The sequence below is a fragment of the Streptomyces sp. NPDC102258 genome (assembly GCF_055584685.1).
In genome coordinates this window covers 108,232-163,112 of sequence record NZ_JBVJLO010000014.1, presented here as the reverse complement: position 1 = coordinate 163,112, position 54,881 = coordinate 108,232, and the positions used below count along the sequence as shown (strand labels likewise).

Sequence of the window (54,881 nt, the reverse complement as noted above, 5' to 3'; positions counted from 1 at the left end):
GCGGCTCCGAGAACGTGCACGCGCTGCTGCTGCTCATGGCGATCCTGCTCGCGCTCGTCGCCGCCTGGCAGCTGTACAAGAAGAAGTACGTCCCCGGCCTCGTCTCGGCGCTCTGCGCCGCCGGTCTGCTGGTCTGGTACCTGGTGACCGACTCGGTGCCGAGCCAGTTCGTCGACGCAGCCCCGTACCTGACCACGCTGCTCGTGCTCGCCCTGTCGGCGCAGCGCCTGCGCATGCCCAAGGCGGACGGCCTGCCGTACCGCAAGGGCCAGGGCAAGTGACCGCGGAGCGGACGGTGGACTGGGAGGTCCTGCGGACGGCCGCCCGGGACGTGATGACCCGGGCGTACGCCCCGTACTCGGGCTTCCCGGTCGGGGTGGCCGCCCTGGTCGACGACGGCCGGGTCGTGACGGGCTGCAACGTGGAGAACGCCAGTTACGGGCTCGCCCTGTGCGCCGAGTGCGGTCTGGTCTCCGCCCTCCAGGCCACCGGCGGCGGCCGGCTCACCCACTTCACGTGTGTGGACGGCAAGGGCGAGATCCTCGTCCCGTGCGGCCGCTGCCGCCAGCTGCTCTACGAGTTCGGCGGCCCGGACCTGCTGGTGGAGACCCCCGACGGGGTCCTCCCGCTGAGTGCGATGCTGCCCCAGGCCTTCGGGCCCGACCACCTGAGATAGCCGTGCCGACGGCCCTTCGCCCCCGCCGGGCGGAGGGCCGTCGCGCTTGCCTCCCCCTGAACTTTCTCCCCTCATCTCTATGCGCGTAGAAGGAAGTCACCTCATGGACGTCATCTCCGTCATCCGGACCAAGCGGGACCGCGGTGAGCTGAGCCCCGAGCAGATCGACTGGGTCATCGACGCCTACACCCGCGGCGTCGTCGCCGACGAGCAGATGTCGGCGCTGGCCATGGCGATCCTGCTCAACGGCATGAACCGGGCCGAGATCGCCCGCTGGACCGCCGCGATGATCGCCTCCGGCGAGCGGATGAACTTCGACTCCCTGTCCCGCCCGACCGCCGACAAGCACTCCACCGGCGGCGTCGGCGACAAGATCACCCTCCCGCTGGCCCCGCTCGTCGCCGCCTGCGGCGCGGCCGTGCCGCAGCTGTCCGGCCGCGGCCTCGGCCACACCGGCGGCACCCTGGACAAGCTGGAGTCCATCCCCGGCTGGCGCGCCCTGCTCTCCAACGAGGAGATGCTGCACGTCCTCGACACCACCGGCGCCGTCATCTGCGCGGCGGGCGACGGCCTGGCCCCGGCCGACAAGAAGCTGTACGCGCTGCGCGACGTCACCGGCACCGTCGAGGCCATCCCGCTGATCGCCTCCTCGATCATGTCCAAGAAGATCGCCGAGGGTACGGGCTCACTCGTGCTGGACGTCAAGGTCGGCTCCGGCGCCTTCATGAAGAACATCGAGGACGCCCGCGAGCTGGCCTCCACCATGGTGGCCCTCGGCACCGACAGCGGCGTCAAGACGATCGCCCTGCTCACCGACATGTCCACCCCGCTCGGCCTCACCGCCGGCAACGCCCTGGAGATCCGCGAGTCCGTCGAGGTCCTCGCCGGCGGCGGCCCCTCCGACGTGGTCGAGCTGACCCTGGCCCTGGCCCGGGAGATGCTGGACGCGGCCGGCATCAAGGACGCCGACCCGGCCAAGGCGCTGGCCGACGGCTCCGCCATGGACGTGTGGCGCCGGATGATCTCCGCCCAGGGCGGCGACCCGGACGCCGCCCTGCCCGTCGCGCGGGAGCGGCACGTGGTCACCGCTCCCGAGTCCGGCGTGCTGACCCGGCTGGACGCGTACGGCGTGGGCGTCGGCGCCTGGCGCCTGGGCGCCGGCCGCGCCCGCAAGGAGGACCCGGTGCAGGCCGGCGCCGGCATCGAGCTGCACGCCAAGCCGGGCGACACCGTCGTGGCGGGCCAGCCGCTGATGACCCTGCACACGGACACCCCGGAGAAGTTCGAGTACGCCCTCGCCTCCCTGGACGGCGTCTTCGACATCGCCCCGGCGGGCACGGCCTTCGCCGCCACCCCGATCGTCCTGGACCGCATCGCCTGATCCGCGTCCCCCCCGCGCGCACGGGACCGGCGGAGCCCCGCCGGTCCCGTGCGCGTACCGGGGCCCCGACCCCGCGCCGATGAGTTCCTGGCGGCGGGGGAGTCACCCCCTCGTGAAGATCACCCGGATCGCCCTGCCCGGCCCCGCCCCCACCGGCCGCGACGCGCCACGGCTGTGCGCGCGGCTGGCCCTGCTCTACGAGCGCGGGGCCACCGCGGTGGTCTGCGACGCCGCGGCCGTCACCGAACCCGGCCTCGGCGCCGTGGAGGTCCTGGCCCGGCTCCGGCTGACCGCGCGGGGCCGGGGCGCCTTCACCGTGACCGGCGCCGGCCCCGCGCTACGCGCCCTGCTGGGCCTCGTGGGACTCCTCGATCTGCTCGGGGAGCCCGAAGAGGGGGAACCACCGGGCGGTGTCCAGGAAGGCGTTGAGCCCGACGATCTTCCCGCCTGAGATCTCCAGCACCTGGAGCGCCCACGGCGTCCAGCCCGGCCGCCCGTCCACGCGCCGCCGGTACTGCGCGAAGGCCGGCAGCCCGTTCGCCGTGGTCGCCACGAGCCGGGAGTCCTTGCAGCCGATGCCCTGGTTCAGGTGCCAGGCCGCGATCTCGGCGGGCCCCTGGAGCCACAGGTCGTACGGGGGCATCGACAGCACCGCGTCCTCGTGCAGCAGGGCGGTGAGCCGGGTGATGTCGTAGGCCTCGAAGGCGGACAGGTACCGCTCCAGCAGCTTCGCCTGTTCCGCGTCGAGCGGGTCCGCCGCGTCGCTCTCGCGCAGCCCCGCACCGGCGAGGGTGGCCCGCGCCCGCTGGAGGGCGCTGTTCACGGAGGCCACCGTGGTCTCCAGCAGCGCCGCCACCTCGTCCGCCTTCCAGGCCAGCACCTCCCGCAGGATCAGCACCGCCCGCTGCTTGGGCGGCAGGTGCTGGAGCGCCGCCACGAAGGCCAGCCGTACGGACTCCCTGGCCAGGGCCGCCTCCGCCGGGTCCGCGGTCCGCGGCAGCACCCGCGCGTCGGGCACCGGCTCCAGCCAGGTCACCTCCGGCCGCTCGTTCAGCACGGCGGAGGCCTGGTGCTGCGGGGCGGTCAGGTCCATCGGGCGGGCCCGCTTCTTCGCCGAGTTCAGCAGGTCCAGGCAGACGTTGGTGGCGATCCGGTACAGCCAGGAGCGCAGCGAGGAGCGGCCCTCGAACTTCTCGTACGACCGCCAGGCACGGACGTACGTGTCCTGCACCGCGTCCTCGGCGTCGAAGGCCGAGCCGAGCATCCGGTAGCAGTAGCCGGTCAGCTCCACGCGGTGGAGCTCCATCGCGGAGTCCAGGTCCGGTGATGTCGTCGCCAGGTCGCTCATGGTGGTGTCGCCCCCAGGTAGTTCCGTCTCCTTCGGAAACTACCCGAGGGGTCCGACAACGGCAGCCGCAGGCGCGCGACGCCTCAGGTGCCGGGCTTGCGCCCGTACACGAAGACGTCCTCGCCGTTGCCCAGCATGTTCCAGTACGCCTTCGCGTCGGCCGTCGTCATGTTGACGCAGCCGCCCGAACCCGGCGGGTTCCACATGCTCTTGGTGACCGAGTGGAAGGCGATGCCGCCGTCGAAGAACTGCGCGTACGGCATCGCGACGTCGTAGAGCGTCGACCAGTGGTCGATGCTGCGGTAGTAGATCTTCTTCAGGCCCGTCCGGGTCGGTGTCGCGGCCTTGCCGGTGCGCACCGGCACCGGCCCGTACTTCAGGCTCGCGCCGTCCTGGATCCAGCTGAGCTGGCGGGTCAGGTCGACGCAGGCGATCCGGCCCAGGTTCGTGGGGCAGGTGCCGGCCGCGTTCGGGTTCTTGCCCGCCGCCCGCTGCGCGAGCATCGTGTTCATGGTCTGCCAGGTCAGCGGGCCCGCGTACCCGGCGGTGGGGGTGATGCCGTGGGTGGCCTGGAAGGTGCGTATCGCCTCGCAGTCGGCGGCCGACTGCACCCCGTCCACGGGCCGCCCGAGGAACTGCTCGGCCTCCCGCTGGTACGGCCCCGTCGTCACGTTGCACGCCGCCGCTGTCGCGGCCTGCGCCGGTCCGCCCCCCGCCACCAGCGTCCCCGCCGCCAGGGCCAGCGCCCCGCCGATCACCGTCGCGCCGCGCCGCAGCGCGCGCACGCGTATCGCCGCCATCCGGTCCTCCCCCGCGCTCGCCCGGGCGTCCGGGGCCCCGTGCCCCGCGTACGCGACGAGTCGCTACGCGGAGCGTAGGGGCGGCGGGCCGGATCCGGCAGGGGGTACGGCGGGGGCGGTGGAGGCGAGAGGGCCGCGTACGGGGTGACGGGCGCCGGTCAGCGGGCCGTCGCGGCCCGGTGCGGGAGCTGCCGGGCGCGTTCCACCCGGGCCGCGTGGGAGCCGTAGAGGGTGATCGAGGCGACGCCCACCACCGCCAGCAGCGCGATGCCGACCGTGGCCGCCCACCCCGAGGCGTGGTACGCCAGCGCGCCCAGGGTGCCGCCCGCGCTGGAGCCGAGGTAGTACGCGGACTGGTACAGCGCGGAGGCCTGCGCCCGGCCCGACGTCGCCGTCCGGCTCACCGCCGCCGACGCCACCGCGTGCCCGGCGAAGAAGCCCGCCGTGATCAGCACCAGGCCCGCCAGGATCGCCGTCAAGGAGTCCGAGAGCGACAACAGCAGGCCCAGCGCGGTCGTGGTCACCGCCAGGTACAGCGCCCCGCGCCGTCCCGTACGGGCCACCAGCCGGCCGGCGGCCGCGGAGGAGACCGTACCCACCAGGTAGACCAGGAAGACCGATCCGACGACGCCCTGGCCCAGCGAGAACGGCTCGTCCACCAGCCGGTAGCCGATCACCGTGTACACGGCCCCGAAGACGGTCATGAACAGGGCGCCGATCCCGTACAGCCGCAGCAGCAGCGGATCGCGCAGGTGCCCGGCGACCGTACGTCCCACCGCGCGCGGGTTCAGCGACGCCGGCCGGAAGAACCGCGCCCGGGGCAGCAGCACCAGGAAGGCCACCGCGCAGGCCAGGGCCATCAGCCCGACCGTCAGCAGCCCGGCCCGCCAGCCCCACAGCTGCGCGGCCCAGCCGGTCACGATGCGCCCGCTCATGCCGCCGATGGAGTTGCCCGCCACGAACAGGCCGATCGCCCCGACCAGGGCCTTGGGCCTGACCTCCTCCGCCAGGTACGCCATCGCGGAGGCGGGGATGCCGGCGATCGCCGCGCCCTGCACCGCACGCAGCACCACCAGCCACTCCAGGCTCGGCGCGAACGGCACCAGCAGCCCGAGGCCGACGGCGGTCACCATCGACCAGGTCATCATCCGGGTCCGGCCGAACCGCTCCGACAGCGCGCTCAGCGGGAGCACGCACAGCGCGAGGGCGCCGGTGGCCGCGGACACCGTCCAGCTGGCCTGACCCGCCGTCACGCCGAAACCGGCGGAGACCGCGGGCAGCAGGGCCTGGGTGGAGTAGAGGAGGGCGAAGGTCGCCAGTCCGGCGGCGAAGAGCGCGAGGCTCATCCGGCGGTAGCCGGGGCGGCCGGGGGAGTGGGCTTCGGGCTGCGGGAACGACGCGGTGGAGGCGCCCGGGGTGACGGGCGCCCCGGTATGAGCGGGAGGCATACGTCGAAGGTAGGCCGCTGTTTTTCATGCGTCCAATGCACGAAATCGCGATAATCGATCCACTCGCGCATCACCACAGCTCAGGGGCGTGCATGTCAACGAACCGTTACGAAGAAGACATGGCCGTGACACGGCTGCTGGCCCCGCGCCTCGCCTGGTTCGCCGCCGTCGCCCGGCACGAGCACGTCACCCGCGCCGCCCACGAGCTGGGCGTGCCGCAGTCCACGCTGTCGCGGGCGATGGTCCGCCTCGAAGAGGACCTGGGCGTCACGCTGTTCGCCCGCAAGGGCCGCACCGTCGCCCTCACCACGGCCGGCCGCACCTTCCTGGCCTCCGCCGAACAGGCCCTGGACGGCATCGCCCGCGCCGCCGGATCCGTCCAGCAGGACGCCGACGCCTCCTTCGGCAAGGTGGCGTTCGGCTTCCTGCACACCCTGGGGCCCGAGACCGTACCCGGGCTGATCCGCGCGTTCCGGGCCGACCATCCGCGCGTACGGTTCTCCCTCGTCCAGAACTACGGCGAGGCCATGCTGGAGAAGCTGCGGGCCGGCGAGCTCGACCTGTGCCTGACCTCGCCGCTGCCCGACGCCCCCGACCTGGTGACCCGCCGCCTCGACGAACAGCGGCTGCGGCTGGTCGTCCCGGACGACCACCGGCTCGCCGTACGCAAGCGGATCCGGCTGGCGGAGGCCGCCGAGGAAACCTTCGTCACCCTGGAGGCGGGCTACGGGCTGCGGCGCATCACCGACGACCTGTGCGCGGAGGCGGGTTTCACGCCGAAGGTCGCCTTCGAGGGCGAGGAGGCCGAGACCCTGCGCGGCCTGGTCGCGGCGGGCCTCGGCGTGGCCCTCCTCCCGCCGCCCGCGGTGCCCCGGCCGGGGGTGGTGGAGCTGACGGTGACGGCCCCGCGCGCCGTCCGCCAGATCGGCGTGGCCTGGCTCGACGGCCACCCCGACACCCCACCGGTCGCCGAGTTCAAACGCTTCCTCCTCTCCCGCAGGGGCCGCCTGATGCCGAACCTGGAAACGGAACCCGGCCCGGGAAGCTCCGGCCCCGCCGGGGTGTGAGAAGCCTCGCGGGGACGCCCAGGGCAGTGCCGCGGCAGGCGACCGGGCTGCTCAGCCAAAATCCAGCCCCGCCGGCGTTTGAGGCGCGGGGTCTGGGGCGGAGCCCCAGGTCCGGGCGACAGCCCGGCTACGCCTCCAGCCGGGGCTGCGGCTCCCGCTCCCGCTGCGGCTCCCGCTCCGGCGGCGGCGCGGCCGACCCGGCGGCGGTCGCCAGCAAGTACCCCGCCTGGAAGCGGGACTTGGCCCCCACCGCCCGCATCACCTCCGCGATGTGCCGCTGACACGTCCGCTCCGACATCCCCAGCCTCCGCGCGATCACCTTGTCCTCCAGCCCCTCCGCCAGCAACCGCACGATCGTCTGCCGCAGCTCCTCCGAGATCGACCGCGCCGCCTCCGGACCCACCGTCGTCGGGAACGGCTCCGCCCCCACCCACGACCGCTCGAACGCCGCCGTCATGAAGTGCACGACGCTCGGCTCCCGCACCACCAGCGCCGCCCCGGTCCGGTCCGGCACCGCCATCAGCCCCGTCCGCTGATCGAAGATCAGCATCCGCATCAGCCCGTCGCCCAGCGTCCGCACCTGCGCCCCCAGCGCCGTCACCCGTTCCACGTAGGCCGCCGTGGGCCGTGAGTAGCGCGCCGTGTGCTGGTAGATCGTCCGCATCCGGACCCCGCGCGCCAGCAGCGACTCGTCCCGGCCGACCGCCTCCTCCAGCGCCTCCTGCGGCCGGCCGCCGCCCGGCTGCGAGGTCAGCAACTCCCGCTCGCACCCCGCCACCAGCTCCGCGATCAGCCCGCGCACCGCCCCGAGGTCCGTGACCAGCTCCAGCCGGCCGGCCCCGCTCAGGTCCCGGTGCGCGGCCCCGGCCTCGTACGCGGGCACCAGCGCCTCCAGCCGTCCGCGCAGCCGGTCCATCTCGTCGTGGGTCTCCCGTACGAGCAGGGCGAGCGGGGCCAGCGCCCGGGCCGCCGCCGCGCGGGGCGCCACCGCGCTCCACCGCTCCGGGCCGGGGCCGGGGGCGCGCTGGAGCAGGTGGGCGGCGGCCAGCTCGGTGATCGCGGCCCCCGCGCGGGCGCCCAGCGCGGTGGTGGCCTCGGCGGCGGTGAAGGCCTGCCGCTCGACCGCGTACGCGTACAGCCGGCGCGCGGCGGGGCTCAGCTCGCCGTCGGCTCCCTCTGCTGGCATATGCCTATTGGTCCCTGTCTGTACCCATTCCTAAACCCCTCGTGTTCCCGCAAGGCGACAACTCGACGCCTGAACGGGGGCTTCCGGCATATGCCGAACCGGCACAGTGGACGCACGGCGTGACGGGGGGAGCGAGCGCGGTATGCCGGACGGGACGACGACCAGCCCCGGCCCCAGCCCTTGGCGGCGGCCGGTGGCGGTCCTGCTCAGCCCGCGCCCCGCCGAGGTCGCCGCCGCCCGCCGGGCGGGCGCGCGCGCCGTGGTGGTCGCGCCGGGTCCATCGGTGCCATCCGACCGTGAGGGGGCGGAGCGGCGGGTACGGACGGACTGGCGCGACCACCGCCGTCTGGTCGGGGCCCTCGGCCGGCTGGCGGAGGTCCGCTGCGGGCGGGCCCGCGTCTTCGGGTTCGGCCCCGCCGCGGCCCTCGCGGCGGCCCGCGCCAACGAGGCCCTGGGCCTGCCCGGCACCCCGGCCGACGCCGTGAGCGCCCTCATGGACAAGGCCGCGCTGCGGGCCCGCTCGAACACCCTGCACGCCGCCCGGCCGGTCTCCTTCGTCCGCTGCGGCCGGTCCGCCCTGCTCCCCTTCCTGGCGGCCCTGATCGGCTACCCCTGCGTCGTGAAGCCCCGCGCGGGCGCCGACGGCGAGGGCGTCCGCCTGCTCCGCGACGCGGCCGAAGCGGAGGCCGCCGTCCCCGCGTACCCCGAGGTCACCGACCTCCTGGTGGAGGAGTACCTGGAGGGCCCCACCCTCACGGTCACCACCCTCACCACCCAAGGCCGCCACCGCACCCTGGGCTGGACCACCCCCCTCCCACCCCCCACCGCCCCACGCCCCGCCACTCCCCTCACCGCCACGCCTCCCCGCACGCCCCCGCCCCGGCCGGCCGCCCCGCCCGCACCGGCCGGCCGGCGGGGCACGGATGCTCCGCAGACCGCCGACGGCCCGACGGGCGTCGCCGGGTGGCGACGAGCCGCTGCTCCGGAGGACTGCGACGCCGCGCCGACGTCGGGCGGGCGTCGGCGGGCCGGGGCCTCGGAAGGGCCTGGTATCTCACCGCCGAGCGACCAGCACCCGGGCCCCGCCGGGTCCTCCTTGGCCGCCGGTCCGCCGTGCGTCGCCGGTGCGCAACGGGCGGGTGACCCACCCACCGGGTGGTGGCGAGCCGGTGCTGCGCGGGGCTCCGACGCCCCGCCGCCGGGAGACCAGCACCCGGGCTCCGCCGGGCCCTCGCGGGCCGACGGGCCATCGCCCACCGCCGGTGCGCGGCGGGCGGGCGATCCGCCGGGCACCGCCGGGGCAGGGCCGGCCGACGCCCCGACAGCCGCCGTCGGCCCGCGCCCGGCCGGTGGCCCGCAACCAACCACCGCCCCGCCCGGGTTCCGGGTGCCCGTGCTGTTGGACCCCGGGACCGCCGAGGCCGTGCGGGGGCTGGTGCGGGGGGTGTTGGAGCTGGTCGGGTATCGGGACGGGGTGGCGTGTACCGAGGTGGTGCTCACCCCGTACGGTCCCCGCCTGGTCGCGGCGCACGCCCGGCCCGGGCCCGAGGAGTGCGTCGAGTTGCTCCGGCTCGCCCACGGCGTCGACGTGCTCGGCATGACGTTCGCCGCCGCCCTCGGGCTGCCCGAGCCCGTCCGCAGACCGCCCGTAGCCCCCCACGCGGGCGTGCGCTACGTCGACTTCCCGCCCGGCCGCCGCCTCGACACCCTCACCGGCGCCCTCGACGCCGCCCGCGCCCTCCCCGGCGTGGTCCGCGTCCGGCTGACCGTCCCGCCGGACGCCACCGTCCGTCACGCCCCCTCCGGCTCCCGCCACCACGCGTACGTGCTGGCCACCGGCCCCACCCGGCACGCCCTCACCCGCAGCCTCGACCGGGCGGCCGCCCTGCTCCGGGCTCCCGCGACACCCCTCACACCGAGTCCACGTGCGATTCACCTCCCCCGCCCACGCTTAGGTCATGGCCATGACCAGACGTGATCTGCTCGCCACCACGACCGCCACCGCCGCCGGGGCCGCCACCCCCCACGCCGCCCCCCAGGCACCCCCCGCCGGAGCCACCCTCCACGGCCGCATCCCGCCCGGCGCCCCCGACTTCGTCGAGGTTCCCCTCGACATCCCGCCGGGCCTGCGCGAGTTACGCGTCTCCTACAGCTACGACAAGCCCCCCGTGCCCCCCGGCACCCCCGGCAACGCCCTCGACATCGGCATCTTCGACCCCCGCGGCACCGCCCTCGGCGGCCGCGGCTTCCGCGGCTGGTCCGGCGGCGCCCGCGCCGAGTTCTTCCTCCGTACCGACGAGGCCACCCCCGGCTACCTCCCCGGCCCCCTCATCCCCGGCCGCTGGCACCTGCTGCTCGGCCCCTACACCATCGCCCCGCAGGGACTCGCGTACGAGATCACCGCCGCCTTCGCCTACGGCCCGCCCGCCCCCGAGGCCCCCCGCCGCTACCCGCCCCAGCGCGCCCGAAGCCGCGGCCGCGCCTGGTACCGGGGTGACTGCCACATCCACTCCGTGCACTCCGACGGCCGCCGCACCCCGGCCGAGATAGCCGCCCTCGCCCGCGCCGCCGGGCTGGACTTCCTCAACTCCTCCGAGCACAACACCCACTCCGCGCACACCGCCTGGGCCGACGTCGTCCCCCCGGAGCTCCTCGTCCTCACCGGCGAGGAGATCACCACCCGCACCGGCCACGTCCTCGCCGTCGGCACCGACCCCGGCACCTTCGTCGACTGGCGCTACCGCGCCCGCGACGACCGCTTCGGCCGCTTCGCCCGCGCCATCCGCGGCGCCGGCGGCCTCGTCGTCCCCGCCCACCCGCACGCCACCTGCGTCGGCTGCGCCTGGAAGTTCGGCTTCGGCGAGGCCGACGCGGTCGAGGTCTGGAACGGCCCCTGGACCCCGGACGACGAAGTCGCCCTCGCCTCCTGGGACGCCACCCTGCGCGGCGCCTCCGCCGACCGCTGGCTCCCGGCCGTGGCGAACAGCGACTACCACCGCGACCCCGACCGCGTCGGCTCCCCGCACACCGTCGTGCACGCCGAGGACCTGACCCGCGAGGCGATCCTGGCCGGCCTGCGCGCCGGCCGGTGCTACGCCGCCGAGTCCGACCGGATCACCGTCACCTTCGACGCGGTGACCGCCCGCGGCGCCCACGCCGGCATCGGCGAACGCCTGAGCACCACCGGCCCCGACGCGGACGTCCTCGTACGCCTGACCGCGACCGGCCCCGCCGCCGAGGGCCGCGAGCTGCGCCTGATCACCGACCAGGGCGTGGCCCTCACCGCCCCGGCCGGCCCCGCCCCGCTGGAGTGGCACACCACCCCGGCGCGCTCCGCCTACGTCCGCGCCGAGGTCCGCCACCCGGCGACGGCCCCGCCCCTGCCGGGCGCCCCGGCGGCCCTGACCAACCCGGTCTTCCTCGGCGCCCCCTGACCGAACCCGGGCGCCCCACCGGCCCCACCGGCCTCACCCCCGCAGGGACCGCCCGAACCCCGACGCCAGCGGCATCCGCAGCCCCAGCGGCGGCGGCGCCGCCAGCGCGTCGGTGACGGGCCGCGAGTACCGGCCGGACAGCATCGAGCCGAGGATGAAGTCCACCCCGAGCGCGACCACTTCGGCCTGGTGCTCGCGCAGCCCGTGGCCGTCGGAGTGCACCTCGAACCGGCAGGTGGAACGGTTCGCCTTCTTGGCCCGCGCCGCCAGCAGGAACGAGGTCTCCGGGTCGCTGCGCGCGTCGTTCGTACCGTGCACGATCAGCACGCGCCGGCCCGCGAGCTGTTTCACCGGTTCCGGGGAGGCGTCGCCCTCGCCCTCCGGTAAGCAGGGCGCCAGCGCCACCACCGAGTTGACGGCTTCGTGTCCCGCCGCCCGCAGCGCCGCCCCGCCCCCGGAGCCGTGCCCGGCCAGGCACACCGGCACGTCCCCGTAGCGCCGCACCACCTCGTCCGCCGCCCACCGCGCGGCCTCCTCCGGGGAGCCGGCGCCGTACGCCACACCGTGCGCCACCAGCCCGTCCGCCCCGCCCGCCCGGGCCAGCGCCCGCGCGAGCGGACGTACCGGACCGGGGGAGAATCTGGACGCCCCGGGAAGCAGGAGCACCACACCACTGACCGTCGAGACCGAGCCGTTCGCGCCGGCCGCCCGCCCCAGGCGGGCCCCGCGCGCCGGCGGCGCATGCTGTGCCATGGCGGAACATTCTCAGACCGGAACGTGTACGCCACCCCTCCGTACGGTCTCTGTTACATATCGACCCCGGCCGCCGCCCCGCGCTCTACGCGCGTAGGAGCTAGAGTGCGCAGATGACGAGCGAGACCCCCAACCTGCCCACCCCGGATCAGATCCGCCGCTCCCCGAAGGTGCTCCTGCACGACCACCTCGACGGTGGCCTGCGCCCCGGGACCATCATCGAGCTGGCGCGCGAGGCCGGCTACGAGAACCTCCCCGAGACCGACGCCGACAAGCTCGGCATCTGGTTCCGGGAAGCCGCCGACTCCGGCTCCCTCCCGCGCTACCTGGAGACCTTCGCGCACACCTGCGCGGTCATGCAGACGAAGGAGGCCCTCTTCCGGGTCGCCGCCGAGTGCGCCGAGGACCTGGCCGAGGACGGCGTCGTGTACGCCGAGATCCGCTACGCCCCCGAGCAGCACCTGGAAGCCGGTCTCACCCTCGAAGAGGTCGTCGAGGCCGTGAACGACGGCTTCCGCGAGGGCGAGCGCCGCGCCAAGGCCAACGGCCACCGCATCCGCGTCGGCGCGCTGCTGACCGCCATGCGCCACGCGGCCCGCGCGCTGGAGATCGCCGAGCTGGCGAACCGCTACCGCGACAACGGTGTGGTCGGCTTCGACATCGCCGGCGCCGAGGCCGGGTTCCCCCCCACCCGCCACCTCGACGCCTTCGAGTACCTCAAGCGCGAGAACAACCACTTCACGATCCACGCGGGCGAGGCCTTCGGCCTGCCGTCGATCTGGCAGGCCCTCCAGTGGTGCGGCGCCGACCGGCTCGGTCACGGCGTGAAGATCATCGACGACATCGAGGTCGCCGCCGACGGCTCGGTGAAGCTGGGCCGGCTGGCCTCGTACGTCCGGGACAAGCGCATCCCCCTGGAGATGTGCCCGACCTCGAACCTGCAGACCGCCGCGGCCGCCTCGTACGCCGAGCACCCCATCGGCCTGCTGCGCAAGCTGCACTTCCGGCTCACGGTCAACACCGACAACCGGCTGATGAGCGGCACCAGCATGAGCCGCGAGTTCGAGCACCTGGTCGACACCTTCGGCTACACGCTCGACGACATGCAGTGGTTCACCGTCAATGCGATGAAGTCCGCGTTCATTCCTTTCGATGAACGACTGGCGATGATCAATGAGGTGATCAAGCCGGGTTACGCGGAGCTGAAGTCCGAGTGGCTGTTCCAGCAGACCGCTTCGACCAGCGGTTCTGTCTCCGCCTGAGAATTGGAACACCGCACGGAAAGCGCCCGGGAGTCGAACTCCCGGGCGCTTTCTCATATTGGCGGATGTTTGCGGCCGGGGGTTTGAAGTGACTAGGTTGCGGAGCCGCCCAATTCCTCTTCGCAAGGAAAATCCTTCATGAAGCTGTCAGCTGCCAAGTCCCTCGGTCTCGCCGTCGTCGGAGCCGCCCTCGCCGCGGGCGCGGCCGGCACCGCCTCCGCCGCCGGTCTCCCGGCCGCCAACCTGACGGATGCCCTCACCACCGTCACGGGGGCCACCAGCTCGCTCACGAACCAGACCGAGCAGGGTCACGACGGTCAGCAGTCCTCCGACCCGACCGCCCCGGTCACCGGCCTGCTCGGTGGACTGGCCCCGGCCACCGGCGCCCTGAACGGCCTGGGCGGCTGACACACGCCTCGTAAGTCGCACGTCGTAAGTCGCACGTCCGCGCACGTGGCGCACACCTTTTCGAGTGGTGTGCGCCACGTCGCGCGGTGTGCCACGATCACCCCCAACTGCCAGCCGACGCACGGGGTATGAGGTTCGGTCATGCGCAACAAGGCACGGTTCACGGCTCCCGCGACGACGCTCGCACTGCTTCCCGCCCTGCTCTTCGGGGCCGTCGGATGCGGCGGTGGACCGAGCGGTTCCGAGAGCGCCCCGGCGGCCGCGAAGCCCCCGGACCCCAAGGGGTCCGCCGCCGCCCCCGCCCCGGGCGCCCCCGCCACCCCGGCCGGCTCTGCCGCGCCCAAGGCCAAGGACCCCACCCTGGAGGCGGCCGCCCTCGCGCCCGGCGACCTGCCCGGCTACCAGGTCTCCGCCCAGGGCAAGAACCCGAACGCCCCCGACGGCCAGCCGCAGGCCGACAAGAAGGCCTGCCAGCCGCTCGCCGACATCATGGGCGACAAGCCCGACCCGGCGGCGCACGAGACCGTCAACCGCGGCATCGGCTCCCAGAAGCAGGTCGGCCTCGCCGTCTCCGCCTCCGTCAGCTCCTACGCCGAGAGCGACGCCAAGCGGGTCCTGTCCCGGCTGCGCGAGGCGGTGGCCGCCTGCGGGGCCGGGTTCACCGCCACCATCCAGAAGCAGACCGGCGGCTACCGGGACGTGAAGGCGGTCCCGTACAGGACCACGGGCGACGAGAGCGTCAGCTGGACCACGACCGCTGCCGCGTCGGGCGTCTCGGCGCAGGTCCACCTGGTCGTCGTCCGCCAGGGGGACCGGGTGGTGCGGCTGATGGCCCTCGACGTGACCGCCGCCGACAAGAAGGCGCTGGTTCCGCAGGAAGTGGCGGACAAGCAGCTGGAGAAGGTCAAGAAGGCGGGCTGAGCCGGCTGTCCGGTCCGCCGCCCGATCCTCCGGCTTTCTGAGGAATCTCCCGACCGGGCGCGGATCACCAGGCCGCCGGCGCGCCGCCCGTCGCCTTCTCGTTGGGCAGCAGCAGCCACAGCGCCAGATAGACGAGGAATTGCGGGCCGGGCAGCAGGCACGACAGCACGAAGATGACGCGCATCGTCCTGGCCTTCATTCCGAACCGGCGTGCGAGCCCGGCGCAGACGCCGCCGATCATCCGTCCGTCACGGGGTCGGGTCAGCGCGCTCATGGTGTTCTCCTTCGGAGGCGGATCGCGCCCGGTGCGTTCCGTTCCGCGCGATGCCTCAATATTCGCGCGGGACCGCCGAAAGGACCTCGGTCCAGGGGCCGAGTCCGACCCTGGTAATTCTCGGGGTGGACCCCTGACCCGGCCGGTTCCCCGGAGCCCCCGGCGCCTGAGCCCGCGGATCCCGTGCGCGCCGCACCCGGGCCCGCAGCGCCGGCACGACGGCGAGGTGGACGAGGACCACCCCGAGGGTGTTCAGCAGCAGCGAGTCCACGTCCACGACCTGGCCCGGCACCGCCGTCTGGAGCATCTCGATGCAGAGGGAGATCAGCACGGCCGCAGCCGCCGTACGCGCCAGCGAGACCCAGGCGGACAGCGGCGAGGGCGCGAGCCGTCCCCCGGCCAGCGGCAGCAGCGCCCCCAACGGGGCCAGCAGCGCCACCCCGTCGCCGATGCGGCGGGCGGCCTCCAGCGGCCCGTACGAGAGGTCCGCGCGGATCCCCGCCAGCAGGTCCAGGTTCGCGGCCGCCGCCCACGGGACGTCCAGCGGGCGCAGGGTGAGCCATCCGACGAGGACCAGATGCGCGGCCAGCAGGGCCCCGCTCAGGAGGCGGAGCCGGAGCGGGAGCTGTGTGGCGGTGGCGGCGCTGCCGCTGCCCTCATGACGGTGCACACCCGCGAGGACGCGCCCCCCGGCGGCGCCGGTTCCGCTCCGCCCGTCCGAGTGACCCACGTCGCTGATCGCCGGGCGCGGGTCAGCCCGTGGCGAGCAGGACGGCCAGGCCGATGGCGCCCAGGGCGGCGGGCACGATGATCTCGTAGGCCCACCGCACGGAGACCTCGCCCTGCGCGCCGGGCCGCGCGGCCCCGCGCTCGGCCAGCTCCCGCAGCTCGTCCACGGCCCGGTCGGCGGCGGCCCGCTGCGGCTCGGCGGTGTCCGTGGCGGCCGCCGTCAGACCCTTGCCGCTCAGCGCGTCACGGCGGCTGAGCCTGCGGCCCGCCTTCTTCCGCTCGCGCAGCGACACCGGCACCGACCAGAGCTGGTACGTCGACCCCTGCGCCAGCACCTCCGCCGAGTACCCGGCGCGTACCGCGTCCACGGCGGCCCAGGGCAGCGTGATCACCCGGAACGGGTTGCGCACCCGCATCCGGTCGTCGTTGGCGAAGACGGCGGGCCGCAGGGTGAAGGCGACGGTCAGCGGCACCGCGCACAGCGCGATGGCCAGTGCGACCCAGCGGGCCCCGCCCGCTCCCCGTACGACGGCGTCCCCGCACAGCCACCCGATCAGGGCGAGCAGCAGCACCCCGGTGACGACGGCCATGGGGGAGCGGTAGACGCGGTCGGCGTAGACCGGCTCGTGCGGGGAGGGCGTAGTCATGCCGCCGATTGTGCCGTACGCCTCCCGCGGGCTCCCGCGCGCGGGCGGCGCCGTCGCACCGATGACGGATGTCACGCTCTGGTGTGCACGAGGGGGGTGACAGGTCGCTACGCGCGTAGATATGCTCATCTGGTGACCATGCCCACCACCCTCACCGCATTCGCTGACGTGACGACGTCCGACAGCGCGCTGCGCCGCTTCCTGCACGGGCTGCCCGGCGTAGACGCAGTCGGCCTGGAGGCCCGCGCGGCCTCCCTCGGCACCCGCTCGATCAAGACGACGGCCAAGGCGTTCGCCATCGACCTGGCCATCTCGATGATCGACCTGACCACGCTTGAGGGTGCGGACACCCCGGGCAAGGTCCGGGCCCTCTCCGCCAAGGCCGTCCACCCCGACCCGACCGACCGCGGCACCCCCACGACCGCCGCCGTCTGCGTCTATCCAGACATGGTGGCCACCGCCAAGGCCGCGCTGAACGGAGCCGACGTCAAGGTCGCCTCCGTCGCCACCGCCTTCCCGGCGGGCCGCGCCGCCCTGCCCGTCAAGCTCGCGGACACCCGTGACGCCGTCGCCGCCGGCGCCGACGAGATCGACATGGTCATCGACCGTGGCGCCTTCCTCGCCGGCCGCTACCTGGAGACGTACGAGCTGATCAAGGCCGTCAAGGAGGCCTGCGTACGCCCCGACGGGAGCGCCGCCCGGCTCAAGGTGATCTTCGAGACCGGCGAGCTGTCGACGTACGACAACATCCGCCGCGCCTCCTGGATCGGCATGCTCGCGGGCGCCGACTTCATCAAGACCTCCACGGGCAAGGTCGGCGTCAACGCCACCCCCGCGAACACCCTGCTGATGCTCGAAGCCGTCCGCGACTTCAAGGAGCAGACTGGTATCCAGATCGGCGTGAAGCCGGCCGGCGGCATCCGCACCACCAAGGACGCGCTCAAGTTCCTGGTCCTGGTCAACGAGACCGTGGGCGAGGACTGGCTGACCAACCACTGGTTCCGGTTCGGCGCGTCCAGCCTGCTGAACGACCTGCTCATGCAGCGCCAGAAGCTGAGCACCGGCCGCTACTCCGGTCCCGACTACGTGACGGTGGACTGAGACCCTCATGAACAAGCCTTCCCTCTTCGCGTACGCACCGGCCCCCGAGTCCCGCTCGGTCGTCGACATCGCCCCCTCCTACGGACTCTTCATCGACGGCGAGTTCACCGACGCCGCCGACGGCAAGGTCTTCAAGACCGTCTCGCCGTCGACCGAGGAAGTCCTCTCCGAGGTCGCCCAGGCCGGCGCCGCCGATGTCGACCGCGCCGTCAGGGCCGCCCGCAAGGCCTTCGAGAAGTGGTCCGCGCTGCCCGGCTCCGAGCGCGCCAAGTACCTCTTCCGCATCGCCCGGATCATCCAGGAGCGCAGCCGCGAGCTGGCCGTCCTGGAGACCCTGGACAACGGCAAGCCGATCAGGGAGACCCGCGACGCGGACCTCCCGCTGGTCGCCGCGCACTTCTTCTACTACGCGGGCTGGGCCGACAAGCTCGACCACGCCGGATACGGCGCGAACCCGCGCCCCCTCGGCGTGGCCGGCCAGGTCATCCCGTGGAACTTCCCGCTGCTGATGCTGGCGTGGAAGATCGCCCCGGCGCTCGCCACCGGCAACACGGTCGTCCTGAAGCCCGCCGAGACCACGCCCCTGTCGGCGCTGTTCTTCGCGGACATCTGCCGCCAGGCGGGCCTGCCCAAGGGCGTCGTCAACATCCTCACGGGTTACGGCGACGCGGGCGCGGCCCTCGTCGAGCACCCCGACGTCAACAAGGTCGCCTTCACCGGCTCCACGGCCGTGGGCAAGAAGATCGCCCGCCACGTCGCCGGCACCGACAAGAAGGTCACCCTGGAGCTGGGCGGCAAGGGCGCCAACATCGTCTTCGACGACGCCCCCATCGACCAGGCCGTCGAGGGCATCGTCACCGGCATCTTCTTCAACCAGGGCCAGGTCTGCTGCGCGGGCTCGCGCCTGCTGGTCCAGGAGTCGATCCACGACGAGCTGCTGCACTCCCTCAAGCGCCGCCTCTCCACGCTGCGCCTGGGCGACCCGCTCGACAAGAACACCGACATCGGCGCGATCAACTCCGCCGAACAGCTCGCCCGGATCACCGCGCTCGCGGAGACCGGCGAGGCCGAGGGCGCCGAGCGCTGGTCCCCGGCGTGCGAGCTGCCGTCCGCCGGCTACTGGTTCGCCCCGACGCTCTTCACGAACGTCACCCAGGCGCACACCGTCGCCCGCGACGAGATCTTCGGCCCGGTGCTGTCCGTCCTGACCTTCCGCACGCCCGACGAGGCCGTGGCGAAGGCCAACAACAGCCAGTACGGCCTGTCCGCCGGCATCTGGACGGAGAAGGGCTCGCGCATCCTCGCGGTCGCGAACAAGCTCCGCGCGGGTGTGGTGTGGGCCAACACGTTCAACAAGTTCGACCCGACGTCGCCCTTCGGCGGTTACAAGGAGTCGGGCTTCGGCCGCGAGGGCGGCCGCCACGGCCTGGAGGGCTACCTCGATGTCTGAGTCGTCGTCGGCGCGTCTGAGCGTCTTCAAGACCTACAAGCTGTACGTCGGGGGCAAGTTCCCCCGTTCCGAGAGCGGCCGGGTGTACGAGGTGACCGACTCCAAGGGCAACTGGCTGGCCAACGCCCCGCTGTCCTCCCGCAAGGACGCCCGTGACGCGGTCGTCGCCGCCCGCAAGGCCTTCGGCGGCTGGTCGGGGGCGACCGCGTACAACCGGGGCCAGATCCTCTACCGCGTCGCCGAGATGCTGGAGGGCCGGCGCGAGCAGTTCGTCCGCGAGGTCGGCGAGGCCGAGGGCCTGTCCAAGTCGAAGGCCGCCGCCGTCGTCGACGCGGCGATCGACCGCTGGGTCTGGTACGCGGGCTGGACCGACAAGATCGGCCAGATCGTGGGCGGGGCCAACCCGGTCGCGGGCCCGTACTTCAACCTCTCCACCCCGGAGCCGACCGGCGTCGTCACCGTCGTCGCCCCGCAGGACTCCTCGTTCCTGGGCCTGGTCTCGGTGATCGCCCCCGTCATCGCGACCGGCAACACCGTCGTCGTGATCGCCAGCGAGAAGTCCCCGCTTCCCGCGCTCTCCCTGGGCGAGGTGCTGGCCACCTCCGACCTGCCGGGCGGCGTCGTCAACATCCTCTCCGGCAAGGCCGCCGAGATGGGCCCGCACCTGGCGTCCCACCAGGACGTCAACGCGATCGATCTGGCCGGCGCGGACGCGTCCCTGGCCAAGGAGCTGGAGATCGCGGCGGCCGACAACCTCAAGCGCGTCCTGCGTCCACAGCCTGTGGACGACTGGAGCGCCGACCCGGGCACCCACCGCATGACCGCCTTCCTGGAAACCAAGACGGTCTGGCACCCGACGGGTTCGCTGGGCGCGGGCGGCTCCTCGTACTAGCCCCGCCGCGGGCGCCCTCCTCGGGAGAGCCCGCACGAGAACCGGCCCCGGCAGCGTCCCCCGCGCTGTCGGGGCCTTCCCGTATCCGTTTCCGTAGCCGTTCCCGCGTCTTTCGGGGCGCGGTTACTTGGGGAGTACGGGCCCCAGCAGCGAGGAGACGGCCGCGCCGGGCAGCTCGCCCACCGAGGGCCCCCGGGTCAGCGTCCCGGTGACCATCCCCGTACCGACGGAGGGGAAGTCCGCGACCTTGGTCGCCACCCCGTTGTCGAGGGGATCCACGCCGGTGTGGGCCAGGGGGTTGACCTTGAGGTTCGCGATCGGGTCGACCACCCCCGACACGGCCGCCGGGACGTCGAGCTCACCGGCCTGCGCCCCGCCGGCCGCCACGGCCAGGGCCGCACCGGCCATCGAGAGGGTCAGGCCGGCGGCGCGGAGCCGCTTCGCGGAGGGGTGGGGGGCTGCGTGACGTGCCATGGGTTCCCGCCTGTGGTCGTAGTCGCGTGCGCACACAGGGTAGTCGAGACGGCTTCCCGGATTCCAGTTCCGGCCGGCCCGGCCGCGCGGCCGGCCGCCCGCCCGGGCCGGGCCCGCCCGCCGGGCCGGTGTGAGCGTCGTCGCAGGAGCCGCCGGCGGTGTGCCCATACCGCCCGTCATGCGCCACACTGGTGACCCGTGAGCTGTTCATCTCCCCTTCCCACGCGCGTCGTCCTGCTGACCGGTCCCTCGGGCTCCGGCAAGTCCCGGCTCGCGGCCCGCTCGGGCCTGCCCGTGCTGCGCCTGGACGACTTCTACAAGGAGGCGACGGACCCCACGCTCCCGCTCGTGGAGGGCAGCTCCGACATCGACTGGGACTCCCCGCTGTCCTGGGACGCGGACACCGCCGTCGCGGCCATCGCCGAACTCTGCGCGACCGGCCGCACCGAGGTCCCCGAGTACTCCCTCGCCACCTCCTCGCGGACCGGCACCGAGACCCTCGACATCGCGCGGACCCCGCTGTTCATAGCGGAGGGGATCTTCGCCGCCGACATCGTCGCCCGGTGCCAGGAACTGGGGCTGCTCGCCGACGCGATCTGCCTGCGCGGCCGGCCCTCGACCACCTTCCGCCGCCGCCTCGCCCGTGACCTGCGCGAGGGCCGCAAGTCCCTGCCGTTCCTGCTGCGCAGGGGATGGCGCCTGATGCGGGCCGAACGCGGCATCGTCGCCCGTCACATCGCCCTCGGCGCGCACGCCTGCGGCCGCGACGAGGCCCTCGGCCGGCTGGCCGCCGCCGCGGCCGGCCGCCACCGCACGGCGACGGCCCCGGCCTGAGCGTTCCGCCCGGCCGGCCCGACGGGCGCGCGCCCGGGCATGTGGACACGTAAAAAAGGCGGGATCACGCGGACCCCCGGCCGCTTGATCCCGCCTTTTTCCCCCGCGGTCCCCGTCCCACCCCCGTAGGACGGCCCCCTGGACCCATGGTCGTGTTACGCGACGAGCTCCCCGAAGGACTCCGCCTCGTCGCGCCCGAAGCTCAGCACCTCGTCGTCCCGCAGCCGGCGCAGCGAGCGCCAGATGCTCGACTTCACGGTGCCGACGCTGATCCCGAGGATCTCCGCGATCTCCGGGTCCGTACGGCCCTCGTAGTAGCGCAGCACCAGCATCGTGCGCTGCGGCTCCGGGATCCGGGCCAGCGCCTGCCACAGCACCGCCCGCAGCTCCGTACCGCGCATCGAGTCCGTGTCCGCGGCCGTTTCCGGCAGTTCCTCGGTCGGGTACTCGTTCAGCTTGCGCCGGCGCCAGGCGCTGATGTGCAGGTTGGTCATCGTCCGCCGCAGGTAGCCGCCGACGGCCGCCTTGTCGCTGATCCGGTCCCAGGCGCGGTACGTGGAGAACAGCGCGCTCTGCAGCAGGTCCTCCGCCTCGTGGCGGTCACCGGTGAGGTGGAAGGCCGTCGCGTACAGCGCCGCCCGCCGCTCCTGGACGTACGCCGTGAACTCCGCCTCCGAGGTGGAGGAAACGGTCGGCGCGGTCGTCCGCGTCGCGGGAACCGTCTGGTACTGGTTCGCGTCAATGGCTGTGACGTGTGCCGGCCGCGGACGGGCGACCGTGACGTTACGGACACCCGCCCGGCGGTTCACATCGTGCAGCCGCGTGACGACCGCGCTGGTCGTGGTGCTGTGCAGCGTGTTCATCTCGCGCCCCCCGTCGTGGAGTCTGCTTCGGTCCGTGCTTGATGACAGAAGCCTGCCCGTCCGACATAACCGGGCTGTCCTGCGACTGTCACAGGCCTGTCACAGCCACCCGCGCGTGCGTCCACCGCGCCGGACGGTCGAAGTCCCGACGGCCGATGGGACAGAATGAGCGCGTGCCTTTCCTGTTGCTGATCGAGGACGACGACGCCATCCGCACGGCCCTCGAACTTTCCCTGTCACGCCAGGGCCACCGTGTGGCCACCGCGGCGACGGGCGAGGACGGCCTGAAACTGCTGCGCGAGCAGCGGCCGGACCTGATCGTGCTGGACGTGATGCTGCCCGGGATCGACGGCTTCGAGGTGTGCCGGCGGATCCGGCGCACCGACCAGCTGCCGATCATCCTGCTCACCGCCCGCAGTGACGACATCGATGTCGTCGTGGGCCTGGAGTCGGGCGCCGACGACTACGTGGTCAAGCCCGTCCAGGGCCGGGTGCTCGACGCCCGGATCCGGGCCGTGCTGCGCCGTGGCGAGCGGGAGGCCAGCGACTCCGCCGTGTTCGGGTCCCTCGTCATCGACCGCGCCGCCATGACCGTGACGAAGAACGGCGAGGACCTCCAGCTCACCCCGACCGAGCTGCGGCTGCTCCTGGAGCTCAGCCGCCGGCCCGGTCAGGCGCTGTCGCGCCAGCAGTTGCTGCGCCTGGTGTGGGAGCACGACTACCTCGGTGACTCGCGGCTCGTCGACGCCTGCGTGCAGCGGCTGCGCGCGAAGGTCGAGGAGGTGCCGTCCTCGCCGACGCTGATCCGTACCGTCCGCGGCGTCGGCTACCGGCTGGACTCCCCGCAGTGATCAGAGCCCTGTTCGCGGGCCGGCGCTGGACCAGCCTGCGGCTGCGGCTGCTGGTGGTGTTCGCGCTGGTCGCGCTGACGGCCGCGGTCTCCGCTTCCGGGATCGCGTACTGGCTCAACCGGGAGGCGGTGCTCACCCGTACCCAGGACGCGGCCCTCGGCGACTTCCGCCAGGAGATGCAGAACCGGGCGGCGGCGCTGCCCGCCGACCCGACGGCCGAGGAGCTGCAGCGCACCGCCGAGCTGATGGCGGGCAGCAGCCCCGGGTACAGCGTGCTGCTGGTGCACGAACGCAAGGACGGCCGCAAGGCGTTCGGCGCGGCGGGGGCGGACTCCTTCGGGCTGGACGACGTACCGGCCTCGCTCCAGCACGCGGTGAACGACCGGCAGAAGACGACGGCCGCGAACGACGCCGAGTACCACATGTACTGGCAGCGGACGAAGCCGAACGGCAACCCGTACCTGGTCGGCGGCACCCGCATCGTGGGCGGCGGGCCGACCGGCTACATGTACAAGTCGCTGGCCACCGAACGGGACGACCTCAACGCCCTGGGCTGGTCGCTGACCATCGCGACGGGCCTGGCGCTGCTCGGCTCGGCGCTGCTCGCGCAGGCGGCGGCGCGGACCGTGCTCAAGCCCGTACAGCGGCTCGGGGACGCGGCGCGGCGGCTCGGCGAGGGGGAGCTGGACCACCGGCTGGAGGTGTCGGGCACCGATGAACTCGCGGACCTGGCGCACACCTTCAACATGACGGCGGAGGCGCTGGAGAAGAAGGTCGCCGACATGAGCGCGCGCGAGGAGGCGAGCCGGCGGTTCGTGGCGGACATGTCGCACGAACTGCGCACGCCGCTGACGGCGCTGACGGCGGTGGCCGAGGTGCTGGAGGAGGAGGTCGACGACCTCGATCCGATGATCGCACCGGCGGTCGGGCTCGTCGTGAGCGAGACGCGGCGGCTGAACGACCTGGTGGAGAACCTGATGGAGGTCACCCGCTTCGACGCGGGGACGGCGCGGCTGGTGCTGGACGACGTGAACGTCGCCGACCAGGTCACGGCGTGCATCGACGCCCGGGCCTGGCTCGACGCCGTCGAACTCGACGCCGGGCGCGGGATCGTGGCGCGGCTCGACCCGAGGCGGCTCGACGTGATCCTGGCCAACCTGATCGGCAACGCGCTCAAGCACGGCGGCTCGCCGGTGCGGGTGTCGGTGGCCGTGGAGGGGGAACAGCTGGTGATCGCGGTCAGGGACAACGGGCCCGGGATTCCCGAGGAGGTGCTGCCGCACGTCTTCGACCGGTTCTACAAGGCGAGCGCGTCGCGGCCGAAGTCGGACGGCAGCGGGCTGGGGCTGTCCATCGCCATGGAGAACGCGCACATCCACGGCGGTGACATCACGGCCGCGAACGGGCCGGACGGCGGGGCCGTGTTCACGCTGCGCCTGCCGATGGACGTGGGGAAGGTGAGCGCGGGTGACGGGGACGCGTAGGGGGACGGTCGTGGCGGTGGCCGTGCTGGCCGCATGGGGCCTGTCCGGGTGCGGGATCCGGGCCACCACCGTGCCGGTGGACGTGGGGGCGGCGCCCTCGCGGGTGTCCTGCGACACGCCGGCGCAGGCGCCCGGGGAGAGCGGCGCACAGGGCTTCCGGGCCCCCGTGGAACTGGTGTGCGGATCGCAGCTGGTCGGGGTGGACCGGGTGGTGCCGGTGCCGGAGAAGCGGGCCGGACGCGATCCCGTGGTGCTGGTGGCGCAGGCGCTGCTGGAGACGCTGGAGAAGGCCCCCTCGGGGGCGGAACGCGACGCCGGCTTCACGACCGGGGTCCCGGACGGGCTGTCGGTCGGCCCCACCCGGCCGGGCGACCCGGCGGGCACGGTACGGCTCAGCCGCAAGCCGGAGGACCTGCCGCCGGTGGCGCTGGCACAGGTGGTGTGCACCCTGGCGGCGAGCGACACCGTCTCGGCGGGCCCGGGCCCGGTGGTCCTCGGCGGCCCGGACGCGGACCCGCCCCGCGCCTGGGAATGCACGGACGCGGTCCGCTCCCGCCCGGAGTCGGTCCCCACCCTGGGCGAACTGGTCCGCCCGTCGGCCTCCCCGCCCGCTTCGCCGTCGAGGGGCTGAGGGCCGGGGCCCGGCACGGCGTCTGCGGCGGTGACACGGCTCCCTGGAACGCCGACGGCCCCCTGAACCGGAGTTCGGGGGGCCGTCGGTGCGTGGGCTAGAGGCCCATCGCCGCTGCGAGGTCCTTTTTGATCGCTTCCAGGGTTTCCCGGGCGCGGGTGCGGGACGGGGTGAGGGACGGGGCGTCCGGGACCGGGACCACTACCTCCAGGTAGCACTTGAGCTTGGGCTCGGTGCCGGAGGGGCGGACGATGACGCGGGCCTTGTGGTCGCCGTCCAGGTGGTAGCGCAGGCCGTCCGTGGGGGGCAGGGTCTCCGTGCCCCGGGACAGGTCCTCCGCCGAGACGACGCGCAGGCCCGCCAGCGAGGCCGGGGGCTCGGCGCGGAGCCGGGACATCGCCGAGGTGATCAGCGAGAGGTCCGAGACGCGGACCGAGAGCTGGTCGGTGGCGTGCAGGCCGTGGGCCATCGCCAGGTCGTCCAGGAGGTCGGTCAGGGTGCGGCCCTGCTCCTTGAGCTCCGAGGCCAGCTCGGCGACCAGGAGGGCGGCCGTGACGCCGTCCTTGTCGCGGACGCCCTCGGGGTCCACGCAGTAGCCGAGGGCCTCCTCGTAGCCGTAGCGCAGGCCCTCGACCCGGGAGATCCACTTGAAGCCGGTCAGGGTCTCCTCGTACGGCAGGCCCGCGGCCTCGGCGATCCGGCCCAGGAGCGAGGAGGAGACGATGGACTCCGCGAAGGTGCCCCGGGCGCCCTTGTGGACCAGGTGGGCGGCCAGGAGCGCGCCGACCTCGTCGCCGCGGAGCATCCGCCAGCCGCCGTCGTCCGGGACGGCCACCGCGCAGCGGTCGGCGTCCGGGTCGTTGGCGATGACGATGTCCGGGCCCACCTCGGCGGCCTTCGCGAAGGACAGGTCCATCGCGCCCGGCTCCTCCGGGTTAGGGAAGGCGACCGTCGGGAAGGCCGGGTCCGGTTCCGCCTGCTCGGCGACCAGGACGGGGGCCGGGAAGCCGTGGCGGGCGAAGGCGGCCATCACGACGTCCTTGCCGACGCCGTGCATGGCCGTGTAGACGGTCCGCACGCCCCGGGGGGACCCGGGGGTCAGGACGGCGTCCGTACGGGCCAGGTAGGCCTCCAGGACCTCGTCGCCGAGGTCCTCCCAGCCGGACTCCGGGCGCGGGACGGCGGAGAGCGAGGGGACGGCGTCGATCCGCGCCGCGATCTCGGCGTCCGCCGGGGAGACGATCTGCGAGCCGTCGCCGAGGTAGACCTTGTAGCCGTTGTCCCGGGGCGGGTTGTGGCTCGCGGTCACCTCGACGCCGGCGACGGCCCCCAGGTGCCTTATGGCGAACGCGAGGACGGGCGTCGGCAGGGGCCGGGGGAGTACGGCCGCGCGCAGACCGGCGCCGGTCATCACGGCGGCGGTGTCGCGGGCGAAGTCCGCCGACTTGTAGCGCGCGTCGTAGCCGACGACGACCAGGCCGCCGTCGTGGCCCTGGGCCTTCAGGTAGGCCGCCAGGCCCGCCGCGGCCCGGATGACCACGGCGCGGTTCATCCGCATCGGGCCCGCGCCGAGCTCGCCGCGCAGTCCGGCGGTGCCGAACTGGAGCGTGCCGGAGAAACGGTCCGCGAGTTCCGCCGTGTCGCCCGCCTCGACGAGGCGGCGGAGCTCGGCCGCCGTCTCCGGGTCGGGGTCCTCGGCCAGCCAGGCCTGCGCCCGGGTGATCAGGTCGTCCTGTTCCTGCACTGCTTCCGCCTTACCTCTCGTACGTCGATCAGATGCGGGCGAGTACCTGCGTCAGCAGCGTGCCCATCCGGGAGGCCGAGTCACGGCCGGCCTGGAGCACCTCTTCGTGGTTCAGCGGCTCGCCGGACAGGCCCGCCGCCAGGTTGGTGACCAGGGAGATGCCCAGCACCTCGGCGCCGGCCTCACGGGCGGCGATGGCCTCCAGCACGGTGGACATGCCGACCAGGTCGGCGCCCATGACGCGGATCATGTTGATCTCGGCCGGGGTCTCGTAGTGGGGGCCGGGGAACTGGACGTAGACGCCCTCTTCGAGGGTCTCGTCGATCTCCTTGCACATCGCGCGCAGGCGGGGCGAGTAGAGGTCGGTGAGGTCCACGAAGTTCGCGCCGACGATCGGCGAGGTCGCCGTCAGGTTGAGGTGGTCGCTGATCAGGACCGGCTGGCCGGGCTTCATGCCCTCGCGCAGACCACCGCAGCCGTTGGTCAGCACGACGGTCTTGCAGCCGGCGGCGACGGCGGTGCGGACACCGTGGGCGACGGCGGCGACGCCGCGGCCCTCGTAGTAGTGGGTCCGGCCGAGGAAGAGCAGCGCGCGCTTCTCGCCGATCTTGTACGAGCGGATCTTGCCGCCGTGGCCCTCGACGGCCGGGGGCGGGAAGCCGGGCAGGTCGGTGACCGGGAACTCGGCCTCGGGCGCGCCCAGCGCCTCGGCGGCGGGAGCCCAGCCGGAGCCCATGACGAGGGCGACATCGTGGGAATCGACGCCGGTCAGCTCGCGCAGGCGGGTGGCGGCGGCGTCGGCGGCGGCGAAGGGGTCGGTAACAGATGCGTTCACGCGGACGAGCGTAACCGCTCTCGGCCTACGCGCGTAGATGGCGCAGCTCACGGTGTTCGGATCGTTGCCTTGTCGTTTTCACCGAATCGTCCCCGGCCGCTCGCGGCCGGGCGAAGATCAAGTGGAGATCAGGCGGGGATGGGGCGGGGATCCGGCCGCGATCAGCACGGGCGCTTGCGGAGTTCCATCACGTAGTCGTGCGGAGCCCCGGCCGATTCCGCGGCGTCGGCGATCTCGCCGAGGTACCGCGCCGAGGGCAGGCCGCCCTCGTACCCGTTCAGGACGTACACCCACGCGGCCTCCTCGCCGTCCAGGGTGTGGACCCGGATCCGCATGCGCCGGTAGATGTCCAGCCCGACGCCCTCCCAGCGGTCCATGGAGTCCTCGTCCAGCGGAGCGATGTCGTAGAGGGCGACGAAGACCTGGTGGCGGGGGGCTTCGACGACCGTGGCGAGGGCGCCCTCCCAGCCCATCTGCTCGCCGCCGAAGGTCAGCCGCCAGTCGTTGATCCAGCCCGTGCCGCGCAGCGGCGAATGCGGAGCGCGGCGCGTCATCAGCCGCGGGTCGAGGTTGCCGGCGTACGCGGCGTAGAGCGACATGAGGTCGAGGGTACGGGAGGGGCGCCCCGGACCGCGTGCCCGGATGGCCCACCCGTGCGGGACCGGGGGAGAAGCACCTTGAGGAGTGCGGGACAATGGAGGACGGAATGCATCCCCCGGGGAGACCCCCCGGAACACCGGCCGGGGCGGCAGCCGGCCGGGTAGACGTGAGGCGGACTTTTCGTGACCCGGATCGTGATCATCGGCGGCGGACCCGGCGGGTATGAGGCGGCCCTGGTGGGGGCCCAGCTCGGCGCGGAGGTGACCGTCGTCGACTGCGACGGTCTGGGCGGGGCGTCGGTGCTCACCGACTGCGTGCCCTCGAAGACCCTCATCGCGACCGCCGAGGTCATGACGACCTTCGACTCGTCGTACGAGGAACTGGGGATCGTCGTCGCGGACGACACCCCGCACATCGAGCAGGCCGCGCGCGTCGTCGGCGTGGACCTCGGCAAGGTGAACCGGCGCGTCAAGCGCCTCGCGCTCGCCCAGTCCCACGACATCACGGCCTCCGTGACCCGGGCCGGCGCCCGCGTCCTGCGCGGCCGCGGCAAGCTCGGCGGCCCGCAGGGCATCGACGGCACCCGGGACGTCATCGTCACGGCCGCCGACGGCACCGAGACCATCCTGACCGCCGACGCGGTGCTCATCGCGACCGGCGGCCACCCCCGGGAGATCCCGGACGCGATGCCCGACGGCGAGCGGATCCTGAACTGGACCCAGGTCTACGACCTGGAGGAGCTCCCCGAGGAACTGATCGTGGTCGGCTCCGGTGTCACCGGCGCCGAGTTCGCCGGCGCGTACCAGGCCCTCGGCTCCCGGGTGACGCTGGTCTCCTCGCGCGACCGCGTGCTGCCGGGCGAGGACCCCGACGCGGCGGCGGTCCTGGAGGACGTCTTCCGCCGCCGCGGCATGAACGTCGTCGGCCGTTCGCGCGCCGAGTCCGTCAAGCGGGTGGGCGACCGGGTCGAGGTCACCCTCTCCGACGGGCGCGTCATCACCGGCAGCCACTGCCTGATGGCCGTCGGCGCCATCCCGAACACCCGGGACATGAACCTGGAGGAGTCCGGGGTCCGGCTCAAGGACTCCGGCCACATCTGGACCGACAAGGTCTCCCGCACCACCTCTCCGGGCGTGTACGCGGCCGGTGACGTCACGGGCGTCTTCGCGCTCGCCTCCGTGGCCGCCATGCAGGGCCGCATCGCGATGTACCACTTCCTCGGCGACGCGGTGACCCCGCTCAACCTGAAGACGGTCTCCTCGAACGTCTTCACCGACCCGGAGATCGCCACCGTCGGCTACACCCAGGCCGACGTGGACGCCGGCAAGATCGACGCCCGCGTGGTCAAGCTGCCGCTGCTGCGCAACCCGCGCGCGAAGATGCAGGGCATCCGGGACGGTTTCGTGAAGCTCTTCTGCCGTCCGGGCACCGGCATCGTGGTCGGCGGCGTGGTCGTCGCGCCGCGCGCCAGTGAGCTGATCCACCCGATCTCGATCGCCGTCGACAACAACCTGACGGTCGAGCAGATCGCAAAAGCGTTCACCGTGTACCCCTCCCTGTCCGGTTCGATCGCCGAAGTCGCCCGCCAGCTGCACACCCGCAAGGCGGCCGAAGAGGTGTAGGGGCGGCCAACCGCCCCTTCCCGTACGCGGGTTGGGGCGGAGGATGGCCCGAGGTGCGGGTGCGTCGCGGCAATTCGCCCGGCGGCCGCACCGCGTATACCACTGGTCGGCCCGCAGTATGGACAACTTCGGTATTCCGGCGCAAAGAGCTGAAAGCAGACGGTCGCTGGGGTTACTGTCAGTTTCGTGTTCGCTGCAGAACGTCGCCAATTGATCCTCGAAATGGTGCGCGCCAACGGAGCCGTTTCGCTCCGTGAGCTCGCCCGCGTCGTCCAGACCTCCGAAGTGACCGTACGGCGGGACGTGCGGGCACTGGAGGCAGAAGGACTCCTCGACCGCCGGCACGGCGGTGCGGTCTTGCCGGGCGGTTTCACGCGGGAGTCCGGCTTTCCGCAAAAGTCCCACCTCGCGACGGCGGAGAAGACCGCCATCGCCGATGTCGCGGCCGGCCTCGTCGAAGAGGGCGAGGCCGTGGTCGTCGGCGCGGGGACCACCACCCAGGAGCTGGCGCGCCGGCTCGCCCGGGTGCCCGGCCTCACCGTCGTCACCAACTCGCTGCTCGTCGCCCAGGCCCTGGCGCACGCCAACCGGGTGGAGGTGGTGATGACCGGCGGCACCCTGCGCGGGTCCAACTACGCCCTCGTGGGCAGCGGCGCCGAGCAGTCCCTCCAGGGGCTGCGGGTCTCGCGGGCCTTCCTGTCCGGGAGCGGGCTGACCGCCGAGCGCGGACTGTCCACCTCCAACATGCTCTCCGCGAGCGTGGACCGGGCGCTGGTGCAGGCCGCGGCCGAGGTGGTGGTGCTCGCCGACCACACGAAGCTCGGCACCGACACCATGTTCCAGACCGTGCCGACGGACGTCATGACGCGGCTGGTGACGGACGAGCCGCCGCCGCACGACGACCGGGCCGCCACGGAGCTCCAGGCGCTGGCCGACCAGGGGGTGCAGATCACCGTGGCGGGCGCCGCGGTGGCCTCCGGCGGGGGCCACGGCGGCGGCGCCGGCGGGGACGGCATGCAGGGCCGCAGGCCCCGTCGCGAGTCCCCGCTGCCGGTCCAGCGGCGCGGCGGCCCCACCGCCCAGCTGCGCAGCGCGCCCGCCTCGATGCTGGAGCAGCAGGCCGGGGAACGGGCCCGCGTCGCCGACATGCGGCGCCGCTGACCCCGGATCCGCGTACGGACGGTGTCCGCCGGGCGGCTCCCGCCAGGGTGGCCCGCCGGACACCACCCGAACGCGGGTCCGGACGACGACGAGGCCCCGCCCGGGGAACCGGGCGGGGCCTCGTCACACGTCACAGCGGGAGTCCGGGAGGTCAGTCCTTGATCTCGCAGATGGTGGCGCCGGAGGTGAGGGAGGCGCCGACGTCGGCGCTCAGGCCCACGATGGTGCCCGAGCGGTGTGCGTTCAGGGGCTGCTCCATCTTCATGGCCTCCAGGACCACGATCAGGTCGCCCTCGTTGACCTGCTGGCCCTCCTCGACCGCGACCTTCACGATCGTGCCCTGCATGGGCGAGGCCAGCGTGTCACCCGAGGCCGCCGGACCCGACTTCTTCGCCGCCCGCCGCTTGGGCTTGGCGCCGCCCGCGGCCGCCGTACGGGCCAGGGTCATGCCCAGCGAGGACGGCAGGGAGACCTCCAGGCGCTTGCCGCCGACCTCGACCACGACGGTCTCCCGGCCCGGCTCGTCCTCGGCCTCCTCGGCCGCCGGCGCGGTGAACGCGGGGATCTCGTTGACGAACTCCGTCTCGATCCACCGCGTGTAGACCGTGAACGGGCTCCCGTCGGCGGGGGCGAACGCGGGGTCGGTGACGACGGCGCGGTGGAAGGGGATGGCGGTGGCCATGCCCTCGACCTCGAACTCCGCCAGGGCGCGCGCGGCACGCTGGAGGGCCTGCTCGCGGGTGGCGCCGGTGACGATCAGCTTGGCCAGCAGCGAGTCCCAGGCCGGCCCGATCACCGAGCCGGATTCCACGCCGGTGTCCAGGCGCACGCCCGGGCCGGTGGGCGGGGCGAACTTCGTGACGGTGCCGGGGGCGGGCAGGAAGCCGCGGCCCGGGTCCTCGCCGTTGATGCGGAACTCGATGGAGTGGCCGCGCAGGACGGGGTCGCCGTAGCCCAGTTCCTCGCCGTCGGCGATGCGGAACATCTCCCGTACCAGGTCGATGCCGGAGACCTCTTCGGTGACCGGGTGCTCGACCTGGAGGCGGGTGTTGACCTCCAGGAAGGAGATCAGGCCGTCGGCGGAGACCAGGAACTCCACCGTGCCCGCGCCGACGTAGCCGGCCTCCTTCAGGATGGCCTTGGAGGCCGCGTACAGCTCCTCGTTCTGGGCCTGCGTCAGGAACGGCGCCGGGGCCTCCTCGACGAGCTTCTGGTGGCGGCGCTGGAGGGAGCAGTCGCGGGTGGAGACGACCACGACGTTGCCGTGGGTGTCGGCCAGGCACTGCGTCTCGACGTGACGCGGCTTGTCGAGGTAACGCTCGACGAAGCACTCGCCGCGGCCGAACGCGGCCACCGCCTCGCGCACCGCCGAGTCGTACAGCTCGGGGATCTCCTCGATGGTGCGGGCGACCTTCAGACCGCGGCCTCCACCGCCGAACGCGGCCTTGATCGCGATCGGCAGGCCGTGCTCCTCGGCGAACGCGACGACCTCGTCCGACCCGGCGACCGGGTCGGGGGTGCCCGCGACCAGCGGCGCGCCGGCCCGCTGGGCGATGTGGCGGGCGGCGACCTTGTCACCGAGGTCGCGGATGGCCTGCGGCGGCGGGCCGATCCAGGTCAGGCCCGCGTCGAGGACGGCCTGGGCGAACTCGGCGTTCTCGGACAGGAACCCGTACCCGGGATGGATCGCGTCGGCCCCGGAGTCCGCCGCGGCCTGCAGGACCTTCGCGAAGTCGAGGTAGCTGGCGGCCGGGGTGTCACCGCCCAACGCGAAAGCTTCGTCTGCCGCGCGGACGTGCAGGGCGTCCCGGTCCGGATCGGCGTAGACGGCTACGCTCGCGATCCCGGCATCCCGGCAGGCCCGGGCAACGCGGACAGCGATTTCGCCACGGTTGGCGATGAGCACCTTGCGCACGATGGCTCCCTCCTTGAAACAAGCTGAGTTTAGGGACAGCCGACACGGCCTTTCGACCCTTCCCCGGTGGTGAGCTTGCCCACACGGAGGGTGACGCGAGCGTCCCTCCAGCGCGAAAGCCCTTGTGTTGCCCCAGGTCAGGGAGATCCCCGACTGCACAGTAACCCCGTTGCGCGGAGAAGGTCTCTGTTCGGCGGGTCAGCGGCCCCTGCTGATTCTTTGTCGAGTCCCTACGAACGGCCTATGCATTCTTTGAGTGAGAGCCGTCACGAAAGCCTCTCGTAACGAAGCCGCCCCGCCCCCTTGTCCGCAGGTTTACTCGTTAGTAGCCTCCAGGGCGTCGAACACGCTTGTGGTGTACGGGGGATGGGGGCGTCGTGCTGCGCAGACTCGTGGCCGGGCTGGGCGCGCTCGCCCTGGCCGTGGAGGCGGCGGTCCTGGTCCTCGTCCACCTCGTGCTCGGGAAGACCACCGCGAACCAGTCGATGTCCGTCGCCGGGATGGACCCCGGCCTCATGTCCACGGCCACCTACGGCCTGGGCGCCGTCATGGGCGGCTTCCTGCTGCTGTGCGCCGTCCTGCTCGCCCTGACCGCCGTACGGGACCGGGCGCCCGGCCGCTTCGCCCGTGTCGTGATCATCGCCGCCGCCCTCACCCACGTCCTGCTCGGCGCCCTCGCCGTGGGACTCGTCGGCTGGGGCGCCTTCGCGGCGACGATGCTGATCCTGTGCCTGCTCGTCCTGACCCTGATGCTCTACGCGGCGGACCGGGCGGAACCGGAACCGGAACCGCGGGGAGCCGGGCTCAGGCCCACAAATCCGTGATCGACAGGCCCAGTTCGCCCAGCAGGGAGCGCAGCAGCGGCAGCGAGAGGCCGATGACGTTGCCCGGGTCCCCGTCGATGCCGTCGATGAACGGCGCCGACAGGCCGTCCAGGGTGAACGCCCCCGCCACGTGCAGCGGCTCGCCGCTCGCCACGTACGCCGCCACCTCCGCGTCCGTCGGCTCGCCGAAGCGGACCGTCGTGGAGGCGGTCGCCGAGACCTGACGGCCGGTCGCCGTGTCGATCACGCAGTGGCCCGTGCGCAGCACGCCGGCCCGGCCGCGCATCGCCGTCCAGCGGGCGGTGGCCTCGGCGGCGTCGGCCGGCTTGCCGAGGGCCTCGCCGTCCAGCTCCAGCACCGAGTCGCAGCCGATCACCAGCGCGCCCGCGGCCTCCTCCAGGCCCGCCACGACGGCCGCCTTGGCCTCGGCCAGGGCCAGGGCGAGGGCGGCCGGCTCGTCGTGGTCCAGGGTGTCCTCGTCGAAGCCGCTGACGATCACGTGCGGGGCCAGGCCGGCCTGCCGCAGCAGGTTCAGCCGGGCGGGGGAGGCGGAGGCGAGGACGAGCGTGCGCTGTGGCTCTACGGTCATGGGGGCCATCGTAGGGCGGCCCGCACCGGCCCCCGGAACGGGGCGGGGGATGCCCCGGGTAGGGGGCTAGAACGGCGCGACGCCGAGCACGTACACCCCGACGGCCACCGCCAGGGCGAGGACCACCAGCATCCGCCGCAGCATCGCCTGGGCGTCGCGCATGTCCTTCGGCGGCTCGTCCTTCGGGTCTGACCAGAGCATGCCCCGATCCTGGTCCCGGCACGACGGTGGCGCCTGAGTACCCGTACTCAGGCGCCACCATCCGTTCGCGCCATGTTTCCCGGACGCGGGGCCCGCGGCCGGCTCAGCCCTGGGGAGGCCAGTACGTACGTCCCCACGCGTGCGGGCCGGGCTGCGGCAGCCGCCGCCGCGCCACGCGGCGCGGGGACGCCCACTCGTCCTGGACCCGGGGCGCGCCCGACGGGGCCGAGGCCAGCGCCGCCGCGCGCGCTTGGACCACCGCCAGTGCGGCGGCCAGCTCCTCGGGGGTCGGGTTGCCCTTGACGACCTTGATCATCACGGTGAGCTCCTCGGGGGCCTAGAGGGGGATGTTGCCGTGCTTCTTCGGGGGCAGGGACTCCCGCTTGGTGCGCAGCTGGCGGAGCCCCTTGATCACCTGGGCGCGGGTCTCGGACGGCATGGTCACCGCGTCGATGTAACCGCGCTCGGCGGCCGTGTAGGGGTTGAGCAGCGTGTCCTCGTACTCGCTGATCAGCCGGGCGCGCACCTCCTCCACCTCATTCTCCCCCGCTTCGGCGATCGTGCGCCGGTGCAGGATGTTCACCGCCCCCTGCGCACCCATGACGGCGATCTGCGCGGTCGGCCAGGCCAGGTTCAGGTCCGCGCCGAGGTGCTTGGAGCCCATGACGTCGTAGGCGCCGCCGAAGGCCTTGCGGGTGATGACGGTGATCAGCGGGACGGTCGCCTCGGCGTAGGCGTAGATGAGCTTCGCGCCGCGCCGGATGATGCCGTTGTACTCCTGGTCGATGCCCGGCAGGAAGCCCGGGACGTCGACGAAGGTCAGCACCGGCACGTTGAAGGCGTCGCAGGTCCGCACGAAGCGCGCCGCCTTCTCGGAGGCGTTGATGTCCAGGCAGCCGGCGAACTGCATCGGCTGGTTGGCGACGATGCCCACCGGATGCCCCTCGACGCGGCCGAAGCCGGTGAGGATGTTCGGGGCGAACAGCGACTGCGTCTCCAGGAACTCGCCCTCGTCCAGCACGTGCTCGATCACGGTGTGCATGTCGTACGGCTGGTTCGCGCTGTCGGGGATCAGCGTGTCGAGCTCCAGGTCGGACGCGGAGACCGTGGTGTCCGCCTCCTCCGGGAACGCGGGCGGCTCGGAGAGGTTGTTCGACGGCAGGTAGGCCAGCAGCGACTTGACGTACTCGACGGCGTCCTTCTCGTCGCCCGCCATGTGGTGCGCGACGCCTGAGGTGCTGTTGTGCGTACGGGCGCCGCCGAGCTCCTCGAAGCCGACGTCCTCGCCGGTGACCGTCTTGATGACGTCCGGGCCGGTGATGAACATGTGCGAGGTCTGGTCGACCATGACGGTGAAGTCGGTGATGGCCGGGGAGTACACGGCCCCGCCGGCGCACGGCCCGACGACCAGGCTGATCTGCGGGATCACGCCGGAGGCGTGGACGTTGCGGCGGAAGATCTCGCCGTACATCCCGAGCGCGCTCACGCCCTCCTGGATGCGGGCGCCGCCGGAGTCGTTGATGCCGATGACCGGGCAGCCGGTCTTGAGGGCGAAGTCCATCACCTTGATGATCTTCTGGCCGTAGACCTCGCCGAGGGCCCCGCCGAAGACGGTGAAGTCCTGCGAGAACACGGCCACCGGCCGGCCGTCGACCGTGCCGTAGCCGGTGACGACGCCGTCGCCGTAGGGGCGCGTCTTCTCCAGCCCGAAGGCGGTCGAACGGTGCCGGGCGAACTCGTCCAGCTCGACGAAGGACCCCTCGTCCAGGAGCAACTCCACCCGCTCACGCGCCGTCAGCTTGCCTTTGGCGTGCTGCTTCTCGACGGCCCGCTCGGAACCGGCGTGGGTGGCTTCCTCCACCCGGCGGCGGAGATCCGCGAGCTTGCCCGCGGTCGTGTGCATGTCGATCGGCTCTGAGGGTTGTGACATCGGGGTCGCGGCTCCCTGTGTGGTGTCAACTGCCTGGTCAATTGCATGACTGCTGCTGGCTACTGGTGCGTAGCGTATCGGCGGGCATGGCGCTCGGCAGTGCGGCGTTTGACACACCTACATTGGCTTGCTTGGCATCGCCGCCTTCCCTAGGGGAGGCGGCGATGCCCTCGCGGGCGGGGCTTCCTGCTTCGTCGCGCGCCGCCGCGCCGGGGTGGCACCCCGACGAGGTCTTACGCCCGCTCCACAGGCAGTGACCGCAAGCCCGGCGGCCCGGAGGTTGATCGCCGCGTTCTCGTCCCGATCGTGCGTGGTGCCGCAGCTTCCGCACGTCCACGCGCGGACGGCCAAGGTGAGGCCGCCCGCGATGGCCCCGCAGGCCGAGCAGAGCTTCGAGCTGGGGAACCATCGGTCGACGATGATCAGTTCGCGGCCGTACCAAGCCGCTTTGTACTCCAGCATGCCGCGCAGCAGGCGCCAGGCGGCGTCGCCGATCGCGCGGGCGAGCTTGTGATTTCCCCGCATATTGCGAACGGAGAGGTCCTCGATGACGAGCGTTTGGTTTTCGCGCACGAGTCGAGTGGTCAGTTTGTGCAGGTGATCGAGGCGGCGGTCGGCGATCCGTGCGTGGATCCGTGCCACTCTGACGCGCGCCTTGGCCCGGTTGTTGCTTCCCTCCGCCTTTCGGGACAGTGAGCGCTGGGCCCGCCGGAGCCGTTCCCGTTCCGTGTGGGCGTGCCTCGGATTGGTGATCCGCTCGCCGGTGGAGAGCGTGGCCAGAGCCGTCAGCCCCAGGTCGATGCCGACCGTCGCGGTCGAGGCGGGCAGGGGGGCGGGGGTGTCCTCGCACAGGAGCGAGACGAACCACCGGCCGGCCGAGTCCCTGGACACGGTCACCGTGGTCGGCTCGGCACCGAGAGGCAGGGGGCGGGACCAGACGATGGGCAAAGGGGCCACCAGCTTGGCGAGGGTGAGCTCACCGTTCCGATAGCGGAACGCCGATCGGGTGTACTCGGCGCTCGCCCGTGACCTCCGCTTCGACTTGAAGCGCGGGTACCCCGACCGCCGCTCCCGGAACGCGGTGAACGCGCGCTCCAGGTGGCGCAGGGCCTGCTGGAGCGGCACGCAGGAGACTTCGGCGAGGTAAGCCAGTTCCTCGGACCGCTTCCAGGCGGTGAGCATCGCGGAAGTCCGGGCGTAGTCCGTCGGATCCCGTCGTGCTCGGGCTTCGGTGCGGGCGGCCAGAGCCAGGTTGTACACCTTCCGCACGCACCCGAACGTCTTGGACAGCTCCACGGCCTGCGCGTCGTTCGGGTAGAAACGGAATTTGTACGCTCTTTTTACCGCAGAGTTTCCCCACAGCCCGGAAGCTAGGGTCGGTCATGATCCGAAGACAAGCTCGGGTCAAAGGGTCACGTACGGCGACATAAGGAATCCGATCATGTCATCAGAGCCCTCAGCCGGAGCTTCCGCCGGACGCTGGTCGAGCCTGGACCGGCCTCCCCTCAATGTCGCGGCCCTGCGGCGGGCCCTCGTGGTCGAGGGTGGGCTGTGGTCCTCCCTGGAGGTGGTCCCCGCCACCGGGTCCACCAACACCGATCTCGCGGCGCGGGCCGCGCGGCTGCCGGAGGGGGCCGTGCTGGTCGCCGAGGAGCAGACCGCGGGGCGCGGGCGGCTGGACCGTACCTGGACGGCGCCGGCGCGGTCGGGACTGTTCTTCTCCGTCCTGCTCAAGCCCGGCGACGGCGTACCGCAGGAGCGGTGGGGGTGGCTGACGCTGCTGGCCGGGGTGGCGGCGTCGCGGGGGCTGTCCCGGGCGGCGGGCGTGGACGCGGTCCTCAAGTGGCCCAACGACCTGCTGGTCGGGGTGGAGGGGGAGGAGCGCAAGGCCGGCGGGATCCTCTCGGAGCGGGTCGCCGACGGCGTCGTCGTGGGGATCGGGCTCAACGTCACGCTCACGGAGGACGAGCTGCCGGTGCCCACCGCCGGGTCGCTGCTCCTGGCGAAGGCCTCCGTCACGGACCGGGAACCGCTGCTCAAGGCGGTGCTGCGGTCGCTGGAGGAGTGGTACGGGGACTGGCGCGAGGCCGGTGGGGATCCGGCGGAGAGCGGGCTCCAGGAGGCGTACGCGGCGGGCTGCGCGACGCTGGGCCGGCATGTGCGCGCGGAGCTGCCGGGAGGGCGGGCGCTCACCGGAACGGCCGAAGCGGTGGATGCGGACGGGAGGCTGGTGATCCGGACGCCGGAGGGTGAGCGGGAGGCGGTGGGGGCGGGGGACGTGGTCCACCTGCGCTCCATCCGCTGACCGGCCCCGAACCCGGCCGCCCGGCGCGGCGCCGTTGCGGGGGCTCTGCCCCCGGGCCCCCGCGCCTCAATCGCCGGCGAGGCTGGATTTGGGCGCCGCAGCTCGCACGGGGTGCCTGAGCCGGAGGGGCGCGCCGGGGGAACAGGGGCCTCGCGCGGAAGACCGTGAGGAACGAGCGGTCTGAGCACGTGGCCCCTGTGAGTCCGGCATCAGCGCCCCGGAGGCGAAGGCTCCCCCAGAGAGGGGGAGTGAGCTACGGCACACCTGCCGTATGGTTTAGGCGATCCCCGGCCCGCGGTGATCACCCGGTTTCGCAGTGCGCACGGAATGGACAGGAGGCGGCCCTTGACCGTCGACGACCCTACGTCCGGCGCGTCCCCGTCCGGCTCCGGCGGTTCCGGGGGCGGGCACGGCACTCCCATCGGGCGGGACCAGCACACTCCGATGCACGAGGTGGACCACACCGCGCAGCCCACCGCCGATCCGCTCGCCATCCGGCTGGAGCAGCTGATCCTGGGCGCCGAGCGGCGGTACACGCCGTTCCAGGCCGCCCGGAGCGCCGGGGTGTCGATGGAGCTGGCGTCGCGGTTCTGGCGGGCCATGGGCTTCGCGGACATCGGGCAGGCCAAGGCGCTGACGGAGGCCGACGTACTGGCGCTGCGGCGGCTGGCCGGTCTGGTCGAGGCGGGGCTGCTGAGCGAGCCGATGGCGGTGCAGGTGGCCCGGTCCACGGGGCAGACGACCGCCCGGTTGGCCGAATGGCAGATCGATTCCTTCCTGGAGGGGCTGACGGAGCCGCCGGAGCCGGGGATGACCCGTACGGAGGTCACGTATCCGCTGGTCGAGCTGTTGCTGCCGGAGCTGGAGGAGTTCCTGGTCTACGTCTGGCGGCGCCAGCTCGCGGCGGCGACGGGCCGGGTCGTGCAGGTCGCGGACGACGAGGAGATGGTCGACCGGCGCCTCGCGGTGGGCTTCGCGGACCTGGTCGGCTTCACGCGGCTGACGCGGCGCCTGGAGGAGGAGGAGCTCGGCGAGCTGGTCGAGGCCTTCGAGACGACGGCGGCGGACCTGGTGGCGGCGCACGGCGGCCGGCTGATCAAGACGCTGGGCGACGAGGTGCTGTACGCGGCGGACGACGCGTCGACGGCGGCGGAGATCGCGCTGCGGCTGATCGAGACGATGGAGGCCGATCCGCAGATGCCGGAACTGCGGGTGGGCATCGCGTTCGGCACGGTGACGACCCGGATGGGCGATGTGTTCGGCACGACGGTGAACCTGGCCTCCCGTCTGACGTCCATAGCGCCGAAGGACGCGGTGCTGGTGGACGGCGCCATGGCGGAGGAGCTGGGCCGGACCGGGGCCGCGCCGAAGTCGGAGAAGGACGCCGAGGCCGAGGGCGGCGGCGGCACGTACCGCTTCGCGCTCCAGCCGATGTGGCAGCGGCCGGTGCGTGGTCTGGGTGTCGTGGAGCCCTGGTCGCTGACGCGCAGGACGCCTAAGATCCCCGGGTAACGTTCGTTAACCGGGAGGGTGGCGTGGCTGTGGACGAGGTCCGGTACGGGGAGTTCGTCGGGGTCAGGCGGCACGGCGACGGCGGCGTGGTGGCCGAGCTGGTGCTGGACCGGCCCAAGGCGATGAACGCCGTGTCGACGGAGATGGCCCGTTCCCTCGGGGCGGCCTGTGCGGCGCTGGCCGCCGATTCCTCGGTACGGGTCGTCGTGCTCACCTCCACCCACGAGCGGGCGTTCTGCGTGGGCGCCGACCTCAAGGAGCGCAACTCCTTCTCGGACGCCGAGCTGGTGCGCCAGCGCCCGACGGCCCGCGCGGCGTACGGGGGCGTACTGGAGCTGCCGGTGCCGGCCATCGCCGCGGTGCACGGCTTCGCGCTGGGCGGCGGCTTCGAGCTGGCGCTGGCCTGCGATGTGATCGTGGCCGACGCGACGGCGGTGGTCGGCCTGCCCGAGGTGTCGGTGGGCGTGATCCCGGGCGGCGGCGGTACGCAGCTGCTGCCCCGGCGGGTCGGGGCGGCCCGCGCGGCCGAGCTGATCTTCACGGCGCGCCGGGTGGAGGCCGCGGAGGCGCTTTCGCTGGGACTGGTGGACGAGGTCGCCCCGGCGGGCGGGGACCGTACGCGGGCCCTGGAGCTGGCGGCGGCGATGGCGGCGAACTCCCCGGTCGGGCTGCGCGCGGCCAAGCGGGCGCTGCGGCTGGGGCACGGGATGGACCTGGCGGCCGGGCTGGAGATCGAGGACGCGGCCTGGCGGACGGTGGCCTTCTCGGGGGACCGGGCGGAGGGCGTGGCGGCGTTCAACGAGAAGCGCACCCCGCACTGGCCGGGGGAGTAGGCCGCAGAGGGCAGTCCGCGGAGGGCAGTCCGCGCGGCGCCGCGCCCGGGATCACAAATGGGACAAAACCCCTAACGCCCCTAACCTGGGTTGATGGGACTTGACGGGCGGCTTCGGGCCGTCGTGGGCCTCGCGCAGGCGATGGCGGCGGCGTGCGCGCCACGGGACAGCGTCCGGGCCGCCGCGCGGGGGGCGCGGCTCGCGCTGGACGGGTCGTTCGCCGCGATCTCGGCGTGGGAGCGCGAGCGGGGGCGGCTGCGGGTCCTCGTGAACGAGGGGGAGCGGCGGTCCGGGGAGGAGGAGTTCCCCGACGACGAGTCCTACCCCGTGCACGACTTCCCGGAGATCGCGGAGTTCCTGCACGAGCGCTGGGCCGGCGGTGGCGGGCCGCACGCCTGGGTCGAGAGCGCGGTGGGCAGCCGGCCCGGGCGCCGGGGCGCGGCGCTGCGCCGGCGGGGGCGCGGTACGTGCGTGGTCGCGCCGATCGTGCTCAGCGGGCGGGCCTGGGGTGAGCTGTACGTCGCCCGGGACGAGGGGCTGGCGGACTTCGACGAGGGCGACGCCGAGTTCGCGACGGTGCTGGCGGCGGTGGTCGCGGCCGGCCTCGCGCAGAACGAGCGGCTGGAGGAGGCCCGCCGACTGGCCTTCACCGACCCGCTCACCGGCCTCGCGAACCGGCGGGCCGTGGACATGCGGCTGGACGAGGCGCTGGAGGAGCACCGGCGCACGGGGGCCGTGGTGAGCCTGGTCGTCTGCGATCTGAACGGTCTCAAGCGGGTCAACGACACCCACGGGCACGCGAGCGGCGACCGGCTGCTGGAACGATTCGGCTCGGTGCTGAGCCTGTGCGGCGCCAGGCTGGCGGGCGCGCTGGTCGCGCGGCTGGGCGGGGATGAGTTCTGCCTGGTCAGCGCGGGTCCTTCGGCGGACGAGGTGGTACGGGTGACCGAGGAGGTGTGCGTACGGGCCGCCGCGCTGGAGCTGGGCGAGGGGGTGGCCTGCGGGGTCGCCTCGACGGGGGATCCGATCGGGCCGGTGCGGTCCTCGCGCAGGCTCTTCCGGCTGGCCGACGCGGCGCAGTACAAGGCGAAGGCGGCCCGGTCGGCGGGACCGGTGGTGGCGGGGCGCGACACGGCGGTGGTCCGGCTGGCGGACGCGGCGGCCGCCCGGGAGTCGCCGGGCGAACGGCGCCGCTTCCGGGGCCGCCTGTGAGGCCGCGTGCGTAAGGGGCGTACCCCTCGCGGGATCGTGACACGGTTGGCTAGTGACAGGTTGGGATTCAGTCCGTAGGGTGCTGAATATGGATATGCACACTGTCGTGGTGGGGACGTCCGGGACCACCGCCGAGGACGTCATCGCCGTCGCCCGAGGCAACGCGCGGGTCGAGCTGTCCGGCGAGGCGCTCGACGCCCTCGCCCGCGCTCGCGAGATCGTCGACGCGCTCGCCGCCAAGCCCGAGCCCGTCTACGGGGTCTCCACCGGCTTCGGCGCCCTCGCCTCCCGGCACATCAGCCCCGAGCTGCGCGCGCAGCTCCAGCGCAACATCGTCCGCTCGCACGCCGCCGGCATGGGCCCGCGCGTCGAGCGCGAGGTCGTGCGCGCCCTGATGTTCCTGCGCCTGAAGACGGTGGCCTCCGGGCACACCGGGGTCCGGCCGTCCGTGGCGCAGACCATGGCCGACGTGCTCAACGCCGGGATCACCCCCGTCGTCCACGAGTACGGCTCCCTGGGCTGCTCCGGCGACCTCGCCCCGCTGTCCCACTGCGCCCTGGCGCTGATGGGCGAGGGTGACGCCGAGGGCCCCGACGGCACCGTCCGCCCCGCCGGCGAGCTGCTCGCCGAGGCCGGGATCGAGCCGGTCGAGCTGCGCGAGAAGGAGGGCCTGGCCCTCCTGAACGGCACCGACGGCATGCTCGGCATGCTGGTCATGGCCCTGGCCGACCTCGCCACCCTGTACACCTCGGCCGACATCACCGCGGCGCTGACCCTGGAGGCCCTGCTCGGCACCGAGAAGGTCCTCCAGCCCGAGCTGCACGCCATCCGCCCGCACCCCGGCCAGGGCGCCTCCGCCGCGAACATGGCCGCCGTGCTCAAGGGCTCCGGGCTCACCGGGCACTTCCAGGAGGAGTCCGCCCCGCGCGTGCAGGACGCCTACTCGGTGCGCTGCGCCCCGCAGGTCGCCGGCGCGGGCCGCGACACGCTCGCGCACGCCGCGCTCGTGGCCTCCCGCGAGCTGGCCGCCGCCGTCGACAACCCGGTCGTGCTGCCCGACGGGCGCGTGGAGTCCAACGGCAACTTCCACGGCGCCCCGGTCGCGTACGTCCTGGACTTCCTGGCCATCGCCGCCGCCGACCTCGGCTCCATCGCCGAGCGCCGCACCGACCGTCTCCTGGACAAGAACCGCAGCCACGGCCTGCCGCCGTTCCTCGCGGACGACGCCGGCGTGGACTCCGGTCTGATGATCGCCCAGTACACGCAGGCGGCCCTGGTCAGCGAGATGAAGCGGCTCGCCGTCCCGGCCTCCGCCGACTCGATCCCCTCCTCCGCCATGCAGGAGGACCACGTCTCCATGGGGTGGTCGGCCGCGCGCAAGCTGCGTACCGCCATCGACAACCTGACGCGGATCATCGCCATCGAGCTCTACGCCGCCACCCGCGCCATCGAGCTGCGCCACCACCTGACCCCGGCGCCGGCCAGCCGCGCCGCGATCGACGCGGTACGGGCGGCGGGCGTGCAGGGCCCCGGGCCGGATCGTTTCCTCGCGCCCGACCTGGCCGCCGCCGACGCCTTCGTGCGCGCGGGCGCTCTGGTGGCCGCCGTCGAGCCGGTGACGGGCCCGCTGGCCTGAGCCGCGGCGCCGGCCGCCACGGCAGTCGTACGAGGGGCCGCGCCCCCGGGATCCGCTCCCGGGGGCGCGGCCCGTGCGCGTACGGCTACAGGGCGCGCGAGCGGCGTACGGAGAAGGTCACGAACCCGGCTCCCAGCCCCAGGAAGAGCGTGCCGCCCACCACGTACGGGGTGGTGTCGACGCTGCCGGTGTCGGCGAGCGAGAGGGTGACCACGGCGGCGGTCTCCGGTTCGGCGGCCACCTCCTCGGCCCCGGCGATGCTGCCGGTGCCCGTACCGGTGCCGCTGACGGTGCCCGTGTTGGCGGCGGCGGGCGCGCCGGAGCCCGAGGTGTGCCCGGGAGCCGTGGCGTTCGCCGAGGGGACGAACCAGAGGGCGGCGAGGAGGGTGGTCGCTCCGAGAGCGGTGAGCAGCGGTCGACGTGCGGACACCGGCGATCCCCCTTGCGGAAGCAGCGAATTGGCCGTGGGGGCAGATGCTAGTGAAAGGGGCGGGTCGTGGGAAAGTCGAGGCTGTCGCGGGCTTACTCTCCGTCGTATGAACCCTTCTGAGACATCACGATACGTACGGCTTCGGGTGGATTTGGTGCTGGAGGTGACCGATGCGGACGCCCTCATCGGCGCCGCCCTCGCCCACGTGAAGGCCGACGAGTTCATGCCGGACGAGGAGCGCGGCCACGCCGAGTCGGCCGTGCGGGAGGACGAATCGGAGGCTCTGGCCTACCTGGTGGACCCGACGGATCTGGTCGCGGAGCTGTCGGGAGTGGAACTGGCCCAGGCTTCATGGAGCAGCGAACCGGTCGAATACGACCCCGAGTCGTTGGAGTGGGACCTCGACGAGGAAGATGGTGACTTCGAGGAAGAGGCCGACAACGCCTGACCGTGGGGTTGCACACATCCGAACGGAATGTGGAACCGTTCCACGTCGTAACGCGTTGTCAGGACGAGCAGGGGTTCGCGCCCCTGCCCGGCCCGATCCCGGGAATGCAGCCTCGGGATTTCCGGCAACGATGGAGTGACGTGTGAGGACGTACAGCAAGCGGCGGAGGCGGTCCCTGGTGGCCGTATCCGCCGTGCTCGGTGGCGTACTGATGCTTTCGGCCTGCAACGACGCGGGTGATGGGAAGGCACAGGGCGGCTCGGATACGGGCAAGTCGCAGGCAGACGTGGACGCGGCGGCCGCCAAGGACAGCTCCAAGGCGCGAATAGCCATCACGCCCAAGGACGGCGCGACGAACATCGGCCTGAACGACGCCACGAACGTCACCGTCAGCGACGGCACGCTCACCAAGGTGGAGCTGAAGACGACGGACGGCACGGCCGTGTCCGGCAAGATCTCCGCCGACGGCAAGAGCTGGAAGCCTGAGGGCGCCCTCAAGCGCTCCACGAAGTACGCGCTGGCGGCGACCGCGAAGGACGAGGCCGGGCGCGAGGCGCACGAGAACGCCTCCTTCACCACGGTCTCCCCGGAGAACAGCTTCGTCGGCTCGTTCATCCCGGACGAGGGCGAGACGGTCGGCGTGGGCATGCCGGTCTCGATCACCTTCAACAAGCCGATCAAGGACACGAAGGCCGTGCAGGCGGCCATCAACGTCTCCACCAGCAGCGGCCAGGAGGTCGTCGGCCACTGGTTCGGCAACCAGCGCCTGGACTTCCGCCCGGAAGAGTACTGGAAGGCCAACTCCACCGTCACGCTGAAGCTGGCGCTGGAGGGCGTGCAGGGCGCGCCCGGCATCCAGGGCGTCCAGAACAAGACCGTGAACTTCAAGATCGGCCGGAGCCAGGTCTCCACCGTCGACGTGAAGACGAAGAAGATGACGGTCACCCGGGACGGGCAGGTCCTCAAGACCATCCCGATCTCGGCGGGCTCCCCGGACAACCCGACGTACAACGGCCAGATGGTGATCTCCGAGAAGTTCAAGGAGACCCGGATGGACGGCGCCACCGTCGGCTTCAAGAACGGTGAGGGCAAGGGCGAGTACGACATCAAGGACGTCCCGCACGCGATGCGGCTGTCCACCTCCGGCACCTTCATCCACGGCAACTACTGGGGATCCGACTCGATCTTCGGCAGTGTGAACACCAGCCACGGCTGTGTCGGCCTGAACGACTCCAAGGGTGCCAACGACCCGGACACCGCCGGTGCCTGGTTCTTCGAGAACTCGCTCATCGGCGACGTGGTCACCGTGGTGAACTCCCCGGACAAGACCATCAAGCCCGACAACGGCCTCAACGGCTGGAACATGAGCTGGGCGGAGTGGAAGGCCGGTCCCTCGGCCTGATCCGACGCCGGGACGGCAGCGGCAGCAGCGCTTCACGCCGGACGGCGGGGAACCCGAGACGGGTCCCCGCCGTCCGGCTTTCGCGTGCCGCCTCGCTTCTCATACGACTCTTACCCATGCCTTATCCGGCCATCAGGGGCCGGGCCTACGTTCGGCCGCATGTTCTTCACCTACCTCCGGCGCGAGTTGCGCCGCCGCCGGAAGGCCGCGCTCGTCGTCGCCTCCGGGCTCGCCCTCGGCATCGCCCTCGTCATCGTGGTCACCTCGGTCTCGGCGGGGATGAACGCGGCCCAGGACAAGGTCCTCCAGTCGCTCTACGGCCTCGGCACGGACATGACCGTCACCAAGGCGCAGACCCCGCCCGGCGAGAACGGGCAGCCCGCCCGGCCGCGCTTCCAGTTCGACGCCAAGGGCGAGGGGGACGCGAACGCGGACGCCGAGCAGAGTCACGACATCGTCATGCCGCAGGGCTTCCAGACCCTCGACGCGGCCACCGTCGGCAAGGTGTCCGGCCAGAGCGGGGTCGCGCAGGCGGTGGGCGGGCTCAGCCTCCAGGTGATGAAGGTCAACGGCCAGTTCAAGCGGGGCGAGTTGCGGCGCGCCCAGGGCGGTACGGGCACGGGCGGTGGCAGCGGCGGCGGCAGCGGCCGGGGTACGGGCGGCGGCGCGGCCGGCGGCGCCGGCGGTCAGGGCGGGTCGGTCGAGGGCGGCGGCGCGAACTTCGACGTCAACTCCTTCTCCGTCTACGGCGCCGACGTGGCGCACCCCGCGCTCGGCCCGCTCACCACCTCCAAGATCACCAGCGGGCGCACCTTCCAGACCGGCGAGAGCGACACCGCCGTCGCCGTCGTGGACAGCGCCTACGCCACCCAGAACAAGCTGGCCGTGGACTCGACGCTGACCGTCAAGAACACCCCGTTCAAGGTCATCGGCATCGCCACCGCCGACAGCGGTGACGCCGCCGCCAACGTCTACGTCCCGCTCAAGCAGGCCCAGACCCTCGCCGGAGCCGCCGACAAGATCACCACGGTCTACGTCCAGGCCGCGGACTCCCAGGCCATCGGCTCCGTCAAGCAGGCCATCCAGAAGAACGTCCCCGACACCACCGTCACCACCTCCGCCGACCTCGCCGACACGGTCTCCGGCTCCCTCTCCACGGCCTCCTCGCTGGCCTCCACCGTCGGCAAATGGCTCTCCTACGCCGTCCTCGCCGCGGCCTTCCTCGTCGCCGGACTGCTCACCTCCTCCGCCGTCTCCCGCCGGGTCAGGGAGTTCGGCACCCTCAAGGCACTCGGCTGGAAGAGCGGCCGCGTCACCGGGCAGGTCGCCGGAGAGGCCCTGGTCAACGGCCTGATCGGCGGAGTGCTCGGGATCGGCGTCGGGCTCGCCGCCGCGTACGTGATCACCGCGGTCAGCCCGAGCCTGACCGCGCAGCTCGCCGGCGGCGCCGGGGGCGGCGGCCGGGGGGCAGGCGGCGCGGGCGGTGGCGCCCGGATGTTCGGCGGCGCCGCCCGGCACACCGCCGGCAAGGCCCTGGACGTGGCCCTGACCGCGCCCGTCTCACTGTCCACCATCGGCCTGGCCGTCGCCCTCGCGGTGGCCGGCGGGCTCGTCGCGGGCGGCTTCGGCGGCTGGCGCGCCTCCCGGCTGCGGCCCGCAGACGCCCTGCGCCGCGTCGAGTAGTCCCGTACGCCGTCCGCCCGGGCGGCCCGCGCCGCCGCGCCGATCCGTACGGGCCACGCACGTGGCCGCGTACCCGCACAGCAACCGAGGGAACGAGATGTACCAGCTCACCGGAGTCACCAAGCGCTACCGGCGCGGCAAGGAAACCGTCGACGCGCTCGCCGGCGTCGACCTCACCATCGAGGACGGCGGCCGCCTCGTCATCCAGGGCCCCACCGGCGGCGGCAAGTCCACCCTGCTCCAGATGCTCGGCGCCCTCGACCGGCCCACGGCGGGCCAGATCGTCCTCGACGGCCTCGACCTCGCCACCGTCTCCGAGGCCCGCCTCACCCGCGTGCGCGCCGAGAACATCGGCTTCGTCTTCCAGTCCTTCAACCTCATCCCCACCCTGACCGCCCAGGAGAACGTCGAGACGGCCCTCGTCCCCCTCGGCCTCAAGTCCGCCGAGCGGCGCGCGCGGGCCGCCGAGGCCTTGGAGTCGGTGGGGCTCGGCGAACGGATGGGCCACCTGCCCGGCGAGTTGTCCGGCGGCCAGCAGCAGCGCGTCGCCATCGCCCGGGCGCTGGTGAAGAAGCCCAAGGTGCTGCTGGCCGACGAGCCCACCGGCAACCTCGACGAGTCCATGCGCGACGAGGTCATGGACCTGCTGGAGGGCCTGTGGAAGGAACACGGCCTCACCTTCGTGATGGTCACCCACGACAGCGCCCTCGCCCGCCGGGCCCCGCGCGTGGCGACCATCCGGCGCGGCAAGGTCACGGTCACCGAAAACCCCTGAGCGCGGGGGCGGCCCGCCGTCTAGGGTCCGGGGCATGACGAAGATCCACACGCTGTCCGGATCCCCCACCGACGCCGAGGTGGACGCCTGGTGGGCGGTCCAGGCCGCGGCCCACGCCGCCGACGCGGCCGCCCTGCCCGGCGTGCCCCCGCCCACCCGGACCGAGGCCGCCGGGCGGCTGCGGGTACCGCCCGCCCGGGGCCGCCTCGCGCACTGGGTCACCGCGGACGGCGACGGGCACGCCGCCCTGCTGCTCTTCACCGAGGCGGGCAACACGCACACCGCGTTCCTGGAGGAGCTGACCGTACGGCCCGACGCGCGCCGGCGGGGCGTGGGCACGGCCCTGTGGGAGCGGGTGCGCGAGGAGCTGCGCGCGGCCGGCCGGACCTCCGTCGCCACCGTCGCCGACCTCGACGGACCCGGCCGGGCCTTCGCCGAGTCCCTCGGCTTCCGGAACGTGCTGCCGATGGCCTGGTACGTCCAGGAGCTCCCGGCCACCGCCCCGCCCGTCCCCGCCACACCCGGGTACGAGCTGCTGACCTGGCCCGGGCTGACCCCCGACGCGTGGGCCCCGGCCCTCGCCGTGGCCCACGGGGCGATGGCGGACGCGCCGAGCGGCGACAGCGACGAGGTGTTCCGGCCCTGGACCGCCGAAAGGGTGCGCACCGCCCAGCGCGTCGTCCTGGACCGGGGCGGGGAGCTGACCACCGTCGCGGCCGTCACCCCCGCCGGGGAGGTGGCCGCGTACACCGTGCTGGTGCTGACGGACCCGGCGGGCCCGCGCGCCCTCCAGTACGACACCGTCGTCGTCCCCGGGCACCGCGGGCACGGCCTCGGCCGGGCGGTGAAGCTGCGCATGCTGGCGGAGACCGCCGCCCGGCATCCGGGGCTGCGCCGCGTCGGCACCACGGTGGCCGACGACAACGCCCCGATGCTGGCCGTGAACGAGGCCCTGGGCTACCGGCGCGAACGCGGCGCGGGCCTCTTCCAGCTGGGGCTGTGAGCGGGGGCGGGTCAGCCCCGCTTCTCGGCGGGCGAGGCGGGGGTGGCGGATGAGGCGGGCGCGGGCGCGGCCGGGGAGGGAGCCGACCAGGAGGACAGCATCCGCAGGGCGTCCGCCGACGGCGAGCCCGGCTCGGCGTGATAGGTGACCAGGGACTGCGCCGGGTCGTCGGGCAGCGTCAGCGTCTCGAAGGACAGCGACAGCGCGCCCACCAGCGGGTGGCGCAGCCGCTTCACGCCGTGCGTCTTGTTGTCGGCGACCGTGTGCGCCGCCCACAGCCGCCGGAACTCCTCGTTCTTCACCGACAGCTCGCCCACCAGCGCGGACAGCTGCTCGTCGTCGGGGAACTGGCCGGCGTACATGCGCAGGTTGCTGACCACCTCGCAGGCCCGGCACTCCCAGTCCGCGTACAGCTCCGCCGTGGCCGGGTCCAGGAACACCAGCCGCACCAGGTTCCGCTCGGCCGCCGGGAGCGCCCCGAAGTCCCCGAAGACGGCCGCGGCCAGCGGGTTCCACCCGATGACGTCCTGCCGCCGCCCCACCAGGTACGCCGGTACGCCGTCCATCGCCTCCAGCAGCGACCGCAGCCCCGGCCGGACCTGCTGCGGGCGCCGGGCGCGGCTGCGCTTGCGGGTGCGGGGGCTCGCCAGGTGGTTCAGGTGCGCCGACTCCGTGCCGTCCAGGCGCAGCGCCCGCGCGATGGCGTCCAGGACCTCCGCCGACACGTTCTGGCCGTGGCCCTGTTCCAGGCGCGTGTAGTACGCCATCGACACCCCGGCGAGCTGCGCCAGCTCCTCGCGGCGCAGGCCGGGCACCCGGCGGCGGCTCCCGTAATCCGGCAGGCCGACGTCCTCGGGACGCAGACGGGCGCGGCGGGTGCGGAGGAACTCGCCGAGTTCGGCTCGCTGATCGAGGTGATCCATAGCGCAAGTATCCCCGGGCGGCACACCGGACACGGGGCTCATCCTGACCCCGCCAGGGGTAGGACCAGCAGACATAGGCCCGGCAGGGGTCTGGGTGGCGTACGGGGAAGACGGCATCGTGGAACGCACCGCAGCACGGACGCCGCTGCCCGCTCCGGCCACCCAGCCGGAGCCCGGCGTCCTCGTCCGAGGAGAGATCCCCCCATGTCTGTCACCCCCGCCACTTCCACCACCTCCGCCACCTCCGCCGCTTCCGTCACGCAGGTCGCCGCCTACGCCGCCCCCGCCCCGAAGGCCCCGCTGGAGCGCACGACCGTCCCGCGCCGTCCGGTGGGCGAGCACGACGTCCTCATCGACATCAAGTACGCCGGCATCTGCCACTCCGACATCCACCAGGCCCGGGACGGCTGGGGCGAGGGCATCTTCCCGATGGTCCCGGGCCACGAGATAGCCGGTGTCGTCGCCGAGGTCGGCCCGGGCGTCACCCGGTTCGCCGTCGGGGACCGGGTGGGCGTCGGCTGCATGGTCGACTCCTGCCGGGAGTGCGAGTACTGCCTGAGCGGGCGGGAGCAGCACTGCGTCAAGGGCATGACCGGCACCTACAACGCCGTCGGCAAGGACGGCGAGCCGACCTACGGCGGCTACTCGACCCACATCGTCGTCGACGAGAACTACACCGTCCGCATCCCCGACGGCCTCTCCCTGGACGTGGCCGCCCCGCTGCTGTGCGCCGGCATCACCCTGTACTCGCCGCTGCGCCACTGGGGGGCCGGGCCGGGCAAGAAGGTCGCCGTCGTCGGCCTCGGCGGGCTCGGCCACATGGGCGTGAAGATCGCCGCCGCGCTCGGCGCCGAGGTCACCGTCCTGTCGCAGAGCTTGCGCAAGAAGGACGACGGCCTGCGCCTGGGCGCCTCCCACTACTACGCGACCAGCGACGAGACCACCTTCGAGAAGCTGGCCGGCAGCTTCGACCTGATCGTGTCCACCGTGTCGGCGCCGCTGCCCCTGGACGCGTACCTGGGCCTGCTGAAGGTCGACGGCGCGTTCGTGAACGTCGGCGCCCCCGAGGAGCCGGTCTCGCTGAACCTGTTCTCCGTCATCGGCGGCCGCAAGACCCTCGCCGGGTCGATGATCGGCGGCATCGCGGAGACCCAGGAGATGCTGGACTTCTGCGCCGGGCACGGCCTGGGCTCGGAGATCGAACTCATCGCCGCCGACCGGATCAACGAGGCGTACGAACGCGTCGAGGCCAGCGACGTCCGCTACCGCTTCGTGATCGACACCTCGACCATCTGACCCTGGCCCTTTGCTCGTCCGGCCCGCCCCCCGCCCGCGCGGGGGCCGGGCCGGACGGCGTCACTCGGCGGCGGCCACGCCGATCGGGCAGGAGACGCCCGTGCCGCCGATGCCGCAGTAACCCGCGGGGTTCTTGTCGAGGTACTGCTGGTGGTAAGGCTCCGCCGGCCAGAAGGGGCGCTCCGCGGCCGGGAGGACCGCCGTGGTGATCTCCCCGTAGCCGGAGGCGTTCAGGACGCGCTGGTAGGCGGCGCGGGAGGCCTCCGCCGTGGCCTGCTGGGCGGGGGAGTGGGTGTAGAGCGCCGAGCGGTACTGGGTGCCGACGTCGTTGCCCTGGCGGAAGCCCTGGGTGGGGTCGTGGGACTCCCAGAACAGCTTGAGCAGCGTTTCGTACGAGACGAGCGCCGGGTCGAAGACCACGCGGACGACCTCGGTGTGGCCGGTCTGCCCCGAGCACACCTCCTCGTACTCCGGGTTCTCGGTGAAGCCGCCCTGGTAGCCGGCCAGGGTGGTCCACACCCCCGGGGTCTGCCAGAACTTGCGCTCCGCGCCCCAGAAGCAGCCCAGGGCGAAGTCGGCGACCTCCAGGTGGGCGGGGTAGGGGCCGGCGAGCGGGTTGCCGAGGACCGTGTGGCGCTCGGGCAGGGAGAACTGCCGCTGCGGGCGGCCCTTGAGGGCCTCTTCGCGGGTGGGCAGCTCGGGCGTGCGACGGTACGAGAACATGGAATCGATTCCCTTCTTGTGCAAGGGACAACGGAACGGGGCCGGACGGGATTCCCCGCCGGCCCCGCCCGCTCTCCGCGTCCGTCGCCTTACGCCGTGGCGCCCGGCACCCGGCTCACGCAGAAGTCCCGGACCTGGAGGTAACGGCCCTTCGGATCCGAGGAGTACGTCCACGGCGTCGCGCCGATGTACCCGTCGACGACGCGGAACTGCTCCAGGGCCTCCTCGTAGCGGTCCTGCCAGTACAGGACCCACGCCAGCAGGTGCCGCAGCCGTCCCGCCCGCCGGTCGTCCGGCCGGGCCGCCGCGAGGTCCGCCAGCGCCGCGTCGGTGGCCGCCACGACCTCCGGCCGCTTGTAGTAGACGTCCGGGGACACGTCCTCGGTGGCCATCTCCTGCTCCAGGTGCGCGTACAGCGGCAGCAGCGTCAGCAGGTCGCCCGGTGCGCCCGCCGCCGCCGACGCCCGGGCGAACCCGTGCGCCTCCTCGTGCGAGCCGCGCCATTTGCGACACCAGTACTGCAGCGCGCCGACATGCGCCGACAACACCTTCGGGTCGCGCTCGGTGATCCGCGCCCACAGCTCCCGGTACCGCTCGTGCGGATACCCCAGGGCCATGGCGATCGGCTGCTCCACCAGGTACGGGACCGGGTCGGCGGGGTCGGCGATCCGCTGCGCCTCGTGCGCGGCCTCCTGCGCCTGGGCGATGAGCCCGTGGAAGATCCGGAACTGCTCCTGTGTGGTGCGGCTCGCGCTCAGCGACCCGCGGACGTTCCACGCGACCTGTACCGCGGCGTCGGCGTGGACCACCGCGGCGTCCGGGTCCCCGGGGCGGGCCGAGCGCCACGCGAGCAGCCACCCGTCCTCGGTCGCGGCCAGTTCGGACAGGATCTGCACGCGCCGCACGCGCTCGTCCCAGTCCCGGCCGGCCGCCTTCAGCCAGGCCGCGCAGGCCTGCCAGTCGCCGGCCCGGGCGGCGGCCACGGCGGCCCGCTCGTCGGCGGACACAGGGGCCCGGTGCTCCGTGTCCAGCCGGTCGGCGGGTACGAAGCCCCGGTCGACGGCGGCCCGGGCGTGCCCGGCGCGCGGGCCGCGGGCCTTGCCGCCCCGGCGGCCCTTGACCCAGGTGAGGACGGCGCCCAGCAGCATGACGCCGAGGATGACGAGACCGATCACGGGGCGAGCACCAGCTTCCGCAGGGGTTCGGTGTCGGGCTGGTCCGCCACGACCGCGTCCAGGGCGAGGCCGAGCTCGTCCTCGAAACCGTCGGCCGGGTAGCGCAGGGTGGCCGAGTCCGACCAGGACAGCTGCCAGCGGGCGGCGCCCCGGGCCGTCAGATCGGCGGTGACCAGCTGGTTCAGGGCGCGCCGCAGGACCGGGCGGGCGAACTCGCGGGCCGCGCGGCCGGTGGCGGCGGCCGCCTCCTGCGACTTCGGGAAGTGCTCGGCGATCCGCCAACGGACCGCCGGGTCGGCGTCGACCGCGTCCAGCAGACCGGCGAGGCCGGGACCGGCGCCCTCGGCGGCGAGGGCCTCGCGGATGTCCTGCGCGCCCTGGCCGACGTAGCGGGTCATCGAGGTGTGGACGAGCTCCTCCCAGTCCATCCGCTCCAGCGCGAGGGCCTGCGGGGTGAGGACCGCCTGTTCCAGGGCGGCCAGCGACGCCTCGGGGCGGGACAGCAGCTCCAGGGCCGGACGGGCCGCCTGGCCGGCGCGGCCGTCGTCGGGCAGCGCCTCGATGCGGGCCACGCGCTCGGCGAGCGCCGGGTGGGAGTCGTACGGGGACGTCGGTTCGGTCGACAGCTCCCGGCGCAGGTCCTCCAGCTCGCCCGCGCGGGCGTCGAGCAGCTTGCGCAGGCCGCCGAACACCTCGCCGGGGCGGGGCAGCAGGCCGGCACCGACGCCGAGGGTGGCGTAGGAGTTCATGTAGAAGTCGTGCGCCGAGTCGAGGGCGTTCAGCTCGCGCAGCGCGGAGGCGCTGGAGTCGCGGCCCGCGACCCGCACCGAGGCGAGGTCGGCGGCGAGCTCCTGGCGGCGGGCGGAGGAGAGGGTGGCCCGCATGTAGAGCTTGCCGTACGCCGTGTAGACCTTGGCCATGCCCCGGTACAGCGCGCCCTGGCCGGTGGTGTCCACCGCCTTGGCCTTCTTGCCCTTGGAGATCCGCTGCGCGGCCTTCTTCTCCTGCTTGGCCCGCTCCGTCGCCACCGCCTGGTCGGCGCGCTCGTGGAAGTGGCCGATGGTACGGATCAGCTGGGCGCGGCCGCGGGCGATCAGCGGGGTGAGGCGGGTGTCGAGGTTGGCGTAGTGGCCCATCTCGTGGGCGAGTACGGCGCGCAGCTGCATCTCGTCCAGGCCGCTCATCAGGGG

At 73.2% G+C, this 54,881-nt stretch carries 55 protein-coding genes (2 of these 55 only partly in view); 31 read left to right on the top strand and 24 right to left on the bottom strand.

Features of this window, described 5'->3' with window-relative positions; translation table 11 throughout:
• The 4 genes from ACZ6ZT_RS23455 to ACZ6ZT_RS23440 all read left to right on the top strand — a co-directional run.
• Nucleotides 1–281, top strand: partial view of an ABC transporter permease gene (locus ACZ6ZT_RS23455; RefSeq protein ID WP_469721781.1) — the end only. Its footprint begins 982 nt before the window's first position; 281 of the gene's 1,263 nt are visible here — the last part of the coding sequence; its start codon lies beyond the left edge, outside the window; the stop codon is at nt 279–281.
• Nucleotides 278–676 carry a cytidine deaminase gene (locus ACZ6ZT_RS23450; protein WP_469721780.1) on the top strand — a complete coding sequence of 133 codons (399 nt, stop codon included), beginning with the start codon at nt 278–280 and terminating at the stop codon, nt 674–676. The genes ACZ6ZT_RS23455 and ACZ6ZT_RS23450 overlap by 4 nt, the downstream gene beginning before the upstream one ends.
• A gap of 103 nt (nt 677–779) precedes the next feature.
• Nucleotides 780–2,057: a thymidine phosphorylase gene (locus ACZ6ZT_RS23445; RefSeq protein WP_469721779.1), complete on the top strand. Its 1,278-nt coding sequence runs from the start codon at nt 780–782 to the stop codon at nt 2,055–2,057.
• Nucleotides 2,058–2,169: 112 nt separating this feature from the next.
• Nucleotides 2,170–2,508, top strand: a complete 339-nt coding sequence (locus tag ACZ6ZT_RS23440; protein WP_469721777.1) for an STAS domain-containing protein — start codon at nt 2,170–2,172, stop codon at nt 2,506–2,508.
• On the opposite strand, the gene ACZ6ZT_RS23435 is transcribed toward ACZ6ZT_RS23440, so the two are convergent.
• The 3 genes from ACZ6ZT_RS23435 to ACZ6ZT_RS23425 form a co-directional block, all read right to left on the bottom strand.
• Nucleotides 2,395–3,405 (bottom strand): sigma-70 family RNA polymerase sigma factor, encoded by a 1,011-nt coding sequence (locus ACZ6ZT_RS23435; protein WP_469721775.1) that lies wholly within the window; start codon nt 3,403–3,405, stop codon nt 2,395–2,397. The two genes, ACZ6ZT_RS23440 and ACZ6ZT_RS23435, sit on opposite strands and share 114 nt — an antisense overlap.
• Before the next feature lie 83 nt (nt 3,406–3,488).
• A complete protein-coding gene (locus ACZ6ZT_RS23430) occupies nt 3,489–4,205 on the bottom strand; it encodes a L,D-transpeptidase family protein (RefSeq protein WP_469721774.1) in 717 nt (238 codons plus the stop codon).
• A 158-nt stretch (nt 4,206–4,363) separates the two neighbouring features.
• Nucleotides 4,364–5,653: an MFS transporter gene (locus ACZ6ZT_RS23425; protein WP_469721773.1), complete on the bottom strand. Its 1,290-nt coding sequence runs from the start codon at nt 5,651–5,653 to the stop codon at nt 4,364–4,366.
• Between the two features lie 92 nt (nt 5,654–5,745).
• Between ACZ6ZT_RS23425 and ACZ6ZT_RS23420 the strand changes: the two genes are divergently transcribed.
• Nucleotides 5,746–6,720 (top strand): LysR family transcriptional regulator, encoded by a 975-nt coding sequence (locus tag ACZ6ZT_RS23420; RefSeq protein ID WP_469721771.1) that lies wholly within the window; start codon nt 5,746–5,748, stop codon nt 6,718–6,720.
• Between the two features lie 127 nt (nt 6,721–6,847).
• On the opposite strand, the gene ACZ6ZT_RS23415 is transcribed toward ACZ6ZT_RS23420, so the two are convergent.
• Nucleotides 6,848–7,906 carry a helix-turn-helix transcriptional regulator gene (locus ACZ6ZT_RS23415; protein ID WP_469721770.1) on the bottom strand — a complete coding sequence of 353 codons (1,059 nt, stop codon included), beginning with the start codon at nt 7,904–7,906 and terminating at the stop codon, nt 6,848–6,850.
• Nucleotides 7,907–8,048: 142 nt separating this feature from the next.
• On the opposite strand from ACZ6ZT_RS23415, the gene ACZ6ZT_RS23410 reads away from it, so the two are divergent.
• Together ACZ6ZT_RS23410 and ACZ6ZT_RS23405 are read left to right on the top strand one after the other, a co-directional pair.
• A complete protein-coding gene (locus tag ACZ6ZT_RS23410) occupies nt 8,049–9,884 on the top strand; it encodes an ATP-grasp domain-containing protein (protein WP_469721769.1) in 1,836 nt (611 codons plus the stop codon).
• The gene (locus tag ACZ6ZT_RS23405; RefSeq protein ID WP_469721768.1) at nt 9,865–11,340 is read left to right on the top strand and encodes a CehA/McbA family metallohydrolase; all 1,476 of its coding nucleotides are present in this window, start codon (nt 9,865–9,867) and stop codon (nt 11,338–11,340) included. The genes ACZ6ZT_RS23410 and ACZ6ZT_RS23405 overlap by 20 nt, the downstream gene beginning before the upstream one ends.
• Before the next feature lie 33 nt (nt 11,341–11,373).
• Here the strand turns inward: ACZ6ZT_RS23405 and ACZ6ZT_RS23400 are convergent, their stop codons facing one another.
• Complete coding sequence (locus ACZ6ZT_RS23400; protein ID WP_469721767.1) at nt 11,374–12,093, bottom strand: alpha/beta hydrolase; 720 nt, start codon at nt 12,091–12,093, stop codon at nt 11,374–11,376.
• 113 nt (nt 12,094–12,206) lie between these two features.
• Here ACZ6ZT_RS23400 and ACZ6ZT_RS23395 point away from each other — a divergent pair, with 113 nt between their 5' ends.
• The 3 genes from ACZ6ZT_RS23395 to ACZ6ZT_RS23385 all read left to right on the top strand — a co-directional run bounded on the left by ACZ6ZT_RS23395 (nt 12,207) and on the right by ACZ6ZT_RS23385 (nt 14,684).
• Nucleotides 12,207–13,355: an adenosine deaminase gene (locus ACZ6ZT_RS23395; protein WP_469721766.1), complete on the top strand. Its 1,149-nt coding sequence runs from the start codon at nt 12,207–12,209 to the stop codon at nt 13,353–13,355.
• Between the two features lie 138 nt (nt 13,356–13,493).
• Nucleotides 13,494–13,763, top strand: a complete 270-nt coding sequence (locus ACZ6ZT_RS23390; protein ID WP_469721765.1) for a hypothetical protein — start codon at nt 13,494–13,496, stop codon at nt 13,761–13,763.
• Between the two features lie 141 nt (nt 13,764–13,904).
• A complete protein-coding gene (locus ACZ6ZT_RS23385) occupies nt 13,905–14,684 on the top strand; it encodes a hypothetical protein (protein WP_469721764.1) in 780 nt (259 codons plus the stop codon).
• A 64-nt stretch (nt 14,685–14,748) separates the two neighbouring features.
• Here ACZ6ZT_RS23385 and ACZ6ZT_RS23380 read toward each other — a convergent pair whose 3' ends face one another.
• The 3 genes from ACZ6ZT_RS23380 to ACZ6ZT_RS23370 form a co-directional block, all read right to left on the bottom strand.
• Nucleotides 14,749–14,958, bottom strand: a complete 210-nt coding sequence (locus ACZ6ZT_RS23380; RefSeq protein ID WP_469721763.1) for a PspC domain-containing protein — start codon at nt 14,956–14,958, stop codon at nt 14,749–14,751.
• A 55-nt stretch (nt 14,959–15,013) separates the two neighbouring features.
• Nucleotides 15,014–15,628, bottom strand: a complete 615-nt coding sequence (locus tag ACZ6ZT_RS23375; protein WP_469721761.1) for a VanZ family protein — start codon at nt 15,626–15,628, stop codon at nt 15,014–15,016.
• Nucleotides 15,629–15,710: 82 nt separating this feature from the next.
• Entirely contained in the window at nt 15,711–16,334 is a 624-nt protein-coding gene (locus ACZ6ZT_RS23370) for a PH domain-containing protein (protein WP_469721760.1), read from the bottom strand.
• A 138-nt stretch (nt 16,335–16,472) separates the two neighbouring features.
• Here ACZ6ZT_RS23370 and deoC point away from each other — a divergent pair, with 138 nt between their 5' ends.
• From deoC to ACZ6ZT_RS23355, 3 genes are read left to right on the top strand one after another with little or no spacing between them, the layout of a single operon-like run.
• A complete protein-coding gene (gene deoC / locus ACZ6ZT_RS23365; RefSeq protein ID WP_469721821.1) occupies nt 16,473–17,435 on the top strand; it encodes a deoxyribose-phosphate aldolase in 963 nt (320 codons plus the stop codon).
• Nucleotides 17,436–17,442: 7 nt separating this feature from the next.
• Nucleotides 17,443–18,885, top strand: a complete 1,443-nt coding sequence (locus ACZ6ZT_RS23360) for an aldehyde dehydrogenase family protein (RefSeq protein WP_469721759.1) — start codon at nt 17,443–17,445, stop codon at nt 18,883–18,885.
• Nucleotides 18,878–19,777: an aldehyde dehydrogenase family protein gene (locus ACZ6ZT_RS23355; protein ID WP_469721758.1), complete on the top strand. Its 900-nt coding sequence runs from the start codon at nt 18,878–18,880 to the stop codon at nt 19,775–19,777. The genes ACZ6ZT_RS23360 and ACZ6ZT_RS23355 overlap by 8 nt, the downstream gene beginning before the upstream one ends.
• A gap of 123 nt (nt 19,778–19,900) precedes the next feature.
• On the opposite strand, the gene ACZ6ZT_RS23350 is transcribed toward ACZ6ZT_RS23355, so the two are convergent.
• Nucleotides 19,901–20,251: a hypothetical protein gene (locus ACZ6ZT_RS23350; RefSeq protein ID WP_469721757.1), complete on the bottom strand. Its 351-nt coding sequence runs from the start codon at nt 20,249–20,251 to the stop codon at nt 19,901–19,903.
• A 198-nt stretch (nt 20,252–20,449) separates the two neighbouring features.
• Between ACZ6ZT_RS23350 and ACZ6ZT_RS23345 the strand changes: the two genes are divergently transcribed.
• On the top strand, nt 20,450–21,085 hold the full coding sequence (locus tag ACZ6ZT_RS23345) for a uridine kinase family protein (protein WP_469721756.1): 636 nt from the start codon (nt 20,450–20,452) through the stop codon (nt 21,083–21,085).
• 155 nt (nt 21,086–21,240) lie between these two features.
• Here ACZ6ZT_RS23345 and ACZ6ZT_RS23340 read toward each other — a convergent pair whose 3' ends face one another.
• Nucleotides 21,241–21,948: a SigE family RNA polymerase sigma factor gene (locus tag ACZ6ZT_RS23340; protein ID WP_469721755.1), complete on the bottom strand. Its 708-nt coding sequence runs from the start codon at nt 21,946–21,948 to the stop codon at nt 21,241–21,243.
• A 173-nt stretch (nt 21,949–22,121) separates the two neighbouring features.
• Here ACZ6ZT_RS23340 and afsQ1 point away from each other — a divergent pair, with 173 nt between their 5' ends.
• The 3 genes from afsQ1 to ACZ6ZT_RS23325 are packed head-to-tail and all read left to right on the top strand — an operon-like array spanning nt 22,122 to nt 24,914.
• Nucleotides 22,122–22,799: a two-component system response regulator AfsQ1 gene (afsQ1, locus tag ACZ6ZT_RS23335; RefSeq protein ID WP_180291024.1), complete on the top strand. Its 678-nt coding sequence runs from the start codon at nt 22,122–22,124 to the stop codon at nt 22,797–22,799.
• Nucleotides 22,796–24,283, top strand: coding sequence for a sensor histidine kinase (locus tag ACZ6ZT_RS23330; protein WP_469721754.1), 1,488 nt, complete (start codon nt 22,796–22,798; stop codon nt 24,281–24,283). Before afsQ1 ends, ACZ6ZT_RS23330 begins: the two co-directional genes overlap by 4 nt.
• Complete coding sequence (locus ACZ6ZT_RS23325) at nt 24,267–24,914, top strand: hypothetical protein (protein ID WP_469721752.1); 648 nt, start codon at nt 24,267–24,269, stop codon at nt 24,912–24,914. The genes ACZ6ZT_RS23330 and ACZ6ZT_RS23325 overlap by 17 nt, the downstream gene beginning before the upstream one ends.
• A gap of 97 nt (nt 24,915–25,011) precedes the next feature.
• On the opposite strand, the gene ACZ6ZT_RS23320 is transcribed toward ACZ6ZT_RS23325, so the two are convergent.
• The 3 genes from ACZ6ZT_RS23320 to ACZ6ZT_RS23310 all read right to left on the bottom strand — a co-directional run bounded on the left by ACZ6ZT_RS23320 (nt 25,012) and on the right by ACZ6ZT_RS23310 (nt 28,092).
• Nucleotides 25,012–26,658 carry a phospho-sugar mutase gene (locus ACZ6ZT_RS23320; protein ID WP_469721751.1) on the bottom strand — a complete coding sequence of 549 codons (1,647 nt, stop codon included), beginning with the start codon at nt 26,656–26,658 and terminating at the stop codon, nt 25,012–25,014.
• Nucleotides 26,659–26,686: 28 nt separating this feature from the next.
• Nucleotides 26,687–27,493, bottom strand: a complete 807-nt coding sequence (locus tag ACZ6ZT_RS23315; RefSeq protein ID WP_469721750.1) for a purine-nucleoside phosphorylase — start codon at nt 27,491–27,493, stop codon at nt 26,687–26,689.
• A gap of 161 nt (nt 27,494–27,654) precedes the next feature.
• Nucleotides 27,655–28,092: a gamma-glutamylcyclotransferase family protein gene (locus ACZ6ZT_RS23310; protein WP_267012594.1), complete on the bottom strand. Its 438-nt coding sequence runs from the start codon at nt 28,090–28,092 to the stop codon at nt 27,655–27,657.
• 183 nt (nt 28,093–28,275) lie between these two features.
• Between ACZ6ZT_RS23310 and ACZ6ZT_RS23305 the strand changes: the two genes are divergently transcribed.
• Nucleotides 28,276–29,715: an NAD(P)H-quinone dehydrogenase gene (locus tag ACZ6ZT_RS23305; protein ID WP_469721748.1), complete on the top strand. Its 1,440-nt coding sequence runs from the start codon at nt 28,276–28,278 to the stop codon at nt 29,713–29,715.
• Nucleotides 29,716–29,901: 186 nt separating this feature from the next.
• On the top strand, nt 29,902–30,876 hold the full coding sequence (locus ACZ6ZT_RS23300; protein WP_469721747.1) for a DeoR/GlpR family DNA-binding transcription regulator: 975 nt from the start codon (nt 29,902–29,904) through the stop codon (nt 30,874–30,876).
• A gap of 151 nt (nt 30,877–31,027) precedes the next feature.
• On the opposite strand, the gene ACZ6ZT_RS23295 is transcribed toward ACZ6ZT_RS23300, so the two are convergent.
• A complete protein-coding gene (locus tag ACZ6ZT_RS23295; RefSeq protein ID WP_469721745.1) occupies nt 31,028–32,791 on the bottom strand; it encodes an acetyl/propionyl/methylcrotonyl-CoA carboxylase subunit alpha in 1,764 nt (587 codons plus the stop codon).
• Between the two features lie 377 nt (nt 32,792–33,168).
• Here ACZ6ZT_RS23295 and ACZ6ZT_RS23290 point away from each other — a divergent pair, with 377 nt between their 5' ends.
• Entirely contained in the window at nt 33,169–33,615 is a 447-nt protein-coding gene (locus ACZ6ZT_RS23290; RefSeq protein ID WP_469721744.1) for a hypothetical protein, read from the top strand.
• On the opposite strand, the gene ACZ6ZT_RS23285 is transcribed toward ACZ6ZT_RS23290, so the two are convergent.
• The 5 genes from ACZ6ZT_RS23285 to ACZ6ZT_RS23265 all read right to left on the bottom strand — a co-directional run bounded on the left by ACZ6ZT_RS23285 (nt 33,596) and on the right by ACZ6ZT_RS23265 (nt 37,697).
• Complete coding sequence (locus ACZ6ZT_RS23285; protein ID WP_469721743.1) at nt 33,596–34,204, bottom strand: Maf family protein; 609 nt, start codon at nt 34,202–34,204, stop codon at nt 33,596–33,598. The genes ACZ6ZT_RS23290 and ACZ6ZT_RS23285 overlap by 20 nt on opposite strands.
• 66 nt (nt 34,205–34,270) lie before the next feature.
• Nucleotides 34,271–34,405 carry a morphogenic membrane protein MmpB gene (gene mmpB / locus ACZ6ZT_RS23280; RefSeq protein WP_469721742.1) on the bottom strand — a complete coding sequence of 45 codons (135 nt, stop codon included), beginning with the start codon at nt 34,403–34,405 and terminating at the stop codon, nt 34,271–34,273.
• A 103-nt stretch (nt 34,406–34,508) separates the two neighbouring features.
• Complete coding sequence (locus tag ACZ6ZT_RS23275) at nt 34,509–34,721, bottom strand: acyl-CoA carboxylase epsilon subunit (RefSeq protein ID WP_469721820.1); 213 nt, start codon at nt 34,719–34,721, stop codon at nt 34,509–34,511.
• Between the two features lie 21 nt (nt 34,722–34,742).
• Nucleotides 34,743–36,335, bottom strand: coding sequence for an acyl-CoA carboxylase subunit beta (locus ACZ6ZT_RS23270; RefSeq protein WP_469721741.1), 1,593 nt, complete (start codon nt 36,333–36,335; stop codon nt 34,743–34,745).
• Between the two features lie 117 nt (nt 36,336–36,452).
• Nucleotides 36,453–37,697, bottom strand: a complete 1,245-nt coding sequence (locus tag ACZ6ZT_RS23265; RefSeq protein WP_469721819.1) for an RNA-guided endonuclease InsQ/TnpB family protein — start codon at nt 37,695–37,697, stop codon at nt 36,453–36,455.
• A 79-nt stretch (nt 37,698–37,776) separates the two neighbouring features.
• Here ACZ6ZT_RS23265 and ACZ6ZT_RS23260 point away from each other — a divergent pair, with 79 nt between their 5' ends.
• The 5 genes from ACZ6ZT_RS23260 to hutH all read left to right on the top strand — a co-directional run bounded on the left by ACZ6ZT_RS23260 (nt 37,777) and on the right by hutH (nt 43,833).
• Nucleotides 37,777–38,640: a biotin--[acetyl-CoA-carboxylase] ligase gene (locus ACZ6ZT_RS23260; RefSeq protein ID WP_469721740.1), complete on the top strand. Its 864-nt coding sequence runs from the start codon at nt 37,777–37,779 to the stop codon at nt 38,638–38,640.
• A gap of 345 nt (nt 38,641–38,985) precedes the next feature.
• Nucleotides 38,986–40,152 (top strand): adenylate/guanylate cyclase domain-containing protein, encoded by a 1,167-nt coding sequence (locus tag ACZ6ZT_RS23255; protein WP_469721739.1) that lies wholly within the window; start codon nt 38,986–38,988, stop codon nt 40,150–40,152.
• A 29-nt stretch (nt 40,153–40,181) separates the two neighbouring features.
• Nucleotides 40,182–40,985 (top strand): enoyl-CoA hydratase/isomerase family protein, encoded by an 804-nt coding sequence (locus ACZ6ZT_RS23250; RefSeq protein ID WP_469721818.1) that lies wholly within the window; start codon nt 40,182–40,184, stop codon nt 40,983–40,985.
• 93 nt (nt 40,986–41,078) lie between these two features.
• Nucleotides 41,079–42,197 (top strand): GGDEF domain-containing protein, encoded by a 1,119-nt coding sequence (locus ACZ6ZT_RS23245; RefSeq protein WP_469721738.1) that lies wholly within the window; start codon nt 41,079–41,081, stop codon nt 42,195–42,197.
• A gap of 94 nt (nt 42,198–42,291) precedes the next feature.
• Nucleotides 42,292–43,833, top strand: a complete 1,542-nt coding sequence (gene hutH / locus ACZ6ZT_RS23240) for a histidine ammonia-lyase (RefSeq protein WP_469721816.1) — start codon at nt 42,292–42,294, stop codon at nt 43,831–43,833.
• A gap of 85 nt (nt 43,834–43,918) precedes the next feature.
• Here the strand turns inward: hutH and ACZ6ZT_RS23235 are convergent, their stop codons facing one another.
• A complete protein-coding gene (locus ACZ6ZT_RS23235) occupies nt 43,919–44,263 on the bottom strand; it encodes a hypothetical protein (RefSeq protein WP_469721737.1) in 345 nt (114 codons plus the stop codon).
• Between the two features lie 163 nt (nt 44,264–44,426).
• On the opposite strand from ACZ6ZT_RS23235, the gene ACZ6ZT_RS23230 reads away from it, so the two are divergent.
• From ACZ6ZT_RS23230 to ACZ6ZT_RS23210, 5 genes are all read left to right on the top strand, one after another.
• Nucleotides 44,427–44,711, top strand: coding sequence for a hypothetical protein (locus ACZ6ZT_RS23230; protein ID WP_469721736.1), 285 nt, complete (start codon nt 44,427–44,429; stop codon nt 44,709–44,711).
• A gap of 142 nt (nt 44,712–44,853) precedes the next feature.
• Nucleotides 44,854–46,113 (top strand): L,D-transpeptidase, encoded by a 1,260-nt coding sequence (locus tag ACZ6ZT_RS23225; protein ID WP_469721735.1) that lies wholly within the window; start codon nt 44,854–44,856, stop codon nt 46,111–46,113.
• Nucleotides 46,114–46,272: 159 nt separating this feature from the next.
• Nucleotides 46,273–47,796: an ABC transporter permease gene (locus ACZ6ZT_RS23220; RefSeq protein ID WP_469721734.1), complete on the top strand. Its 1,524-nt coding sequence runs from the start codon at nt 46,273–46,275 to the stop codon at nt 47,794–47,796.
• 97 nt (nt 47,797–47,893) lie between these two features.
• Complete coding sequence (locus tag ACZ6ZT_RS23215) at nt 47,894–48,571, top strand: ABC transporter ATP-binding protein (RefSeq protein ID WP_469721733.1); 678 nt, start codon at nt 47,894–47,896, stop codon at nt 48,569–48,571.
• Nucleotides 48,572–48,605: 34 nt separating this feature from the next.
• Nucleotides 48,606–49,574 (top strand): GNAT family N-acetyltransferase, encoded by a 969-nt coding sequence (locus ACZ6ZT_RS23210; RefSeq protein WP_469721731.1) that lies wholly within the window; start codon nt 48,606–48,608, stop codon nt 49,572–49,574.
• A gap of 11 nt (nt 49,575–49,585) precedes the next feature.
• Here the strand turns inward: ACZ6ZT_RS23210 and ACZ6ZT_RS23205 are convergent, their stop codons facing one another.
• On the bottom strand, nt 49,586–50,497 hold the full coding sequence (locus ACZ6ZT_RS23205; protein ID WP_469721730.1) for a helix-turn-helix transcriptional regulator: 912 nt from the start codon (nt 50,495–50,497) through the stop codon (nt 49,586–49,588).
• Nucleotides 50,498–50,701: 204 nt separating this feature from the next.
• Between ACZ6ZT_RS23205 and ACZ6ZT_RS23200 the strand changes: the two genes are divergently transcribed.
• Nucleotides 50,702–51,793 (top strand): NAD(P)-dependent alcohol dehydrogenase, encoded by a 1,092-nt coding sequence (locus ACZ6ZT_RS23200; protein WP_469721729.1) that lies wholly within the window; start codon nt 50,702–50,704, stop codon nt 51,791–51,793.
• A gap of 60 nt (nt 51,794–51,853) precedes the next feature.
• On the opposite strand, the gene msrA is transcribed toward ACZ6ZT_RS23200, so the two are convergent.
• The 3 genes from msrA to ACZ6ZT_RS23185 form a co-directional block, all read right to left on the bottom strand.
• Nucleotides 51,854–52,516, bottom strand: a complete 663-nt coding sequence (gene msrA / locus ACZ6ZT_RS23195) for a peptide-methionine (S)-S-oxide reductase MsrA (protein WP_469721728.1) — start codon at nt 52,514–52,516, stop codon at nt 51,854–51,856.
• 89 nt (nt 52,517–52,605) lie between these two features.
• Complete coding sequence (locus ACZ6ZT_RS23190) at nt 52,606–53,691, bottom strand: hypothetical protein (RefSeq protein ID WP_469721726.1); 1,086 nt, start codon at nt 53,689–53,691, stop codon at nt 52,606–52,608.
• A protein-coding gene (locus ACZ6ZT_RS23185; RefSeq protein WP_469721725.1) for a M48 family metallopeptidase crosses the window boundary here: on the bottom strand, nt 53,688–54,881 show its 3' portion. 408 nt of this gene lie beyond the right edge of the window; only the last 1,194 of its 1,602 coding nucleotides appear in the window; the start codon falls outside the window, past its right edge; the stop codon is at nt 53,688–53,690. Before ACZ6ZT_RS23185 ends, ACZ6ZT_RS23190 begins: the two co-directional genes overlap by 4 nt.

Bases quoted from the DNA above. Each gene is read 5' to 3' on its own strand.
- ACZ6ZT_RS23445 (WP_469721779.1), top strand. From the start codon at position 780: ATGGACGTCATCTCCGTCATCCGGACCAAGCGGGACCGCGGTGAGCTG.
- ACZ6ZT_RS23435 (WP_469721775.1), bottom strand. From the start codon at position 3,405: ATGAGCGACCTGGCGACGACATCACCGGACCTGGACTCCGCGATGGAG.
- ACZ6ZT_RS23430 (WP_469721774.1), bottom strand. From the start codon at position 4,205: ATGGCGGCGATACGCGTGCGCGCGCTGCGGCGCGGCGCGACGGTGATC.
- ACZ6ZT_RS23425 (WP_469721773.1), bottom strand. From the start codon at position 5,653: ATGCCTCCCGCTCATACCGGGGCGCCCGTCACCCCGGGCGCCTCCACC.
- ACZ6ZT_RS23420 (WP_469721771.1), top strand. From the start codon at position 5,746: ATGTCAACGAACCGTTACGAAGAAGACATGGCCGTGACACGGCTGCTG.
- ACZ6ZT_RS23415 (WP_469721770.1), bottom strand. From the start codon at position 7,906: ATGCCAGCAGAGGGAGCCGACGGCGAGCTGAGCCCCGCCGCGCGCCGG.
- ACZ6ZT_RS23410 (WP_469721769.1), top strand. From the start codon at position 8,049: ATGCCGGACGGGACGACGACCAGCCCCGGCCCCAGCCCTTGGCGGCGG.
- ACZ6ZT_RS23405 (WP_469721768.1), top strand. From the start codon at position 9,865: ATGGCCATGACCAGACGTGATCTGCTCGCCACCACGACCGCCACCGCC.
- ACZ6ZT_RS23400 (WP_469721767.1), bottom strand. From the start codon at position 12,093: ATGGCACAGCATGCGCCGCCGGCGCGCGGGGCCCGCCTGGGGCGGGCG.
- ACZ6ZT_RS23395 (WP_469721766.1), top strand. From the start codon at position 12,207: ATGACGAGCGAGACCCCCAACCTGCCCACCCCGGATCAGATCCGCCGC.
- ACZ6ZT_RS23390 (WP_469721765.1), top strand. From the start codon at position 13,494: ATGAAGCTGTCAGCTGCCAAGTCCCTCGGTCTCGCCGTCGTCGGAGCC.
- ACZ6ZT_RS23385 (WP_469721764.1), top strand. From the start codon at position 13,905: ATGCGCAACAAGGCACGGTTCACGGCTCCCGCGACGACGCTCGCACTG.
- ACZ6ZT_RS23380 (WP_469721763.1), bottom strand. From the start codon at position 14,958: ATGAGCGCGCTGACCCGACCCCGTGACGGACGGATGATCGGCGGCGTC.
- ACZ6ZT_RS23370 (WP_469721760.1), bottom strand. From the start codon at position 16,334: ATGACTACGCCCTCCCCGCACGAGCCGGTCTACGCCGACCGCGTCTAC.
- deoC (WP_469721821.1), top strand. From the start codon at position 16,473: ATGCCCACCACCCTCACCGCATTCGCTGACGTGACGACGTCCGACAGC.
- ACZ6ZT_RS23360 (WP_469721759.1), top strand. From the start codon at position 17,443: ATGAACAAGCCTTCCCTCTTCGCGTACGCACCGGCCCCCGAGTCCCGC.
- ACZ6ZT_RS23355 (WP_469721758.1), top strand. From the start codon at position 18,878: ATGTCTGAGTCGTCGTCGGCGCGTCTGAGCGTCTTCAAGACCTACAAG.
- ACZ6ZT_RS23350 (WP_469721757.1), bottom strand. From the start codon at position 20,251: ATGGCACGTCACGCAGCCCCCCACCCCTCCGCGAAGCGGCTCCGCGCC.
- ACZ6ZT_RS23340 (WP_469721755.1), bottom strand. From the start codon at position 21,948: ATGAACACGCTGCACAGCACCACGACCAGCGCGGTCGTCACGCGGCTG.
- ACZ6ZT_RS23310 (WP_267012594.1), bottom strand. From the start codon at position 28,092: ATGTCGCTCTACGCCGCGTACGCCGGCAACCTCGACCCGCGGCTGATG.
- ACZ6ZT_RS23285 (WP_469721743.1), bottom strand. From the start codon at position 34,204: ATGACCGTAGAGCCACAGCGCACGCTCGTCCTCGCCTCCGCCTCCCCC.
- mmpB (WP_469721742.1), bottom strand. From the start codon at position 34,405: ATGCTCTGGTCAGACCCGAAGGACGAGCCGCCGAAGGACATGCGCGAC.
- ACZ6ZT_RS23275 (WP_469721820.1), bottom strand. From the start codon at position 34,721: ATGATCAAGGTCGTCAAGGGCAACCCGACCCCCGAGGAGCTGGCCGCC.
- ACZ6ZT_RS23270 (WP_469721741.1), bottom strand. From the start codon at position 36,335: ATGTCACAACCCTCAGAGCCGATCGACATGCACACGACCGCGGGCAAG.
- ACZ6ZT_RS23260 (WP_469721740.1), top strand. From the start codon at position 37,777: ATGTCATCAGAGCCCTCAGCCGGAGCTTCCGCCGGACGCTGGTCGAGC.
- ACZ6ZT_RS23245 (WP_469721738.1), top strand. From the start codon at position 41,079: ATGGGACTTGACGGGCGGCTTCGGGCCGTCGTGGGCCTCGCGCAGGCG.
- hutH (WP_469721816.1), top strand. From the start codon at position 42,292: ATGCACACTGTCGTGGTGGGGACGTCCGGGACCACCGCCGAGGACGTC.
- ACZ6ZT_RS23220 (WP_469721734.1), top strand. From the start codon at position 46,273: ATGTTCTTCACCTACCTCCGGCGCGAGTTGCGCCGCCGCCGGAAGGCC.
- ACZ6ZT_RS23215 (WP_469721733.1), top strand. From the start codon at position 47,894: ATGTACCAGCTCACCGGAGTCACCAAGCGCTACCGGCGCGGCAAGGAA.
- ACZ6ZT_RS23210 (WP_469721731.1), top strand. From the start codon at position 48,606: ATGACGAAGATCCACACGCTGTCCGGATCCCCCACCGACGCCGAGGTG.
- ACZ6ZT_RS23205 (WP_469721730.1), bottom strand. From the start codon at position 50,497: ATGGATCACCTCGATCAGCGAGCCGAACTCGGCGAGTTCCTCCGCACC.
- ACZ6ZT_RS23200 (WP_469721729.1), top strand. From the start codon at position 50,702: ATGTCTGTCACCCCCGCCACTTCCACCACCTCCGCCACCTCCGCCGCT.
- msrA (WP_469721728.1), bottom strand. From the start codon at position 52,516: ATGTTCTCGTACCGTCGCACGCCCGAGCTGCCCACCCGCGAAGAGGCC.